A 56790-nucleotide genomic window follows, 5' to 3' on the forward strand; every position below is an offset into this window, starting at 1 on the left:
TCAGCGACCGAGCGCAGTCCGGTGCCTCGATCATCGGCCGCGACGGTGTGATGGGGCTGCTAGAAGCGGCCAAACGCCGGGATTTTGACGTCCTGATCGCTGAACACGGCGACCGGCTGTCCCGCATCACGGAGGAGCTGGATGGCATCCGGCGGCGCCTGCATTTCGCTGGGGTCGTGATCCACACGGTCAACGCCGGCATCATCGACGAAACACAGGCGGCGATCCAAGGCCTGATGGGAGCGCTCTTCCTGCGAGAGCTCGCCAACAAGGTCCGCCGAGGTCTGTCGGGCGTGGTGCGCGATGGACGGCACGCCGGTGGCCGCGCCTACGGATACCGGCCTGTGCCCGGAGAGCCCGGCCGGCTGGCGATCGTCGAGGACGAGGCCGCGGTCATCCGGCGCATCTTCGCGGAATTCGCTGAGGGGAAAGTCCCGCGGACCATCGCTGGCGATCTCAATCGTGATGGCATTGCGCCACCGCGCGGCCGCACTTGGAATGCCTCGACCATCACCGGCAATCTCGCTCGGGGACACGGCCTGATCGCTAATGAGATCTACGCCGGCCGGATCGTCTGGAACCGGGTCCGGATGATCAAAGACCCAGATACTGGCCGTCGGGTTTCCCGTGTGAATTCACGTTCCGAGTGGCAGTGCGCGCCGGCGCCCGAGCTTCGGATTGTCGAGGATGCCTTGTGGGCGGAGGTCGAAGCCGTGCGAGCCGCGCGCGGCAAGATGTCGGCCCAGAAGCGCCGCACGCCCGCTCACCTGCTGTCAGGCCTGCTGCGGTGTGGGTGCTGCGGCTCGGGCTACTCGGTCCACGACCGCGACAAGACCGGCAAGACGCGGATCCGATGCTCTGCGGTGCGCGAGAGCGGGGTATGCACCAATCGTCGGATCGTCTACCTCGTCGCGGTCGAGCGAACTGTCCTGGCCGGGCTAGCCGAGCACTTGGCCAATCCCTGGCTGATCGAAGAGTACGTCGACGCCTACAACACCGAGCGCCGGCGCTTGGCTCAGTCCGGTCCCCAGGAATTCGGACGCTTGCAGGCCCGGCGCGATGCGATCTTGGCAGAGGCCGACCGGGTGAAGAGAGCCTTCATCCGCGGGCTGATCGAGGAAGCTGAGGCCGAGGTCGAGTTGCCGCGGATCCGGGCCGAGCTTCACTCTGTCGAGGATCAGATCCGGATGGTGAGCGCCTCATCTGAGATCATCGCCCTCGAGCCGGCAACGGTCGCCCGCTACAGACGCAGCATCGAGGATCTCGCAGGGACGCTCAATGAGCACGCCAAGGGCCGGGCTAGCGGCTCAAAGGCCATCGCCGATCTGAGAACATTGATCGAGACCGTGACCATTCACCCGGACGCACCGAGGGCTGGTTTCGAGGTCGAGGTCCGGGGCCGTTTGGAACAACTGATCGGTGGCTCGGCCTGGGCCTGTACCACCGATAGTGGGTGTGAAGTGGTAGCGAGGGAGGGATTTGAACCCCCGACACAAGGATTATGATTCCTCTGCTCTAACCAGCTGAGCTACCCCGCCCCGAACCGGGACCGCCCGGGAGGCGGCCATCGGTGCGGGGGGTATAGAAACAGCGCCGCGTCCCTGTCAACGCCGATCTGACGGCCCGGCGGCGATCCCCGGAGCGCCTCAGAGGCGGGTGCCGAAGATCTCCGCGACCTGCGGGATGTCCTTGTCGCCGCGACCCGACATGTTGAGAACCATCAGGTGGTCGGCGGGGCGCTGGGGTGCGATCTCGCAGACCTTGGCGAGCGCGTGCGCGGGCTCCAGGGCCGGAATGATCCCCTCCAGCATCGAGCAGAGCTTGAACGCCTCCAGGGTCTCGGTGTCGGTCGCCGACAGGTAGGTGACGCGGCGCGCCTCGTGCAGCCACGCGTGCTCGGGGCCGATGCCCGGATAGTCGAGGCCGGCCGAGATCGAGTGCGCGTCGGAGATCTGGCCGTCCTCGTCCGTCAGGAGATAGGTGCGGTTGCCGTGCAGCACGCCGGGCTTCCCGCCGGTCAGCGAGGCCGCGTGCAGGCCGCTCGAGACGCCGTGGCCGGCCGCCTCGACACCGAAGATCTCGATCTCGCGGTCGTCGAGGAAGGAATGGAACAGACCCATCGCGTTCGATCCGCCGCCGATACAGGCGATCAGCGAATCGGGCAGTCGGCCTTCCTGCGCCAGCATCTGGGCGCGGGTCTCGATGCCGATCACGGACTGGAAGTCGCGCACCATCGCCGGGTAGGGATGGGGGCCCGCCACGGTGCCGATGCAGTAGAACGTATCCGCGACGTTGGTGACCCAGTCGCGCAGGGCCTCGTTCATCGCGTCCTTGAGGGTCTTCGTCCCCGACTCGACCGGCACCACCTCGGCGCCGAGCATCTTCATCCGGAAGACGTTCGGGGCCTGCCGCGCCACGTCGACGGCACCCATGTAGACGACGCATTTCAGGCCGAAGCGGGCGCAGAGCGTCGCCGTCGCGACGCCGTGCTGGCCCGCACCCGTCTCGGCGATGATCCGGGGCTTGCCCATGCGGCGGGCGAGCAGGATCTGGCCGAGCACGTTGTTCACCTTGTGCGAGCCGGTGTGGTTCAGCTCCTCGCGCTTGAAGTAGACCTTCGCGCCCTGGCCGGCGGGGGCCTGCGCGCGCAGGTGCTCGGTCAGGCGCTCGGCGTAGTAGAGTGGGCTCGGACGGCCGATGTAGTGCGTGCCGTAGCTCTCCATGTCGGCCCGGAACTGCGGGTCGGCCTTGGCCTCGGCGTAGGCCTTCTCCAGGTCGAGGATCAGCGGCATCAGCGTCTCGGCCACGAAGCGGCCGCCGAAGATGCCGAAGCGCCCGCGCTCGTCGGGACCGGTGCGGAAGGAGTTCGGGGTCGGGGCGATGGTCACGGCTGCGCGTCCTCGGAGGGCTGTCCGGCGGGCGCGCCGCGCCCGCGATGTCTGTCTCTCCTGCTTTAGACCCGTCGCGGGCGCGGCGCCAAGCCGGCGCCGGTGCGGCGGTTCAGACCGCCGCGGATCGGGCGGCGCGGGCCGCCGCCACGAAGGCCGCGATACGCGCCGGGTCCTTGAGGCCGGGCGCGCTCTCGACGCCCGACGAGACGTCGACCGCCCTGGCGCCGGTGAGCCGCACCGCCTCCGCCACCGTCTCGGGATCGAGGCCGCCCGACAGCATCCAGCCCGGCGGCAGCGCGGCGCCCGACAGGAGCGACCAGTCGAAGCGCAGGCCGTTGCCGCCGGGCAGGGCGGCATCGGCCGGCGGCTTGGCGTCGAGGAGCAGGCGGTCGGCGGCGGCGTGGGCGGCGAGTCCGGCGAGATCGGCCCGCGTGGCGATCCCCAGCGCCTTCATCACCGGCCGCCCGGTCGCCCGCCGGATCGCCGCGACGCGCTCGGGGCTCTCGCGCCCGTGCAGCTGGATCAGGTCCGGATCGACGGCCGCGAGGGCGTCGGCGAGGAGCGCGTCGTCCGGATCGACCAGCAGGAGCACGCGCTCGGCCCGGCCCCGCGCGATCCGCGAGAGGATCCCCGCCCGATCGAGGGGGACGTGCCGGGGGCTGCGCGGGAAATGGACGAGGCCGATCCAGTCGGCCCCCGCCTCCAGCGCCGCCGCGAGGGTGGCTTCGGTGCTGAGGCCGCAGATCTTGACGCGGATCGGGTCCGACGGGAGCATGTTCGGTGTCCGGGAAGGCCCCCCTGCGCCGTTCGGGCTCAGCGCGGCGCGGGCAAGGCGGTGCGGGTCGGCAGGCCGGTGCGGGGCGCGACCTCGCCGCGTGCCGGGAGGCCGCCGCGGGCGGCGCTGTCGGCCTCGGGGCCGTAGCTGCGCAGCCGGGCCGCCTCGCCCTCAAGGCGTCGCACCTCGCGGCCGCGATGGCGGGCGACGCGCCGGGTTGGAGCTTGGCCGAGCCACGCGAAGATGCCGCCGAACACGATGCCGAGGGCGACCGCGCTGAACAGGATCGCGTAGAGCGGCAGCGTCGCGCTGAAGACGGGGACATCGGAGAAGGGGTCGAAGGAGAGTCGTACCGGGTCGCGATTGGCGACGGCGAGCAGGACCACCACGACCGCGACCGGCAGCAGCACCAGACCTTTGAGGAAACGGATCATCGAGCACTCCGGACGTCAGCAATCGTATCCCGGGCGGCGGCCGCCTCGGCCCGCCTCCTACTCGGCGGCGTCGGACGTGGCTTCGCCGATGCCGGCCGCGTTGAGGCGCAGGCGCATCTCCTTGCCGGTCTTGAACACCGGGATGGCCTTCTCGGACACGGCAACGGCCGCACCCGTGCGCGGGTTGCGCCCGCGCCGCGCCTCCCGGCGCTTCACCGAGAAGGCGCCGAAGCCGCGCAGCTCCACCCGGTCACCGCGGGCGAGCGCGTCGGCGATCGTGTCGAGGATCGCGTTGACCAGGATCTCGACGTCCCGCTGGTACAGGTGCGGGTTGCGCTCGGCGATTCTGAGAACGAGCTCCGACTTGATCATGATGGGTCTTCTCGAAGGATCGGCACGTTGGGCGGGGGCGGGCGCGCGGCCTCAGGGCGTTCCCTCGGGGGTGGGGCGCCAGAGGACGAGCAGGCCGCCGCCTTCGGTCAGGGCCCGGGTCTCGGCGCCGATCTGGCGCAGCCGGGCCGCGAGGCCGTCGAGGCCCGCGAGGTCCGCCCCGAGCCCCAGGGTCGACCAGAGCCCGAGGCCGGAATCGGAGCGCGGCTTCCAGTCCGTGACCGGCAGGTTCGCGCCGACCTTGCGCTCGCGCTCCAGCCACGCCACGGCCTGCCGCTCGCCGCCGAGCTCGTCCACGAGCTTCAGCGGAATGCTCTGGCGGCCGCTGAACACCCGCCCGTCCGAGACCGCCGCGAGCTGGGCGTCCGACATCTGGCGCCGGTCGGCCACGAGGCCCTTGAACCAGGCGTAGGTGTCGCCGACGACGGCGGCGAGGGCCGCGCGGGCCTCGGGCGAGGTCGGGCTGAAGCCGGACGGCTCGGCCTTGAGCGGCGAGGACTTCACCGACTCGACCTTGACGCCGACCTTGTCGAGCAGGCCCGACACGTCCGGATATTGGAACAGCACGCCGATCGAGCCGACGAGGGCGGTCTCGCGCGCGACGATGTGGTCGGCGCCGAGCGCGGCGATGTAGGCACCCGAGGCCGCCGTGCCGTCGACGAAGGCCACGAGCGGCTTCTTCTCGGCGAGCTGGCGCAGGTTGCGGAACAGCTCCTCGGATCCGGTGGTGGTGCCGCCGGGCGAGTTGATCGAGACGACGACGCCCTGCACGGCGCTCGAATCGCCCACCCGCTTGAGGAGCTTCGCGGTGGCATCGCTGCCCGCGATGAAGCCCGAGATCGAGACCCGGGCAATCTGCGGGCGCACCGCACCGAAGCCGAGGCCCTCGGTGCCCGCCCGCACACGCAGGCCGACCGCGCCCACGGCGACGATGAGGCCGCCGATTCCCAGCACCCGCCAGAGCGAGAGCTTGCGGCGCAGGCGCCTCCGGTCGATCAGAAGTTCGGCGTCAGCGGCCATGCGATGGTGTTCTCCCTCGCGCTCCGGCGGCAATGCCGGTCCGTTCTTGCTTGGCCCATCGCCCGGATCCGGGCGAAGGCGGGCTCAGCCTCTCACAAGCGGCGCCGGTTTGCACCCAAACTTTGGTGCGGTCCAGAGGCCGGACCACAGCCAAGTGCTTGAGCGGCCTCGCGGCCCGCTGCTGCGGGGCGGAGTTCTAGAGCATTTTCGGCGGGGCTGGATACGGGCGGCGACGAGAAAATGCGAGGGGGGCCGGCGCGGCGGGGCCCGGAGCCCGGGGCGGCCCTGACGGCCCCGCCCGATCCGTCGCGCCGCGGGCTACCCGCAGGCGCGGGGGCGCGCTAGGTTCCGGCTCTGGACGCGCTCGACCGCGCCCGGACGACAGCCTCGAAGGCGGGCGGATGCGGGTGAGGACGACGCTCTCGGCGGTCTTGCGGGTGCCGGCCCGCCTCCCTGCCCATGGGGCCCGCCTCGGGCGCGCGCCGCGCGGGGTCCGGTCCACCGCTCGCGGGACGGTCGCGTGAGCCTGCGCTGGACGCGGCGGCCCGAACCCTCGACCTGGGGGGAGTTCGGCCCCGACGACGAGCGCGGCCGGCTCAACCTGCTCACGCCCGAGAAGGTGCGCCAGGGCGTCGCGGAGGTGCGCGAGGGCCTGACCTTCTGCCTCAGCCTGCCCCTCGACCTGCCGGGCGGCAACGTCCTGAACCAGCGCCGTCACCCGCCGCGCATCACCCCGACGCGGCGGGCGAACGGGAAGCCGGTGACGAATTTCCGGGTCTGCGAGGAGGTCGACGGCGCCACCGACGTGATCTGCGACGACCGCGCGCTGATCCACCTGCAATACTCGACGCAGTGGGATTCCCTGGCCCATGTCGGCTCGCTCTTCGATGCCGATGGGCGGGGCCCGGCGCCGACCTACTACAACGGCTTTCGCGGCGGCACCGACATCGTCGGCCCCGAGACGGCGGAGGCGGCGGAGACGCTCTCCCGCGCGCGGCATCTCGGGATCGAGCGGCTGGCCGAGGCCGGCATGCAGGGCCGCGCGGTGATGATCGACCTGCGCGCCCATCTCGGCGACGCCAAGGCCCGCGTCGGCTACGCGCAGCTCGCCGCGATCCTCGAGGCGGACCGGGTGGTGATCGAGCCGGGCGACATGGTCTGCCTGCATACGGGCTTCGCCGAGCGGCTGATCGCCATGGACGGCGCGCCCGATCCGCGGCTCGTGCACAATCTCTGCGCCGCGCTCGACGGGCGCGACCCCCTGATCCTGGACTGGATCACCCGCTCGGGCCTCTGCGCCCTGATCGCCGACAATTACGCGGTGGAGGCCTATCCGGCCGGCCCCGGGCCGGCCTGCTGCGCGATCCTGCCGCTGCACGAGCACTGCCTGTTCAAGCTCGGGGTCAATCTGGGCGAGCTGTGGCACCTGACGCCGCTGGCCGACTGGCTGCGCGCCAACGGGCGCAACCGCTTCCTGCTCACGGCGCCGCCCCTGCGGCTGCCGGGGGCGGTGGGCTCCCCCGTGACGCCGATCGCCACGGTGTGAGGCGGCGCCGGGCGGAACTGTGACGGCGCCGCGGGCCCGAAGGCCGGGCGGCGGACGCGGAGGGGAGGAGAGGCGACATGGCCGAGATCGCGGTGATCGGCGGCGGGCTGATGGGGCACGGCATCGCCCTGGTTCTGGCGCTGGGCGGGCACGCCGTGCGCCTCACCGACACCCTGGCCGAGACGCGCGCGGCGGCGCCCGGCCTGATGGCGTCGGCGCTCGCCACCCTGCAGGAGGCGGGGGCCGCGCCCGAAGGCTGGAGCGCGGGCCGCCTCGAGGCGGCCGTGCGGATCGTGCCCGAGCTGCCGGAGACGGTGGCGGGGGCCGAGCTGGTGATCGAGGCGATCACCGAGAATCCGGAGGCCAAGCGCGCCCTCTTCGCCGAGTTCGACCGGCTCTGCGCCCCCGGAACGGCGATCGCCAGCAACACCAGCTACCTCGACGTCTTCCCGCTGATCCCCGCCGCGCGCCAGCCGCGCGCCCTGGTGATGCACTGGTACACGCCGCCCTACATCATCGATCTCGTCGACGTGGTGCCGGGGCCCGAGACGGAGCCGGCTTTGCTCGCGGCGATGCGCGACCTCGTCCTCGGGCTCGGCCAGACGCCGATCGTGCTGAAGCGCTTCATTCCCGGCTACGTCGCCAACCGGATCCAATCGGCGATCAGCGCCGAGGTCAACCGACTGCTCGACGAGGGCGTGGCCTCGCCCCGGGAGATCGACGACGCGGTGATCCACGGCCTGTCCCTGCGCATCCCGATCCTCGGCCATCTCGCCAAGGCGGATTTCACCGGCCTGGACCTGACCCGGCGCGCCCTCGCCAACGGGAGCTACACCCCGCCGCCGCCGCGCACGCGCTCCGACACCCTCGACGCGCTCTGCAGCGAGGGCCGCACCGGCGTGATGGCGGGGCACGGCTATTTCGACTGGGGCGGGCGGGCGCCCGCGGAGCTGTTCCGCGAGCGCGACCGCAAGCTCCTCGCGCTGAAGCGGGCGATGGCCGGGATCGGCCGGATGCAAGGCTCATGAGCCGGGCCCATGCGCAAGCCACATGAGCAGGGCACATCAGGGAGGCACCATGACGGCGAAGGATCTCACGGGCCGGCGCGTCCTCGTGACGGGGGCGTCCTCCGGAATCGGGCTCGCGACGGTGACGCTGTTCGCGCGCGCCGGCGCTACCGTCGCCCTGAACCACCTCGCCGATGACGGGCGCGGCCCCGAGGCGACGGCGCGGCTCGCGGGCGAGGGCCTCTCGGTGATCGCGCTGGCCGGCGACGTGTCGCGGCCGGGCGAGGCCGAGGCGATGGTGGCGGAGGGGATCGACCGGCTCGGCGGCCTCGACGTTCTGGTGAACAACGCCGGCACCTCGGGGACCGCCGCCCCCATCGCCTTCGAGGATCTCGACGCGATGAGCGAGGCATTCTGGGGGACGATCCTCTCGACCAATCTCGTCGGGCCCTATCGCTGCGCCCGGGCGGCGGCCCCGACCCTGCGGGCCAGCCGGGGCGCCATCGTCAACACCGCCTCGGTGGCGGGCCTCGGGCGGCGCGGCTCCTCCATCGCCTACTCGGCGAGCAAGGCGGGGCTGATCAATCTCACCCGCAGCCTCGCGATGGCCCTGGCGCCGGACGTCCGCGTCAACGCGGTGGCGCCCGGCCTCGTGGCGACGCCCTGGACCGCGGCCTGGCCGGAGGAGCGCAAGGCCGCCACCGCCGCGCGCACCATGCTCGGCCGGCTCGCCACGCCCGAGGACATCGCAGAGGTGATCGTCTTCCTCGGTGCCGGCGCGGCCTACGTCAACGGCGAGACCATCACGGTCGACGGCGGGGCGATGTGACGCCGGAGCCCCGCACCCGGAGCCCGACACCTCAAGCCAGGAGCCGCCCATGTCCCGCAAGACCGTGATCACCTGCGCGCTGACCGGATCCTTCGACACGCCGCGCAAGAACCCGGCCGTGCCGGTGAGCCCCGAGGCGATCGCGGCCTCCGCGCTCGAGGCGGCGGCGGCCGGCGCGGCGGTGGTGCATATCCACGTGCGCGACCCCGAGACGGCGGCACCCAGCATGGAGCTCGCCCATTACCGCGCCGTGGTCGAGCGGGTGCGGGAGCGGAACGCCGACGTCATCCTCAACCTCACCACGGGCGCGGGCGGGCGCTACGTGCCGGGCGCCCCCGACCCGTCGGTGGCGGGCCCCGGCACCATGTTCATGGCTCCCGAGGTCCGCACCCGCCACGTCGAGATCCTGCGCCCGGAGATCTGCACCCTCGACATCGCCACGATGAATTTCGGCGAGCACCTGTTCCTCAACACGCCCGCGCATCTGCGCGCGATGGCGGCGCGGATCGGCCAAGCCGGGGTGCGTCCGGAGATCGAGGTGTTCGACCTCGGCCAGATCGAGCTGGCCCGCCACCTTATCGCCGAGGGGCATCTCGCCCGCCCGCCGCTGTTCCAGCTCTGTCTCGGCATCCCCTGGGGTGCTCCGGCCACCGCCGAGGCCCTGGTGGCGCTGCGGGCGCGGCTGCCCGAGGACGCGATCTGGTCGGCCTTCGGCATCGGGGCGCAGGAATTCCCCATCCTGGCGGTCACGGCCGGCATGGGCGGCAACGTCCGCGTCGGCCTGGAGGACAACCTCTATCTGGCCCGCGGGCGCCTCGCGCCGAGCAACGCCGCCCTCGTTGACAAGGCGGTGAGCCTGCTCGCCCATCTCGACCGCGAGCCCGCGACCCCCGCGGAGGCCCGCGCGATCCTCGGCCTCGCGCCGGCGACAAAAGACGGCGTCTCTTGACGCCCCGGGCCGCGGCTCGATTGCCACCCGATCGGGCCCGGCCCTAAGCTCCTCTACAAGACCCTGCGGGGGCGCCCTCCGGGACGCGCCCCCCGGAGGACACGACCGGTTCAGACGGCGATCAACGCCGCCGGACCCCATGTGGACAGGGAGTGAAACCATGACGATCGGCCGTCTCGCGGCGCGCGCGCTCGGTGTCCTGTGCCTCCTCGGCACCGCCCAGGCTGCGGATCTCGTTCCCGTCAAGATCGGGGTGCTGAACGATCGCTCCGGCGTCTACTTCGATTCGACCGGCGAGGGCTCGGCCGTGGCCGCCCGCATGGCGGTGGAGGATTTCAAGCCGGAGGCGCACGGGCTGAAGGTCGAGGTGGTCGCCGCCGACCACCAGAACAAGCCGGATGTCGGCGCCTCGATCACGCGGCAATGGTACGACCGCGACGGCGTCGACGCCGTCTTCGACGTGCCGACCTCCTCGATCGCCCTCGCGATCGCGGATATCACCCGGGACCGGAACAAGGCCTTCATCAACTCGGGCGGCGGCACCGCCGATCTCACCGGCTCCCACTGCACGCCCAACACCGTGCACTGGACCTACGACACGGCCGCGCTCGCCAACGGCACCGGCAAGGCGCTGCTGAAGCGCGGCGGCAAGACCTGGTACTTCCTCACCGCCGACTACGCCTTCGGGCTGGCGCTGGAGCGCGACACCCGGGCGGTGGTGGAGAAGAACGGCGGCACGGTCGTCGGCGGCGTGCGCACCCCGTTCCCCAACCCCGACTTCTCCTCCTTCCTGCTGCAGGCGCAGGCGTCGGGCGCGCAGGTGATCGGCCTCGCCGATGCCGGGCTCGATGCCGCCAACGCGATCAAGCAGGCCCACGAGTTCGGCATCCGTCAGGGCGGCCAGAAGCTCGCCGCGCTCCTCATCGCGATCACCGACATCCACTCCCTCGGGCTCGAGGTGGCGCAGGGCCTGCAATTCACCGCTTCGTTCTACTGGGACCTGAACGACGACACCCGCGCCTTCGCGTCCCGCTTCGAGAAGCGCATGTCGGGCAAGAAGCCCACCTCGTACCAAGCCGGCGTCTATGCCAGCACGCTGCACTACCTGAAGGCCGTCGCTGCGCTCGGCTCGGCCAAGGACGGCGCGGCGGTGGTCGCCAAGATGAAGGAGATTCCCACCGACGACCCGCTCTTCGGCAAGGGCCTGATCCGGGCCGACGGGCGCAAGATCCACCCGATGTACCTGTTCGAGGCCAAGGCCCCGTCCGAGTCCAAGGGCGAGTGGGATCTCTACAAGGTGCTGGAGACGATCCCGGGCGACCAGGCCTTCCGCCCGATGAACGAGGGCGGCTGCCCCCTCGTCGCCAAGCGCGGCTAGGCGGCGGCCCCCTGTCGCCCGGATCGCGGCGCTACCGGTTGGGATCGCGCCGGATCCGGTCGATAGTGGCGTTCGACAGATCCGCCGACAGGCTGCCGCGGCCCTCAGCGGCCGGCGCGAGGTAGACGAATCTCCGCTTGCCGGCCTCCGCCGGCCTCTGCGGCGCCCTGAGCGTCCTCAGGTAATCCGCGCCGTCGCGGTCCGTGAAGGGATGACGCTCGGGGCCGCATCCCTCGCAGACGGAGACGAGCCACGATTGCCACAGACCGCTCGTCTTCTCGTCCAGGGACGCGGCGCTCTCGCGATGGGCCGAGGCGAGCTTCGCCGTGTCGAGGTCGGTCTGCTGGGCCGGCTTGGGCAGCGTCGACAGCGTCGCGAGAGCCGCGGCTTGGCTCTCCGCCGGTTGCGCCTCCGCCGGATTCACGGCCAGGAGAAGAGCGACACAAGTCAGTCCAGAGCGCATGGCGACCGCTCCCATCGCAGGTATCGGGCGGGACATCACATGTCTCAACTTGCCAAGCGCGTGATACCGGCCCGCAGTTGCAATACTGACCAGAGAAGATCTTGTTCCCGAAAGCCCGGCGCGCGGTCGCCGGACGCCGGCTCGGCCTCATCCTGCGGGATCCTGGGGCGCCCCCACGCGGACCGACCGCTTGTCGGGATTGACCGTCACCGGTCTGGACGGGGTGCCGGTGACGCGCTTGCCGCATCCGCCTGACCGGCGCGGAGGCGCACGGCCCGACCCAGCGTCCGCCGGCAAGAATCCGTGGCACGCTGCCGGACCGAGGATATCGAGTCCACGCTTGACGTGTGCGGCATCGTGCTATGCTCGGCTGTACAGACTCGGACGCGAGAGACTTCGAGGCGCGAGACTGGGGAGCGCGAACATGCTGACGCGGCGGTGGTTCAATACCTGCGCTCTCTGCGCAGGCCTCGGCGGTTTCCTCGCCTCGGAGGCCGCGGCGCAGGGCAGCCCCCCGAGCCCCATCCGGCGCAAGCTCATCAAGACGACCGAGGTGGCCGGCAGCAACCTCGTGACGCTCCTGATGGAGGTCGAGGTGCCGGTCGGGGTCGAGGTGCCGCGGCACACCCATCCGGGCATCGAATCGACCTTCGTGCTGGAGGGGGAGGCGGAGCTCTACGTGCAGGGGCAGGAGGCCCAAGCCGTGACGCCGGGCTCCGGCTTCCAGATTCCGGCGGAGGTCCCACACGGCGTGCGTAGGGTGGAGAAGCCGCTGCGCCTCGCAATCACCTACGTTGTCGACAAGGATAAGCCCTTGATCGCGCTCATGCCGGGCTAGAGCCTGTCGACGCGCAACGAATCGCACGCCCCCCACTCCCACCGTTCCAACGGGGAAGGCGTGATTCTGCTGAACGCGCTTGGATGGGCTGACCAGTCATCGCTGGTGGGTCGGCACCTACATCCAGTCGCACTCTTCCGATATGTCGAGGACTGGATCGAGCGCAGTTGCCCCTTGGTTATATTGAAGGGGTACTACGCATCCGGCGCCATCACGCGCAACCTCGTCAGTCGCGTCGTCAGCGTGAGCGCCTCGACCAATAAGGTGCCAAGCGCTGGGCGCTCGTGAAAGGGGGTGCAGCATGACGCGCCTGCGTCCTGCCGCCGTTTCCAACCCAGCCTCGCTACGCTCCCGCTGATCGGCGGCGGGTTGACTGTGATAAGGCGCGTCAATTCATGCGGCCGAATCGCATTCAGAGATGCACCTGCACACCTATTTTGCGTGGCTACACTACGATTTCGGCGGAGGTCACGCCTATACGTTTCTGAGTCATTAAGAGCGAGCGGTCAAAATGTTCCGTTCACCAACCTAGGCGCCCGCTTCCATTTCCTGGACCACTTTGGCCTTGCGGGACGGTCGGATCGGGTCCCGCAGAGGGTGGCTGCACGGGCGCCTGTCGGGCTCAGCACAGTCGGCTGCTGGCGGCCGACGGGCCAATGAGCCCGCCCACCAGCAGCCGAGGACCGATACTCGGCGTCGTCCGCTCGCGGTCATACTTATCTGGACGACATGCTGGCAGCGAGGGCCGTCGAGCTAAAGCGCTCTGGGGAGGGTTCGCTATGCGCCTGATCCGTGCCCTGCATCAGCTCTGGCTGATCCGAGCCGCCCGGTTCGATCTGCGCCGCGCCAACCGCCTGATGCGGCGGGCAGCGGATCGGATCGAGGCGTCGGGGTTACACAACCTAACGACACCTTCAGGCGTCCCGGCATGCGCTCGAGCGCGGTGGTCGGACTGACTTACCTAGGTAACGCTGTTACCCGCGGCGTTACCCCAGCTTCATCCGCTGATGTAAAAATCTAATCTAAGTGTTTTGATTTAATGGTGGGCGCACTAGGGTTCGAACCTAGGACCCGCTGATTAAGAGTCAGCTGCTCTACCAACTGAGCTATGCGCCCATCGCCGATGGCGATCTCGCGGTGGCCACCAATCCGCCGCTGAGGTGGTGCCTGATAGCAAGCGATCTGAAGGCTGTCCACCCCAGATCGCCAGATTTTATCGTCCTCAAACGTCAGACAGACGCCGGGTGTTGTGCGTGCAAACGATGAGCCGAGGCAGCGAGCTTGTTGAGTGCCGAAAGGTAAGCCTTGGCTGAAGCGACGAGCGTGTCGGGATCAGCACCACGCGCGGTGACAACGCGCTCGCCATCCTTAAGACGAACAGAAACCTCGGCCTGCGCGTCGGTGCCTTCGGTTACGGCGTGGACTTGGTAGAGTTCCAGCACCGCTTCGTGCGGGACCAATGCGTGGATGGCGTTAAACACCGCATCAACGGGTCCGTTTCCGTCAGCCTCTTCGGTGACGTTGCGTCCGTCGAAGGCGAGTTTCAGCGTCGCGCGCTGCGGACCGTGCGTGCCCGCGATCACCGAGAGCGAGACGAGGCGGACGCGGTCGTGGGCGGTGGCGAGGTTCTCGTCGACGAGCGCCTCGATGTCCTCGTCGTAGACGTGCTTCTTGCGGTCGGCCAGCGCCTTGAAGCGCTCGAACACGTCCTGGAACTGGTTGTCGGTGAGCGCCAGCCCGAGCTCGGTCAGCTTGGAGCGGAAGGCGGCCCGGCCCGAGTGCTTGCCCATCACCAGCGAGGTCTTGGCGAGGCCCACCGAGGCCGGCGTCATGATCTCGTAGGTCTCGGCGTGCTTGAGCATGCCGTCCTGGTGGATGCCGCTCTCGTGCGCGAAGGCGTTGCGGCCGACGATCGCCTTGTTGAACTGCACGGGGAAGTTCGTGGCGTGGCTCACGAGCTTCGAGGCGCGGGTCAGCATGGTGCTCTCGATGCCGGTGGCGAAGGGCAGCACGTCGGCGCGGGTGCGCAAAGCCATCACGATCTCCTCGAGCGCGGCGTTGCCCGCCCGCTCGCCGATGCCGTTGACGGTGCATTCCACCTGCCGCGCCCCGCCCTCGACGCCCGCCAGCGAGTTGGCGATCGCGAGGCCGAGATCGTTGTGGCAATGCACCGAGAACACCGCCTTGTCGGCGTTGGGCACCCGCGCCCGCACGTTCTCGAACATCGCCCGGTACTCGGAAGGCGTGGCGTAGCCCACGGTGTCGGGCAGGTTGATGGTGGTGGCCCCGGCCCGGATCGCCGCCTCGACGCAGCGGCAGAGATAGTCGAGCGGCGTGCGCGTCGCGTCCATCGCCGACCATTCGACATCCGCCACGAGGTCGCGCGCCTGGGCCACGGTCTTCAGGATGATCTCGACGACCTCGTCCTCGCTCTTGCGCATCTGGTGGGCGAGGTGGATCGGCGAGGTCGACACGAAGGTGTGGATGCGCCCGCGCTCGGCGTGCCGCACCGCCTCGCCGGCCCGGGCGATGTCGGCGGGGATCGCGCGGGCGAGCCCCGCGATCACGGCGCGCTTCGAGCGCCGGGCGATCTCGGCCACCGCCTCGAAATCGCCGTTCGAGGCGATGGGGAAGCCCGCCTCGATGATGTCGACGCCCATCGCGTCGAGGAGCTCGGCCACCGCGAGCTTCTCGTCGAGCGTCATGGTGGCGCCCGGGCATTGCTCGCCGTCGCGCAGGGTGGTGTCGAAGATGAGGACGCGCTCGCGCGAGCCCGGAACGGCCGAATCGGAGGTGCTGGTCATGGGGTTACCCTGTCGCGGGCCGCCCGCCGCGCGCAAGGGCGGTCTCGGGGCGGCGTGGAGCCTGGATCTGACGGCGGCGCGATCCCCTGAAGGCCCAGGCGCATGCCCGGACGGCCCTCAGGGGCGGGTAAGCAGACGGCTGAGCAGGAGACCGCGACGGCGCGCGCGCAGACGGGCCGCCCCGGCGGCACCGACCCTCTCGCACGCTGAGCCGGCTCTGGCCAAGGCTCGTCACTCCTCGCGCGGGCCTCTCCGGCACCGCTCACAATCAGCCGGCGTCAGTATCGATGTGAGGAGAGAAATGCAAGCGCGTGCCCGGCCGTGGGGCCGGTCGAGACCGGCCGAACGCCGGGGCCGCGGCGAGACCCGATGCCCTGGCGAGGGAGACGCCTGCGGAGACGGCGACCGTGATCGTCATCATCGTGCGGGGCAGCATCCAGCGACCGTGACGCCCTGGCCGACGCGCTTCCGCTGCGTCTGGCGACCCGGGGTTGCCATCGGCCTCGAGGGTTGGCGGCGTCCTGTCGTCAGCGAGGGAAGTTCGAGGGCGCCGGTGGGCTCTCATCGAGCAGAGTGATCGCGACCCGTCGGTTCGGCGCGGTGTAGGGATTGTCGGGAAAATACGGCTCGGTATCGGCGCGGCCCGCCACGGAGGCGAATTTGTCGTTGGGGATCCCGGCGCCCGACAGGATCTCGCGCACGGCGAGCGCACGCCTGGCGGTGAGGTTCCAGGGCTCGGCGGCCGGCACGGAGCCCGGGCGCGCGACGGCCGTGTGGCCGGTGATCGTCAGGCGGTTCGGCAGTTGGCGCAGAGCGGGCGCGAGCGCCTCCAGCACGCGACGGGTCCGCTCGTAGGGGTCGACGGAGCCCTCTCGGAACATGGATCGGCCATCCTGATCCACGAGGGACACGTTCACACCGTCCTTCGTCGTCTCGATCACGATGTTGCGCGACAGCTCGGCAATGTCGGGCATCTTCTGGAGCGCCTGCTTGAGGCTGGCGATGGCGCTGTAATTGGCCTGCACGCTGGCGGCCGAGCGGCTGGTATCGAGATCGCTACCGCGGCCCGGACTGGTTGAGCGCGCTCGGCCTTCCCGCTCGGCGGAGCCCGTCTCCTGATCGCGGGGCGTGGACGCCTTCTTGCCGGAATTGTCCAGGGCTGTGCCGTACAGCGTTCCGCCGGCTCCACTGCTTGCAGAGCTCAGAGCCGACGGGGCGAAGTATTCCGCCAAACCGACCTTCTGCTCCGGCGTCGTCATGCTGATCAGCCACATCAACAGAAAGAACGCCATCATGGCGGTCACGAAGTCGGCATACGCGATCTTCCAGGCGCCGCCGTGGTGGGCATGAGCGGCCTTCTTGACCTTCTTGACGATGATCGTGGCCATGGTGTTCCTGCTGGAGAGAGGGTCAGGCCTGAGCAGGCAGAGCGGCGGTTGCTTCTTCCACTTCTTCGAAGCTCGGGCGGACGTCGCTCATCAGAGACTTGCGCGCAAATTCGATCGACATCACCGGCGGCTGGCCGCCGATATGGGCGAGCAGACCCGCTTTGAGCGACAGGTAGTATTTGGTTTCGGCCGCGAAGAGACTCTTGAGCGACTGCGCCATGGGCCCGAAGAAGCCATAGGCGACGAAGACGCCAAAGAAGGTGCCGACGAGCGCGCCGCCGATCAGATGTCCCAGCACCTCCGGCGGCTCCTTGATCGCCCCCATCGTCTTGATCACGCCGAGGACGGCGGCGACGATGCCGAGTGCCGGCGTTCCGTCGGCGAGCGACTGCATGGCCGAGACGAGACGCTCCTGCTCCTCGTGGTGCGTCTCCAGTTCCTGATCCATCAGCGCTTCGATCTCGAAGACGTTGTTGGCGCCCAGCGTCACCATCCGCATGTAGTCGCACACGAACTCGACCGCGTGATGGTTCGCCGCGAAGGTCGGGAAGGCATTGAACAGCGTCGACTCGCCCGGATTCTCAATGTGCGGCTCGAGCGCCAGCGCACCCTTCTGCTTCGCGAGTCTGAACAGTGAAAACTGCATGCCCAGCAGTTCGACATAGGATTGATGCGTGTATTTGGGGCCCTTCACCAGCGTCAGGAACATGGTGGGCACGGCCTTGAGCACCGGTCCGATGTTGCCGATGATGAAGGCGCCGATGGCTGCGCCCAGGATGATGACGAACTCGAACGGCTGCCACAGGACTTCCAGGTGGCCGCCCATCTGCGCGTAGCTGCCGAAGACGCAGGCGAAGACGACCAATGTGCCGATGATCAGCCGCATAATGTGCCATCCTTGCGTAGCGGCAGGTCCAGCCAGCGCGAAGCTGCTTATCAAGTGGCAAGTCGCCGATTAAGGTTAACACCGGGTTTAGAGCCCTGGTCGCAGTGTTGCGGCGACGTCCGCGGTCACGTCCTTTTATTGGGACGCGGACCGACGGAAATACACCCCACCCGGCCATTCCGAGGCACCGGCCAACACGACGGAAGCTGGCCGCAAGCGGAATGGCTGCTTCCGAGCAGGCCCGCCGGAAAGGCGGACGAGCTCCCACCGACCCGACCCAGTCGTTGGCGACGTGGCCCTGACGCTCTGGGAGCGGACATTCATGCGATGACGGACGCGCTCAGCGGTTTCTGCATTCGCATGGGCCCGGCTCGGGGCGGGCTCATCCCTCGGCGTAGGACGTCAGCTCGTCCGGCGTCCCGTTCGGAAAAGCCCGCTTCAGATGGTCGAGGAACGCCGAGACGCGCGCGTTGAGCAAGCGACGCGTCGGGTAGAGCACCCACAGCGTGATGTCCGGCGCGTCCACGTCACCCCAGTGGACCAGCGTGCCCTTGGCGAGATCGCGGCCGACGAGCGAGACGGGCAGGCGTCCGGCGCCGGCGCCCGCGCGCACCGCGTCGCGGACCATGATGAGCGACGCCAAGCCGAGGACCGGCTCGACCGCGATCGTGGCGGGGCCGGCATGCGTCCTCACCCGCCATGCCGAGCGGTCGCCGCCGCCTCGCACGACGGCCGGAACGGCCGCGCCTTCGGTCGGCCGGGCGAGGTCGGGGCCTGCCACCACCACCAGTCGGTCGCGCAGGAACGCGCGGCCGACGAGGCGCTCGTCCGGGTCCGGGTTCACCCGGATCACGAGGTCGAAGCCCTCCTCGATCATGTCGACGGCCCTGTCCTCCGTCGTGACCTCCAACCGGACCTCCGGGTATCTGAGGGCGAAGCTCGCCGCGAGCTTCCCCATCACGGTCTGGGAGAACAGCAGGGGCGCGCTGATCCGCAGGCGTCCACGGGGCCGCTCGCCGCCCGAGGCGATCGCCGCGGCGGTCTCCTCCAGTTCGGTGAGCAGCGAGCCCGCCCGCCCGAACAGCGCCCGCCCTTCCTGCGTCAGCTTCAGATCGCGCGCGCCCCGCTCGAACAGGCGCAAGCCCAGGCTGGCCTCCAACTCGGCCACGCGTCGTGACAACGTCGCCTTCGGGCGTCCGGCAGAACGGGCGGCCTTTCCGAACCCACCATGGCGGGCGACGAGGGTGAAATCGGCGAGGGCAAGCAGGTCCATCGTTCCACCAGCGAGACGGTGCGTCCAGATATAGCCGCTATTGGCGCAGGTGTGGATCGCTCATCTTGGGGTCAGCCAAACGGCCCAACCCGAAGGAACGACCCCATGACCATCCTCGTCACCGGTGCCACCGGCCGCGTCGGCCGCAACGTCGTCGAGCAGCTCGTCCAGCGCGGCGCGAGCGTCCGCGTGCTGACCCGCGATCCCGCCAAGGCCGATTTCGGGCACGGCGTCGAGGTCGTGAAGGGCGACTTGCTCGACATCGACGCGCTGCGGGCCGCCTTCTCCGGCATCCGCACGTTGTTCCTGCTGAATGCGGTGACGGGCGACGAGTTCACCCAGGCGATCACCACCCTGAACGTCGCCCGCGGGGCGGGTGTCGAGCGGGTCGTCTACCTGTCGGTGTTCGACGCCGACCGCGCCGTCAACGTCCCGCATTTCGCGGTGAAGTTCGGCGCCGAGCGGATGCTGGAGGCGATGGGCTTCAGCGCCACGATCCTGCGGCCGAGCTACTTCATCGACAACGAGGTCATGATCAAGGACGTGATCACGAGCTACAACGTCTACCCGATGCCGATCGGGTCCAAGGGCGTCGCCATGGTCGATGCGCGCGACATCGCCGAGGTCGCCGCGATCGAACTGATCCGCCGCGACCGGGCGCCGGGCAAGCTGCCGATCGAGACCATCAACCTCGTCGGTCCCGATACGCTCACCGGGGCGGACGCCGCCGCGATCTGGAGTGAGGTTCTCGGCCGCCCCGTCGCCTACGGTGGCGACGACCCGAGCGGGTTCGAGGCGAACATGGCGACGTTCATGCCGAAGTGGATGGCCTACGAGATGCGCGTGATGGCCGAGCGCTATGTCAGCGACGGCATGATCCCGGAGGCGGACGACCGCGAGCGGCTGACCAGCATCCTCGGCCGCCCGCTGCACACCTACCGCGCCTTCGCCGCCGCGCTCGTCGCCCAGGGGACGGCGACCGCCTGAGCGCTCGCCTCCCGCGCGGCGACCGTCGCGAAAGGGCGAGGCTCCGGCCTCGCCCCGAGCCCCCGCGCTTACCGCTTCGGCCCGCCGCCCCCGGGCGACGGCGGCTCACCCCGCGATGCGTTCCAGAACCGGTCGGACGGCTCACCACCCCTTGCAGAAATGGTCGCCGCGGTTCGCAGGGGACAGCGCGTCAACCGGTGAACCCACAGCGGGCAGCCGCGCAAACCCTCAATAATGCGGCGGCAGCGGCTCCGGCCCGCGCGGACCGCCGCGGTCGGCGGTCTCCACCTGCTCGCGGAGCGCCTCGACCTGGCGGGCCAGGCGGTCGATCAGGCGCCATTGCTCGGTGACGATGCGGTTGAGATCCTCGACCACCGCCTCCTGCTCGGTGAGGCGCATCTCCAGGCGGTCGAGCCGGGCCGGGTCGTTCATCGCTGCTCCGGAATTCTGTCGGCCCGCCTCCTACCCGGTTTCGGGGCCGCCCGCACGTCGGGGGTCGGGCGGGCCGGGTCGGGCGTGGGGGATGGGCGTGGGGGCCGGGCGGCGGGATCGCGGCACCCGCGCCGGCGGTCAGGCCGCGCGCGGCAGCGGCTCGGCGGCCACCGAGACCCGGTCCCGGCCGGCGCGCTTGGCGGCGTAGAGGGCGTCGTCCGCCCGGCGCATCAGGGTGTCGAAATCGCCGCCCCGGCAGCGCGCCAGCCCGGCGCTGACGGCGAGCCGGAGGCCCGGCAGCTCGGAGACGGCGATCGCCCCGAAGGCCCGGCGGACCCGCTCGGCCTGCGCCAGGACGCCGTCCGGCTCCGGCCCGGCCCCCTGCTCATGTCCAGCCCCTTGCCGAGCCCCTTGCCCAGCCCCTTGCCCAGACCGTTGCCGGGTCCCGGGCCCCTGCCCGGCCGCTTGCGCGGCCTCTTGCTTATGCCCGCTCGCCGCGCCCTCGGCGATCAGGCAGGCGAATTCCTCGCCGCCGAGGCGCCCGAGCGTCGCCTCCGGCATCAGGGCGCGGGCGAGGTCGCAGAAGGCGATCAGCACCGTGTCGCCGACCGCGTGGCCGTAGGTGTCGTTGATCGCCTTGAAGTGGTCGAGGTCGAACACCACCAGGGCGACGGGGCGCCCGGCCCGCAGCAGCGCCTCGGCCTCGGCCACCAGGGCGCGGCGGTTGGCGGCGCCGGTGAGCGCGTCGGTGGAGGCGGCCACGCGCTGGCGGTGCTCGGCCCGCTCCTTGGTCAGGGCCATGAACACGAAGGCCGAGGCCAGGGTGAACAGCATCGCGGCAAAGCACAGCAGCGTCACCCAGCCGAGGTTCAGCGGGTTGGCGGTGGCGGGCGGCGGCGCCAGCAGGGTGGCGGGGATGCGCACCGCGTAGCAGGCGGCGTAGAGCCCGAGCAGGATCGCCGCCGGCCGGCGCGAGGGCAGCGGCTCGATGCGGCCCGCCCCGATCTCGCGGGCGCCCGCGGCGCAGTAGAGGGCGGCGAAGGCCGAGGCGAAGATCACCCGCGCGGGGACCGATTCGTAGAAGGCGGGCGCGAGGCAGGCCACGCTCCACAACGCCGCCCCCGCGAAGGCGAGGCCGGGCCGGACCGGGCGCCCCGCGAAGGCGCGCATGCCGCTCCAGATCAGCCCGTAGGCCGCGATCATCAGGGCGTTGGCGGCCCCGATCGAGACCGCATCCGGGATGTGGCCGCGCAGCGCGAGGCCGATCGAGGCGAGGCCGCCCGCGAGGTGGGCGATGCCCCAGATCAGCAGCGCGGTGGCCTCGCGCGCCTGGCGCCACGCGAACAGGAACAGCAGGCCGACCAGGACGGTCAGCGCGAACGTCACGATCAGGAGGGTCGTGATGTCGAGATGCATGCCTTCTCCGCCCGGCACCCCGCGCGCCGGCCCCCGGGGCCGCGGCATCGACCGACGCTCCCGAAGATCACGAGATGCCGTGACTATCGATAAAGCATAAGGCCGTGACCTTTCAAAGTGACGAACCGGCCCGGTCCTGGCAAACAGCTGCCTTTGTTGTCCCTTGAGGCCGCACCGACACAGAGTTGCTCCCTCACGCCTCGGGCGGCGGCCCGGGCGGGCGCAGCGGCGTGATGCGCAGGGTGGTGATCCGGTTCTTGCTCTTGCGCAGCACCTGGAAGCGGAAGCCGTGGAAGTTGAAGGCGGTGCCCTGGTCGGGGATGGCTCGCGCCTCGTGGATCACGAGGCCCGCGATGGTGGTCGCCTCGTCGTCGGGCAGGTTCCAATCCATCGCCCGGTTGAGGTCGCGGATCGGCACGCCGCCATCGGCATTGACCGAGCCGTCGCTCTGCGGGCGCACCCCGGAGACCGTGACGTCGTGCTCGTCGGCGATGTCGCCCACGATCTCCTCCAGGATGTCCTCCAGGGTGACGAGGCCCATCACCTCGCCGTACTCGTCGACCACGAGGGCGAAGTGGGTCTTCTTCGAGAGGAAGGCCTTGAGCTGGTCGCGCAGCGAGGTGGTGTCGGGCACGAACCACGTCTCCAGCGCCAGCGCCTCGACGGTGAGCTGCGAGGCGTCGCCGCCCGCCGCGTCGAGCGCCCGCAGCAGGTCCTTGGCGTGGAGCACGCCGACGATGTTCTCGGGCGTGCCGCGCCAGAGCGGCAGCCGGGTGTAGGGCGAGGCCAGCACCGCCCGCACGATCTCCTCGGAGGGCAGGTCCGCGTCGATGGTGCGCATCTTGGTGCGGTGGACCATCACCTCGGAGACCGAGAGCTCCTGCAGGTCGAGCAGGCCGCCCAGCATGTCGCGCTCGGCCTTGGCGACGCCGCCCTCCTTGTGCAGCAGCGCCACCTGCCCGCGCAGCTCGTCGCTCGCCGAGAGGATCGACTGGTGGTCGCCGATGGTGATGCCGAAGGGGCGCAGCATCAGCCGCACCAGGCTCTCGATGGCGATCGCGGCCGGCCCCATCACCGCCACCGCGAAGGCGACGGGCCGCGCCGTGATCAGCGCCGCGCGGTCGGGCTTCGAGATCGCGAGGGTCTTGGGCAGCACCTCGGCGAAGACGATGACGAGGACCGACATCCCCACCGTGGCGTAGATCACCCCGCTCTTGCCGACGAGCGCGGTGAGCACGCTCGTGGTGAAGGCCGAGGCGCCGATCGCCACGATGTTGTAGCCGATCAGCATCGCGCCGATGAAGCGCTCGCGGGTCTGCAGGATGCGGTTGACGATCCGCGCGCGCGGGTCGCCCGCCTGCTCCAGCGCCAGCATCCGCGCGCGGGAGGCCGCCGTGAAGGCGGTCTCGGCGCCCGCGAAGAAGGCCGAGAGCAGGAGCGAGATCGCCACGATGCTCGCGGCGAACCAGAGGTCGGTATGGGATTCCATGGCGCCCGTTCTTCCGCCAGATCGGGGTGCCGCGACAAGCCCCGTCGCGCGCCGACGCTCAGCGCGGCGCCACCGCGCGCGCCGTCCAGGTCGCCCAGTAGACCGGCCGGCCGTAGAGGCTCGACCCGTCGGTCCCGTCGGCGCGCGGCGCGAGGCGGTCGAGCCAGGTGACGAAGCCGGACTTGCCCGAGAAGGCCGCCGGGGTGTCGAGGTTGCCGTAGCGGTCGGTCATCCAGAAATGGCCGGAGCGGTCGTAGCGTCCGCTGCCGTCGCCGCCCGAGCGCAGGCCGAGATAGGCGGGCGAGCGCCCGGCCGAGACCGGCTCGGCGTAGAGCTGCAGGGCCGCGATCGCCTCGGGGGTGAGGTCGGCCGTGTACTGCACGCAGATGTCGGCGACGGGGCCGCCGGGGGCGTTGGCCGGGCGGCGGCAGGCGTAGGAGAGGACCCAACGCTCCATCCCCTTGGCCTTGGCGGCGCGCACGAAGGTGCCCGCGGGCAGGCCCTGGATCAGGGCGCGGGCCGGGGACCAGACTCGGGGCGCGTTCAGGTCGCGGGCGGTGCGCAGGTAGAGGGCGAGGCGCCGCTCGGTGGGCGGCAGGCGGCAATCCTCCGGCATCGCGTCGGTGTAGAGGTAGTGGTAGACCTGCCCGACGACGCTGATCGAGCCGCTGAGCCCCTGCGTCTCGGATCCGGTCTCGACGCACTGGCTCACCACCGGCTTGCCGGCCTCGTCGAGCACCGCCGCGGGCCCGGCGGCCTTGCCGCCCTGCGGCTCGAAGGGCGTCCACAGCACGGCCTCGCCCTCGGCGGCCCGGCCGCGGATGTCGAAGCGGGCGAAATCGTAGGTGCGCGCCTGGATCTGCACGCGGCGCTGCTGGCCCTCGGCGCCGGCCGTGGCGATCAGGAAGACGTGGTAGTAATCCTCGCCCGCCCAGTCGCGGCCCGCCACCGCGATCGGGTTGCGCGGGCTGATCCCCGCCTCGGCCGGCGCGGGCTCGTCCCGGCGGCGGCGGCGCGGCTCGCGCGCGGCCTCCCACAGCCGGGGCTCGGCGGGGGGCAGGGTCAGGGCGAGCTGCTCCGGGCTGCGGCCGGAGCGCACGGCGCCGCCGTCGGCGGGATCGAGGGCGCGCCGGGCCTCGCAGGCCCCCGGGCCGCGCCGGCCGGCCGGCGGCGTCTCGCCCTGGAACACCACCTGGATCGGGCCCGGCGGATCGCCCGCGCCGAGGCGCAGGACCTGGACGTTGCGGGCGAAGGCGCAGGGCGGCGGCGCGTGGAACACGCCCTCCGCCTCGCTGCCGTCGCGACAGATCTCAAGGGTGCCGCCGCCCGTGCGGAAGCAGGTCGGCGACACGCCCTCCGACCCCTGCGCCCGCGCCGCGGAGGGGTTTTCGGGGATCGTCAGGGCGCCCGCGGCGAGGAGCGCCGCCAGGATGCGCCGGAGCCCGAGGCGCCGCGCGCCGGGTTGGTCGGGGGACGAAGCACCGGTTCCGCTCACACTCATCCCGCCGCCGCCACCTCCGCCCGGATCCGCACCACCGCCCGGATGGCCGGGCGGCCCTACAACGGTCCGGCGGCGCGTTGCGATCCAGGGCCCTTGTGGACCGCCGCCGCAGGCCCGGAAAGGCCGGCAGACCACGCACGGGAGAACCGCCCGGCGCCTCGCAAGTTGACGCTGGTTGGAAGACGCATTGGAAGACGAGCCCGGGCCTGGGCCCGCGCGATCGGAGTGGTTCATGGATATCGCCGTCGACAAGGTCACCGAGATGGTTCTGCGGCTGCGGGCGGTCGAGGTGAAGGAGGGAGCGACCGACCCGGATTCGGGCTCGAATCCCATCGACGACGGCGCCACGGACGTGCTCGTCGGCGGCACGGACGACGCCACCGAGCGCGAGATCCGCGGCGTGATCGCGAGCCTCAACGACGACGAGCGGGCCGACCTGCTGGCCCTGCTCTATGTCGGGCGCGGCGACATGGAGCCCGAGGAATGGGGCGACGCCGTCCGCTTCGCCCGCGAGCGCGAGGCGGCCGGCGAGGGCGCGGCCCGCGAGCTCCTGGGCACCCCGAATGCCAGCGACCTGCTGGAGGAGGGCCTCGACCGCCTGGGCATCACCCCCGACCTGCCGCAGGATTGATAGGCCGGGCCGCGGCGCGGGGCTCGGGCCCCGCCCGCCCCGGGAGACGTCCCGCTCCCGCTGCGGGTCCGCCCACGAGGCGGGATTTCCGCAGCCGGCCCGCGAGCCCGCTGCCTCAGCCCGGCAGCGGCAGCGGGGCGATCCGCGGCGGGGCGATGGCGGCCTTGCGCTCCAGGAGCCCCGGGGGCGGCACCGGCGCCGCGATGGTGCAGACGACGCCCTCCGGGTGGAACAGGAGCTGGACCTCGCCCGCGAGCTCCCGGGCGAGGCCGCGCTCGATCAGGCGCGAGCCGAAGCCGGTGCGCGTCGGCTTCGTCACCGGCGGCCCGCCGCTCTCGGTCCAGCGCAGCGTCAGGCGGGTCTCGGTGTCGCGCGAGACGGACCACGCGATCGCCACCAGCCCGCTCTCGTTCGACAGGGCGCCGTACTTCACCGCGTTGGTGCCGAGTTCGTGCAGCGCCATCGCGATCGAGAGGGCGACCCGGGGCGGCAGCCGCAGGGACGGCCCCTCGACGGTGAAGCGCGACTGCCCGCCCTCTCCCGCGTCGAGCGGGCGGATCGCGTCGGCCACGACGGCGCCGAGCTCGGCCCCCTCCCAGCTCTCGCGCGTGAGCACGTCGTGCACGCGGGCGAGCGCCAGGAGGCGCGCCTCGAAGGCGGCGCGCGCCGCGTCCGCCGCCTCGCCGTCGAGGCCGCGCAGCGACTGGCTGGCGATCGACTGCACCGTGGCCAGCGTGTTCTTCACCCGGTGGTTCAGCTCGTGGATCAGCAGCAGCAGGTGCTCCTCGGCGAATTTCGCGTCGGTGATGTCCACGTTGCAGCCGGTGTAGCCGAGGAAGCGCCCGGCATCGTCGAGGCGGGGCACGCCCTCGCAGCGGAACCAGCGCACGGCCTGGTTCCGGTCGATGACCCGGACTTCCGTGCGGAACGGGATGCGGGCCGCGAAGGCGTCGGCGAAGGCCCCCGAGAACGCCTCGAGGTCGTCCGGATGGACGATGCGGTGCCAGCCGGAGACCGCCAGCTCCTCGGCCGGGATGCCGAAGAGGTGGTCGAAATGCATGTTGACGAAGTTCACCTCGGCGGATTCGTCGGTCATCCAGATCAGGGCCGGCGCCGAATCCGCCATGTGGCGGAAGCGGGCCTCGCTCTCCCGCAGGGCCGAGAGGCCGCGCTTGGTCTCGTCGAGGGCGCGGTCGCGCTCCTCCTCGCGGGTGCGCAGGCGCAGGGAGGCGTCCGACAGCACCTCGCCGAGGCGGCTGATCTCGTGGACCGGCGAGGCCACCCGGGGGATCGCCTCGCCGCGCGACAGGGCCGGGCCGGTGGCGGCGAGCTGCCGCAGGGGCCGCGACACCCGCGACCACAGGTTCACGGCGAGCACCGAGGAGGTCGCGAGCACGAGCAGGCCGAAGCCGCCGAAGGCCCAGGTCCAGCGGCGCAGGCGCGCATCCACCAGGGTCTGCGGGATGCTGGCGCCCACCGTCCAGCCGGTGAGGCGGGAGCGGGCCTCGACCACCACGACGGGCCGGTGCTGGCGGTCCTTGCCCTCCCACACGCCCGGCGTGTCGGTCTGGATCTGCCGCAGGGTCGCGAGGCGCGGGCGGCCCACCACCGAGGCGGGCTCGGGCAGCCGGGCGAGCACGCGCTGGTCGCGGTCGGAGATGCCGGTGGTCCAGCCCTCCACCACCTCGCGGGCCAGGATGCCCTGGAGCCGGTTCAGCGGCGCGTTGAAGCTCAGAATGTAGGGCACGTCGCCCTCGACCAGGACCGGCACCGCGACGGCGTAGGTCGCCTGGTCGGGCATCGGGCCCGGAAGGAAGCCCGAGACCATGGCGCGCTGGGTGCCGCCGACGACCTCCGCGTCGAAGGGCAGCGCGGTGACCGGCAGCGGCGCGCCGCGCTTCACGCCGGTGTTGACGACCTGCTGCCCGTCCGGCCGGCGCAGGATGATGTCGAGGTCGATGGCGTCGCGCACGAGCCGCGCCTGCGCGTCGAAGGCGTCGAAATCGCCCGCCTTGAGCCGCGGCGAGGTGGCCAGCGTCTGCAGCACCGAGACGAGGCCCGCCGTGTCGCGGTCGACCGAGAGGGCGATGCCGCGCACGTTCTCGCGGGCGTCCTGCTCGAAGCGGGCGCGCTCGGCGGCGGCGTAGCGCATCAGCAGGATCGCGGTGAACATCAGGCCGGGGCCGATCAGCGCCACCACCAGGGCGACCAGATAGACCTGCGTCGAGAAGCCGTTGCGGCCGAAGCGGTTGAGGCGCCGCCCCAGCCCGGCTGGCCGGGCCGCGGGTCCGCCGCGGGTGTCCGAGGCCGGCTTCACGCGCGGCCCCGCGGCGCGCTGCGGGGGACGAGGCCGCGCCGGGCGGCCGGCGCCGCGCCGGATCCCGCGGCCAGCGCCGCGACCGGTCCGCCGGCCGGCCACTCGGTCCGTGCCGCGGACCCCGCCGCGACCCGTATCCTGGCCGGTCTCATGCCCCGTATCATGGCCGCTCCGAGCTTGGCCGCTCCGGGGCCGGTTCGCGTGGCCGCTCTCATGCGCGGTCGATATGACCGAGATCGCGGCCCGGGTCGAGGCGGTCGCGCACGCGCTGCTTCAGAGCCTTCACGTCGGGAAAGCCGCCGTCGCGGACCCGCTCCCAGACGGCCTCGCCGTCGACCGCGATGCTGAAGGCGCCCCCGGAGGCCGGCACCAGGGCCACCTCGCCGAGATCGTCCCGGAAGGTCGAGAGCAGCTCCTGCGCCATCCAGGCGGCGCGCAGCAGCCAGTTGCACTGGGTGCAGTAGGTGATGGCGACCCGCGGCTTCACCGCCGCTGCTTCGGGCATCTCGTCCATGCCCGCACAGCGCATTGTGCGGGAAGCCTTGTCAACCGGGCGGGTCCCGCGGCAGCCGGGATGAGGGCGCGGGAGGAAGGCGCGACGAGGGTGGGATGGGCTGCGGGCGCCGCGCTCCGACCCGGACCCTTGCGACCCGGAGCCTTGACGGGACGCCCTCCGGCGCCCTAGAAGGCCTCCGGCTCGGGTGCTCGGCGCCCCCGGGGCCGCGGGCGCGACGCTCGCGGGCACCCGCGCAGCTCGGACGGTTAGCACAGCGGTAGTGCGTTCCCTTCACACGGGAAAGGTCGCAGGTTCGATCCCTGCACCGTCCACCATCTCCCCCCTTCCGAACGCGTGCGACGACCCGGTCCGTCAGGCCCGGCGCGCCGGACATAATGCGGAAACCGCGACGCGGCAGGGTCTGGCTCGGTCTGTGCTCATCCGGGTTCCGGCCGCGGGCTCCGGCCGCGGAATCGGCCGACCCGCCCGGTGCGGCCCCGCGCCCGCTGGTGGCGGGGATCCGCCCGGTATACCGTACACCCATTGCGGCGCTGAGGGCGCAGGATCATGAAAGCCCACGGCGACGCGCACGAGATCCCGCGCCCTCCGCGCAAGACGCCCTTCGTCCTGGGCGCGCTCGTGTTCGCCGGTCTGATCGGCTGGGGCGGCTACGGCCACTGGCGCCAGCGGGCCGAGGCGGCGGAGACCCAGCGCAAGATGAAGGCCTTCGTGCCGCGCCTGCGCACCGCCGCCGTGGAGCGCACCGACAAGCCCGTGGACCTGACCCTGCCGGGCGAGACCCAGGCCTTCGCGCGCGCCGCGATCTCGGCCCGGGCCACGGGCTACATCGCGGAGCGGCGCGTCGACATCGGCACGCGGGTGAAGGCCGGCGACATCCTGCTGCGGATCGCCGCCCCCGACCTCGACCAGCAGCTGGCGCAGGCCGAGGCCCAGATCGGCCAGATGCAGGCGCAGCTGCTCCAGGCCAAGTCGCAGGTCGATCAGGCCCGGGCCAACGTCAACCTCGCCACCGTCACCAACAGCCGCACCTCGACCCTGGCGACGCAGGGCTGGGCCTCCCGCCAGAACGCCGACACCTCCCAGGCCGGGGTGCTGAGCCAGGCCGCCAACCTCGCCTCGGCCGAGGCCGGCGTGAAGGTGGCCGAGGCCAACCTCAAGGCGCAGGCCGCCACCGTCGACCGCCTCAAGGCGCTGACCGGGTTCAAGGACATCGTCGCCCCGTTCGACGGCGTGGTGACGACCCGCAGCGTCGATGTCGGCGACCTCGTGAAGGCCGATGGCGGCGGCACCGCGCTGATCAGCATGGACCGCGACGACATCCTGCGCATCAACGTCAACGTCCCGCAGAATGCGGCGGTCGGGGTCAAGCCCGGGGTCGAGGCGTCGATGCAGGTGCCGCAGATGCCCGAGCGCACCTTCCGGGGCGTGGTCGAGCGCTCCTCGGTGGCGCTGCTCACCGCCTCCCGCACCCTGACGACGCAGGTGGACGTGCCCAACCCGGACGGCGTCCTGCGCGCGGGCCTCTACGCCTACGTCACCCTGAAGATCCCCCGGAGCGAGCCGGCGGTGATGATCCCGGCCGAGGCGCTCGTCTTCAACCAGCGCGGCACCCAGGTGGTGGTGGCCGGCGAGGACAACCGGGTCGAGTGGCGCAGCATCCATGTCCGGCGGGATTTCGGGCAGGCGATCGAGCTCGACCGCGGCCTGACCGGCCGGGAGCGCGTGGTGCTGAGCCCGCCGCCGGACCTGCGCGACGGCCAGGAGATCGAGCGCGGCGACGACCCCGCCAAGGACCGCCCGATGCAGGCGGCCACGCGCTGAGGCCCCGCGCGCGTCAGTTCACCCGCACCAGCAGCTTCATCTTCGGGTGGATGCCGCACAGCACCTGGAAGGTGCCGCTCTTGGTGAAGGTCACGGGCGTGCGGCTCCCGGGGGCCTGATCGCCGGAATCGAAGCTGAAATTCTCCGCCTCGATATAGGCGTGGTGCAGCAGGTCGCTGTCGTCGTTGACGATGGTGACGGTGTCGCCGCGCCCGACCACGAGGCTGCCCGGCTGGAACGCCCGCCCCTTCTGCGAGACGAGATGGCCCGAGGCCTCGATCCGGCTCACCCAGAGCGCGGCCGTGGCGGCGAGCGCGCACAGCCCGATCCGGATCGCCGGGCGGGAACGGGCGGGCAGGAGGGCGGCGCGGCGCATGGCTGTCTCCGAAGGGGCCGTCCAGCTTAAGGTCGCGCGCCTTGAGAAAGTATTGCGTCGTCCGCCCATCCGGATCGACCTGCGGCGCGCGGCCCGGCGCCGGCCGAGATCTCGGACGCCGCGGCGGAGACTCATGCGATCTTAAGAAATCCCGCGCATCTTGAGCGAACCTGATCAGCGAGCAGGCATCGATCTTGAGACAGGAACGGACCAAACGGCCTGGACGGATCGGCTCGGCGGTGGTGCTGCGCGTCTCGGACGCCGCCGCGACGATCCGGGGCCGGATCCTCACGGCGTTCCTGACGATGAGCCTGCTCACCGGCGCCCTCGGGCTCTACGCCATCGACAGCATTCAGGAGATCGGCGGCCTGGTCCATCGGACCTACGACGAGTCGCTGATGTCCATCAACTACGCCCGGGCGACCGCGGCCGACTTCGCCAAGATGCGGGCGGCCTTCGCCCAGCGGGCGCTGGCGCAGGACCCGGCCGCGGCGCGGACCCTCGACGCGGAGATCGCGGATCTCTCCGCGACGCTCGGCGAGGATCTCGGCATCGCGGTCGAGCGGTCGCAATCGCAGCGGGTGGTGCGGACCGCCGCCACCGTCCGCGACCGGATCGCGGCCTGGGACGGGGTGCGCCACGCCATCGTCTCGGCGGGCGCCGCCCCCGGCGCGAGCTGGGCCGACCTCGACCGCGAGGCCGCCGCCGTCGACGCGCAGATCGACCTCCTGGTGAACTACACGGCCGGCGACGGCTTCACCTTCCGGCAGGCCGCCCGCACCCTCGTCGCGGACCAGATCCGCTTCAACGCCGCGGCGATGCTCGCGGCGCTGCTGCTGGCGGGCGTCGTCGCGTGGCTGCTGCACCGGCGCATCGTCGGGCCGCTCTCGGCGGCCTCCGCGGTGGCGCAGCGGATCGCCGCCGGCCACCTCGACGACGCGATCCCGGCGGACGGCCGGGGCGAGCTCGGGCGGCTGCTGGCCGCGATGGCGACCATGCGCGACAACATCCGGGCGATGATGGAGCGCGAGGTCAGCCAGCGCCGCTCCGCCGAGACGCTGCTCGCCGATGCGCTCCAGAGCTCGCGCGAGGGCATCGTGGTGGTCGACGGCGCCGGGCGGATCGTACTGGCGAACGCGCAGGCCCTCGCCTTCTTCGACGGCCTCGGCGCGGCGGTCGAGAGCGGGCTCGCGGTGATGCCCGCCGAGGGCGCGACGCCCACCACAGACTACGCCCGGGCCCTGGCGCGCGACGGCAAGGCGCGGCTCGCCGACGGGCGCTGGCTGCGGGTGAGCCGCAGCACGACGCGGGACGGAGGCTTCGTCGCCGTCTGCAGCGACGTCAGCCTGCTCCGGGAGCAGGAGGAACGCCTGACCGAGACCAACCTGCGCCTGGACGCGGCCCTCGACAACATGTCGCAGGGCCTCTGCCTGTACGACGCCGAAAGCCGCCTGATGGTGGTCAACCGGCGCTATTGCGAGATCTACGGGCTGGCGCCGCAGGCGGTGGTTCCCGGGATGAGCGCCCGGGCGGTGCTGGACCTCAACATCGCGACGGGCCTCCACGGCGGGCGCACGGTCGACGACCTGATCCGCGAGGAGCGCGAGGCCTTCGGCCCGGGCCTGCCCAACACCCTGTTCCAGGAGCTCGGGAACGGCCGCGTGGTGTCGATCGCGGGCCGGCCCACCGCGGATGGCGGCTTCGTGGCGACCTACGAGGACGTGACGGAGCGGCGCCGCGCCGAGGCCCGCATCGCCTTCCTCGCCCATCACGACGTGCTGACCGGGCTGCCCAACCGGGTGAAGTTCAACGAGCAGGTCGAGGCGGCGATCGCCCAGGCGGGCCGCGAGGCGGGCTTCGCCCTGTACTCCCTCGATCTCGACGGCTTCCGGGCGATCAACGACTCGCTCGGGCGCGTCGTCGGCGACGAGCTGCTGCAGGCGGTGGCCAACCGGCTCTCGGCCTGCGTGCGCGAGATCGATTGCGTGGCGCGCCTCGGCGCCGACGAGTTCGCGATCCTGCAGCGCGGCGTCGAGCGGGCCGAGGACGCGGCCGTGCTGGCACGGCGCATCATCGAGGTCCTGAGCGCGCCCTACACCCTGTCGAGTCAGGGGGTGAGCCTCGGCGTCACCACGGGCATCGCGCTGGCGCCCTCGGACGGATCGAGCTGCGAGCGCCTGATGAAGAACGCCGACGTGGCGCTCGACCGGGCCAAGGCCGAGGCGCGCGGCGCCTTCCGGTTCTTCGAGCCCGACATGGATGCGCGGATCCAGGCCCGGCGGCTGCTGGAGCGCGACCTGCGGGAGGCGCTCGCGGCCGAGGCCTTCACGGTCTACTACCAGCCGATCTACGACCTGCGTGCGGAGCGGATCTGCGGCTTCGAGGCCCTGCTGCGCTGGTTCCACCCGGTGCGCGGCCCGGTCTCGCCCGCCGAGTTCATTCCGCTGGCCGAGGAGCTCGGCCTGATCGTGCCCCTCGGCGAATGGGTGCTGCGCCGCGCCTGCGTCGAGGCGAGCCGCTGGCCGGACGGCCTGAAGATCGCCGTCAACGTCTCGGCGGTGCAGTTCACCTCGGCGAGCCTCGTGACCGCGGTGCGCGAGACCCTGCGCGCCACCGGCCTCGACGGGCGCCGCCTCGAGCTGGAGATCACCGAGTCGGTGCTCGTCGCCAATCCGGGGGCGACGACCGCGATCCTCCACAGCCTGCGCGCCCTCGGCGTGCGCGTCTCGATGGACGATTTCGGCACCGGCTATTCCAGCTTGAGCTACCTGCGCAGCTTCCCCTTCGACAAGATCAAGATCGACCAGTCCTTCGTGCGCGACCTCTGCACCACCGCCGGCACCGACTTCATCGTGCGCGCGGTGATCGGCCTCGGGACGAGCCTCGGCATGACCACCACCGCCGAGGGTGTCGAGACCGAGGACCAGCTCGCCAAGCTGCGGGCCGAGGGCTGCGACGAGGTCCAGGGCTACCTGTTCAGCCGGCCGGTGCCCGACACCGAGGTCGCGGGCGTGATCCGCAAGTGGAACGGGGCGGCGCAGGCGATCGCCTGACGGAGAGGCTCGCCGCCGCGACGGTCGCAGATCGGCCGGCCTCCTCCCGCGAGACCGGCCCCGCTCTCCCATCCCGATCCCTCATCCTGAGGTGCCGACGCGCAGCGTCGGCCTCGAAGGATGCGGTCGTGGGGCGGGACCTGTTCGGCCCCTCCGGATCCGATCGATCCCCGGACTGCGAGATCCGGGCGTCCCACGCCCGGCCCGGTCAGATCAGCGCCAGCCCGGAAGCCGCCAGCGCCTCCGCGATCTCCGCCTCGCCCAGGGGCCGGATCACCGGCCCGGAGGTCCAGACGAGATAGGGCCGCACCGCGTGGCCCGGATAGATCCGGGCGAGCAGGCTGGCGTAGAGGGCGATCTGGCCGGCCTCCGCCTGCGGCGGCGGCGACCCCGGCTCCGGCGGCCGGCCGGTCTTGAAGTCGCAGAGCCAGACGGTCCCGTCGCGCACGGCCAGGCGGTCGATCCGGCCGAAGACCGCGCGCTCCGTCCCCTCCGACAGCACCCGGCCCGACAGGCTGACCTCGGCACGCGCGTCGGGGGCGAAGAGCGGGGCCAGCGCCGGCGCATCGATCAGGCTCAGCGCCGCGCGCACGATCCGGCCGCGGGCGGGCTCGGGCAGGCCGGGCGCCCGGGCGCGCACGAAGGCGCGGGCGGCCTCGGCGCGCCGGGCCGCCTCGATGCGCGGCAGGTGCTCCAGAAGGGCGTGGATCAGGATGCCGCGGCGGCGCGCCTCCGCGTCGGCCTGGCGCGGCGGGATCAGGCGCTGGCCGTCGGCGGCCTGCAGCGTGCCCGACGGGCTCAGCGGCGGGGCGGCCGCGGGCTCCTCCGGGACGGGGCGGCGCAACCAGTCGGGCTCCGCCGCCCGCGCGGGCGGGGCGATCCGGGCCGGCGCGGCCGTCGGCGCCGCGCTGCCGTCGTGCCAGAGCGTGGCGGCGCCGTAGGGCATCTCCCGCGCCTCGCCCGCGCCGAGCGCCCGCTCCAGGCCGCTGCGGATCATCCGGCACCACGCCGCCTCGGTCTCGCGCTCGTGGCCACGATAGGGCGCGATCACCAGGCGGTCGGCGGCCCGGGTCATCGCCACGTAGAGCAGGCGGTTGTGCTCCTCCCGGCCCCGGGCCTGCAATTCGGCCCGCGCCTCGGAGAGGACGGCGCAATCCTGCCCGCGCGCGCTCGACCAGACGGGCGGCAGGCCCCCCTCCCCCATCGGCAGCAGCGGCGGATCGTTGCGGCCGAGCGGCTCGCAGCCGTCGATCACCACCACCAGGGGCGCCTCCAGCCCCTTGGCCCCGTGGACCGTCATCACCCGGACCTCGTCGCGGCCCGATTCCATGTCGCGCTTGACCGTGTGGCCCTCCGCCGAGCCGTGGTAGCGGGCGAGGAAGCCGCCGAGCGAGGGCGCGTCGTTGCCCTGCTCGGCCTGGGCGGCGGCGGCCAGGAACACGTCGATGGCGTCGCCCGCCTCGCCGCCGAGGCGCGCCACCAGCCGCGCCCGCCCGCCCCGGGGCCCGAGCAGGGCGGCGTAGAAGCCGAACGGCCCTTCGGCGCCGGCGAGCGCGATCCAGCCGCGCAGCGCGTCGCGCCCGCGGAGCGCGGCCGGATCGCCGGCCTCGGCGTGGCGGTGGAGGGCATCCTCCAGGGTCTCGGAGAGGTCGCGGCGGGCCGCGATCCGCACGAGGTCGTCGTCGTCGAGGCCGACGAGCGGGGTCTTGAGGGCGGTGGCGAGCGTGAGGTCGTCGGCGGGGAGCAGACCGGCCCGGCCGACCGCCACGAGGTCGTTGACCGCGATGTGGGCGGCGATGTCGAGGCGGTCCTGGCCGGCCACCGGCACGCCGAGGCCCTTGAGCGCCCGGATCACCTCCTCGAAGGCGGCCCCGCGCTTGCGCACCAGGACCAGGATCTCGCCCGGGCGCCAGACCCGGCCGCCCTCGTCGCCCTCGGTGGTCCAGCTCCGCACCGCGCGGGCGATGCGCCGGGCGGCCACCAGGGCCGGCGCGCTGGTCTCGGGCGCGTCGACGGGGGCGGCCCAGGCGTCGGGCTCGACCTCCTCGGCCGGCTCCTCGATCGGCCAGAGCTCGACGGCCCCGGGGGCGGCGGGCCGGGCGCTCGCGTGCACGGTGCCGGTCGCGGCGTCGTCGAAGGACAGGCCGCGGTAATGGTCGGGGATCGCGAAGGTGGCGTCGACCGCGCGCAGGACCGCGTAGGTCGAGCGGAAGGACAGGGTCAGCGGCACGTCCGCGAAGGCGAGGTCGGCGGCCCGGGCCTCGCCGACCCAGGCGAGGCGGGTCTCCGCGAAGACGCGGGGGTCGGCGCCCTGGAAGCTGTAGATCGACTGCTTCGGGTCGCCGACCGCGAAGCGGGTGCGGTGGAGGGCGCGCGCCCCCTCGCCGCTGGCGAACTCGGCGGTGATCCGGCGCAGGATCTCCCATTGCTGCGGGTTGGTGTCCTGCGCCTCGTCGATCAGCACGTGATCGACGCCGCGGTCGAGCTTGTACAGAACCCAGCCCGCGCCGACCCGCTGGAGCAGGTCGAGGGTCTTGTGGATCAGGTCGTCGAAGTCGAGCGCCCCGAGCCGGGCCTTCTGGGCCTCGACGCGGCGGTGGATCTCGGCGGCCAGCGTGAACAGGGCCTGGGTGCGGGCATGGGCGCGCGCGGCGCGCAGGCGGTCGAACAGGGGCACGAGGCGGTCGCGCTCGGCCAGCATCGCGGCGCGCGCGCCCTCCGGCACGGCCTTGGTGCCGAGGCTGCGGTCGGCCTTCGGCGCGTCCTTCTCGGTGAAGAACACCCCGCGGTAGAGATCGAGCGCCCCGTCCGTCTCGCGGGCGTCGCGGACCGCGAGCAGGGCGTCGGCCAGGGCCTTGTCGGTCTTGGCGCCGGTGCGCAGCTGACCGGCCAGGGCGTCGAAATCGGCCGGGCCGCCGTCGAGGATCTCGGCCTCCAGGCTGTCGGCGCTCTCCGCGGCGGCGAGCCCGAGCGCCCGGTGCAGCCGCACGAACTGGGCTTCGAGCCCGGCCCGGTCGCCGAGCACGGCGCGCGCGGCCATCGCCCCGCGGATCGCCTTGCGGAGCGCGTCGCCCGTGGCCTCCGGGGCGACGCGGGCCAGCGCCTCGCTCAGGGCGGCGTGGCCCGCCACCGCGTCGGCCAGGACGTTGCTCGTCTCGACCTCGAAGGCCTCGCGGGACTGGGCGTCGTCGAGCACCACGAAGCGGGCCGGCACGTTGGCCTCGAACGGGAACATGTGCAGCAGCCGCTCGCAGAGGGCGTGCAGGGTCTCGATCTTGAGGCCGCCCGGCGTCTCGACCGCGCGGGCGAAGAGGCGGCGGGCCGCGTCGAGGCGCTCGCGCGAGGGCCGCTCGCCGGTCAGCTCGAGGAGCTCGGCCCCGAGGGCCGCGTCGTCGAGGGTGACCCAGCGCCCGAGGCGCTGGAACACCCGGATCGCCATGTTGGCGGCCGCCGCCTTGGTGAAGGTGAGGCAGAGGATCCGCCCCGGCGCCGCGCCGTCGAGGAGGAGCCGCACCACCCGGTCGGTGAGCACCTTGGTCTTGCCCGCGCCCGCGTTCGCCGAGACCCAGGCCGAGGCGCGGGGATCGGCGGCGCGGCGCTGGTTGGCCTGTGTCAGGGCATCGACGACGAGCGCGGACATCAGCCCTCCCCCTCCCCCGCCAGTGACCATTCGAGCACGCGCGCGAGATGGTCGTAGGCGCCGTAGCTGCGCGCGTATTTCGGGTAGGGCCGGGAGACGTAGGCCGCCTCGCCGGTCATGAAGCGCGCGATCAGGCCGCGCAGGCGCTCCGTGTGCTCGGTCACGATCGCCTCGACGGTGCGGGGATCGCCCCGCGGCGGCTTCACCGGCAGGGGCGTGAACGCCTTCCGGCCGCCCGAGGCGTAGACGTAGAGCAGGTCGGGCGCGGTGTTGGCGCGCCGGAATCCCGGGAACGCGCCGGCCATCAGCATCGCGGCCTCGAGGGTGAGCTGCGGCGAGAAGCCGGCGAAGACCTCGCGGTTGCTCGGCGGCTGCCCGGTCTTGAAATCGACGATGCAGGCGCCCCCGTCCGCCCGCCGCTCGATCCGGTCGGCCCGGGCGCGGAGCGTGAAGGTCTCCGCGCCCATCGGGATCTCCCAGCGCCCGTAGATCTCCGGGTGGATGCGCAGGCCGGCCGCGCGGCGCTCGTACTCCCAGGGCAGATAGGCATCCGCCATGCGCTGGAAGCGCGGCCACCACTCCGCGTAGAGCTCCGGGTAGGTGTTCTCGATCTCCGCGAAGGCGTTGGCGCCCAGATCCGCCAAGCGCTCGGCCGCGAGATCGAAGCTCGGCAGATCCTCCGGATAGCGCTCGGCGAACGCCCCGAACACCGCGTGGACGAGGGAGCCGCGGTCGCTCGCGCCGGGCTGGGCCGCCACCGGATCGAGCGGGTCGAGCCCGAGCACGTGGCGGGCGAAGAGGCTGTAGGGGTCGCGCACCAGCGTCTCGATCTCGGTGACGCTGAGGGAGCGCGGGAACAGCGCCGGGTCCGGCCGCGGCTTCGGCTGGGTCAGGCGCGGCTGCGGCGGCAGGGTGTCGATCGCCGCCGCGTAGCCGAGGAAGCGGCGTCCCTCGGCGACCGCCTCGCCCCAGCGCGCCTCGCCCACGAAGGCGCGCATCCGCTGGATCAGACGCGAGGGCACGGTCGGCGCGCCCTCGCGCTTGGCCGCGCGGGTGATCACCGCGTCCCGGCAGGCCAGCGTCTGCACGAAGTCGTGCGCCATCTGGCCGATGCGGCGCTCGGGCGGATCGAGGCCGACGCGGCCCCGCATCGGCCGGTTGAGGAAGGCGTCGGTGACGGTGCGCAGCGGCCAGACGCCCTCGTCGAGCCCCCCGAGCACCACCCGGTCGGCGCTGAGGAGGCGCGCCTCGAGCAGGCCGAGGATGCGCAGGCGCGGATGCGGCGGCGGCCCGGCGCAGGGCACGCTCCGCTCGCGGGCGAGGGCGGTGAAGAAGGCGGCGTAATCGTCGAAGCGGCCGGGCAGGAGGTCGGGCGCGGTCAGTTCGAGATCGTCGAACAGCGCGTCGAGGCAGTGGAGCGAGCCGTCCTCCGGCCCGGGCGCGCCCTCGGGCACGGCGGTCAGCCAGTCGCAGACCGCCCGGTGCCGGCCGGCCAGGGCGACGAGGCCCACGGTGTCGGCATCCGCGCCGGGGAAGTCCGCGAAGGCGATCTCGAGGCGGTCGAGCAGCGCGGCGGCGAGGTCCCAGTCGATCTCCACGAGCCGGCGCTTGGCCCGCGGCTGGCGCTCGGGCGGGGCGGCGCGCTGGTCGGCCAGGGCCTCCCGGATCCCGGCGAAACCCGGCCGCGGTGCGAGGCCGCGCAGCACGCCGATCTCGAGGGCCGCCGCGCCCCGGACCACGTCGGCGCGCGGCATGCCGAGATGGACGAGCGGGTGGGAGAGGAGCGCGATCAGCCGGGCCGGGATCGCGTCGCCCTGCCGGCGGGTCAGGTCGGCGGCGAGCTCCGCCGCGAGCCGGGCGAGGCGGCCGGCCGAGGCGCGGGAGAGGGGCAGCCCGGCGCTGTCCTCGGCGACGATCCCCCAGCGGGCGAGCTCGGCGGCGACGCGCGCGGCGAGGCCGCGATCCGGGGTGACGAGGGCCGCGGTGGCGCCCGGCCGCTCCAGGGTCTCGCGTAGCGCCGTCGCCGCGGCCAAGGCCTCCTCGCGCTCGTCGGCGGCCTCGACCAACGCGAGGCCGGCGAGGCCGAGCGCCGCGATCCGGTCGCGCGCGGGCGCGTCGAGCCGGGCCCAGGCGTCGGTGGTCTCGGCCGGGCGCAGGGCCTGCGACAGCAGGATCGCGCGGGCCTCGGCCCCCGCGTCCGCCCGGCCGAGCTCGGTCACGGCGTCGCGGCCGAGACTCAGCCCGGCGGGGCCGAGCAGCCGGTGCAGCACCGCCTGCGGGTGGCCGTGGGCGATCTCGCGGTCGAAGCCCTCGCCGGTCTCGATGGCGTCCCAGCCCGCCGCGTCGAGGTCGCGGTCGAGGCCCGGCAGCACCACGGCGCCGCGGGGCAGCGCGGCGACGGCGGCGATCAGCTTCACGGTGGCCGGCACCGAGCCGGTGGAACCCGCCACCACCACGGGATCGCCGGGGCGCTCCCGGGCGAGGCGGCGCGCCTCGGCGAGGACGAGGCCGCGGGCGCGCGAGACCGGGTCGCTCAGGCCGCGCTCGGCCAGGATGCCGGGCCAGTTCTCGGCGGCGATGCGGACGAAATCGAGGGTGAGGCCGAAATAGCGCGAGTATTCCGCCTCGACCGCGCCCGCGATCTCCGACCAGGGCAGGCCCTCGACGGTGAGCGCATCCATCAGGCGCTCGAGATCGCCCGCGAGCCCGACCGCATCGGCGGGCGAGGACGGCACGAGGAAGGGCACCTCCGCCTCCATCGGCAGCAGCGTGCGGTCGATCGTGGAGGCCCAGCCCTGGACGAGGCGGGCGAGGATGAGCCGCCGCTCCAGCGGCGGCATCGGCGCGCTCAAGGGGTCCGGCCCGTTCTCGAGGAGCGGCTCCGCGGCGAGGTCGAGCTCGGCCTCGTCGGCCTCGCCGAGCGGGATCATCCGGGGCAGCAGCGCGGCGGGCCCGAGCCTCGCGGCGAGCAGGGCCGCGAGCGCCCGCGCCGCCCGGCGCGTCGGCAGGAACAGGGTGACGCCGGCGAGCGCCAGCGGATCGCCGCCGAGATCGCCGACGAGGCGCCCGTCGAGCAGCGCGTCGGCCAGCGTCGGCAGGAACGGGGCGCCGCGCCCGATGGTGAAGAGGTGGGACTCAGACATCTCTGGGGCTTCGGCGCTCGGTCCGGGATGCGGAACGGCACCGCCGTCCGTGTCTAGACGTTCCGGCTCTGTTCCTCAACAACCGCGGCCGCGATCCTCACGGCTGGCGCGCGCTCGCCCGCACCTGCTCCTCGGCGGCCTGGATCGCGTCCGGGGTGCCGACATGCAGCCATTGCCCGTCGAGGCGCAGGCCGTAGAGGCGGCCGGCCGCGATGGCGCGGTCGAACACGAGGTTGAGGGAGAAGGCGCCCTCGGGCGTGTCGGCGAACAGCGCGGGCGTCAGGATGGCGACGCCCGCGTAGATGAAGGGGGCGACCGCGCGCTCGCCACGGCGCTCCAGGCGCCCGTCGGGATCCATCACGAAATCGCCCGATCCCTCGTAGCCGAGGCTGGTGGCGGTGGGGGCGACGAGGAGCAGCACGTCCATCCGCTCCGCGTCCCAGCCCGCGATCAGGCGGCCGAGATTGGGCGTCGGGCCCTCGAGCCAGAAGGAATCCGAGTTCATCACCACGAAGGGCGCGTCCCCGATCAGGCCGAGCGCCTTGCGGATGCCGCCGCCCGTCTCCAGCAGGGCGCCGCGCTCGTCGGAGACCAGGGTGCTCGGCCCCCCGGTCCGCTGCGCGAGGTGGCCCTCGATCAGGTCGGCGAGGTAGTGGACGTTGACCACCGCGGTGCCGATGCCGGCCTCCGCCGCCCGGTCGAGGGCGTGGTCGAGCAGGGCCTTGCCGGCGACCTCGACGAGGGGCTTGGGCACCGTCGCCGTCACCGGGCGCATGCGCTTGCCCAGTCCCGCGGCGAGGACGAAGGCACGGCTGATGCTGGGCTCGCTCATCTGCGGGTCCTTGACGTCGGGGTCCGGGGTCTCAGGCGGAAGGGGCCACGAGGCCGGGCAGGTGCCGGGCATGCCAGTCGCGCAAGGGGGCGAGCGCGGGATGCTCGAGGTTGCGCGCGAGGTAGCCCTCGATGCGCGGCAGGTGGGCGAGGTAGCCCGGCTTGCCGTCGCGCCGGTCGAGGCGGGCGAAGATGCCGAGGATCTTGGTGGCGCGCTGGGCGGCGAGCAGGGCGTAGGCGGTGGCGAAGCCCTGCACGTCGAAGGCCGGCTCGCGGGCCCGGCGCTCGCGGGCGTAGAGGCCGAGCAGCCGCAGCTCGAACTCCGCGCTCGCATCGACGCGGGCGTCCTGCAGCAGCGAGGCGACGTCGTAGGCCGGGTGGCCGAGCACCGCGTCCTGGAAGTCGATCAGGCCGACCCGCTCCAGCCCCTCGCGGTCGGGGAGCCAGATCAGGTTGGGCGAGTGGTAGTCGCGCAGCGTCCAGGTCGGGCGCTCGGGGATCGCGGCGCGGAGCGCCTCGCCCCAGAGGGCGACGAACTCGGCCCGCGCCTCCGGGGTCAGGCCGACGCCGCGGATCGCGGGGGCGTACCACTCGGGCATCAGCTCGGTCTCGAACAGCAGCGCGTCGAGATCGTAGGTCGGCAGATGATGGTCGATGCCGTCCGCCACGGGCAGCACCGCGGGCAATTCGGTGGCGTGGAGCTTGGCCAGCAGCCGGGTCGCCTCGGCGTAGCGCTCGGGGCGGGGCGCGCCCGCCTCGATCACGGGCTCGCTCCCGAGATCCTCCAGGAGGAGCAGGCCCTCGGCGAGATCCTCGCCGTAGATCCGCGGCGCCGAGAAGCCGAGCGCCCGCAGCCCGCGGTCGAGGGCCACGAAGGCGTGCACGCTCTCCGCGAGCTTGACGATGGCGCTGTAGGGCTTGCCGTCGCGCACCGGCGGCCCGTCGGGCCGGGGCGGCGAGATCATCAGGACGGCGGTGACGCCGTCCGGGTTGGTCAGGCGCTGATAGGCGCGCGAGGAGGCGTCGCCCTGCATGTGGGCGCGCTCGGCCAGATCCCAGCCGGAGCGGACGAGGAGCCCGCGCACGGCCCGGGCCCGGTCGATGCGCGCGCGCATGCCGCCGCTCCCGTCGATCCGGGCGAAGCGCGTGCCCGCGCCGAATTCGGGGCGCAGCGACAGGTCGACGCTGAGGACCGGAGTCTCGCGCGGAGGCAGCCGCTCGGGCCACTCGACCAGGGTGATGGCCCCGTCGGTCATCTCGTCGAAGCCGATCTCGACGAGCTCGTCGGCCCCGCGCAGGCGATAGAGGTCGGCATGGACGATCGCGCGTCCGTCGCGGCCCGCATAGGGCTGGACCAGGGTGAAGGTCGGGCTCGGGACCTCGAGGTCCGGATCCCCGGCAAGTTCGCGGATGATGGCACGCGCGAGGGTGGTCTTGCCGCCGCCGAGGCCGCCCGAGAGCGCCACGAGGTCGCCCGGCAGCAGGAACTCGGCGAGGAACAGGCCGAGATCCTCCGTCGCTCCCTCCTCGGGCAGCATGATCTCCCAGGGCGCGCGCGCCGGCTCGCCGGGCGAGGCGTCGCCGGGCGGGTGGGGCTCCTGCGCTGCCGGTTCGTCCTGATCCAACTGCGATACCTCCGCGACCCGCCATGCGCGGGCTTGCCGGCCCCTGCCGGGCCAGGACGGCCGTCCGGGGCGGCCCCGCGAGGGCGACCGCACCACCGGTGGTGTCTAGACAAGGATGGTTAACCGATCCTCGCGGCGAGGCGAAGGGCTGCCCAAGCTTGACAGTCGGGGGAAATCGGCGGAGCCGTGACCGTCGCTTCCGGAGACGCCCCATGGATTCCCTGTTCGGCCGCCTGAACGGCTACGCGCCCCTGATGCTGGCGGCCCTGCGCATCATGGCCGGCCTGCTCTTCCTGGCGCACGGCTCCCAGAAGCTCCTGGGTTTCCCGCCCCGCACCGGCCCGGCGCCCGACCTCGCCTCGCTGTTCGGGATCGGCGGCACGCTCGAGCTCCTCGGCGGGGCCCTGATCGTGCTCGGCCTGTTCACCCGGCCGGTGGCCTTCCTGCTGGCCGGCGAGATGGCGGTCGCCTACTTCATGGTCCACGCGCCGAAGAGCTTCTTCCCGGCGCTGAACGGCGGCGACGCGGCGATCCTGTTCTGCTTCGTCTTCCTCTATCTCTGCGCCGCCGGCCCCGGGGCGCTCAGCCTCGATGCGCGGCGCGGGCGGCTCTGAGCGCGGCCTCCGAAGCCTCCGACGGCGACGGACGCCGGCCCCGGCGCCAAGCTCCGGCACGAAGCCTCGGCGCCAAGCCCCGGGACGCACGCTGCGGCGGCCCGGGACGCCTCAGACCCCGTCGACGGGATCGGCGTCGATGCGCATCCGCAGGATCGCGTAGGGCGGGACCTGCAGGTCGCGGCCGTCGTTGTATTCCGGCCGCCGGTTCACCTGGGCGGCCGAGATGTAGAGCCAGCGGTCCGGCGTGATCCAGAACGTGTCGGCCCAGACCAGGCGCGGATCTTGGGCCAGGACCTCGATGCGCCCGTCCGGGTCGCGCCGGCCCACGGCATTGTGCTCCTGCAGGCTGAGATAGACCCGGTCCTTGGCGTCGGTGGTGAGGCCGCCGGTCATGCCCTTCTCGCCGAGATCCGTGACGGTGGCCGCCACCGCGGCGTCGGTGACCGTCGGGTCGAGGAGCCCCGCGGTCTCGACGGCGTAGAGGTGGCGGGCCATCAGCGGCGCGTAGTAGAGGCGGGCGCCGTCGGGGCTGAGCGCGATGCCGTTGGCGCCGCCCTTGGGCGACTCGGGCGGCGCGCCGCCCTTGGTCTGCATCACCGGCCGGTCCTCCACGAACTTGACGAGGCCCTTCTGCGACTTGGTGCTGGCGTGCTCGGCGAGGCGCCGCAGCACCAGCCCGCTCGCCAGGTCGACGGCGAGGATCGCCCCGTTCTCGCCCTGGCCCTGGTCGGTGATGTAGGCCACCGCCCGCCCGTCCTTGCGGCCGACCCGCAGGTCGTTGAGCGAGGAGGTCGGCACGATGCCGGCCTCCAGGGGGACGACGCGGCGGACCCGGTTCTCGGCGAGGTCGATCTGCACCAGCTTGGCGCCGCCCGGCACGGGCGCGCCCTTGCCCTCGGGCAGGGCCGCGTCGAGCAGCCAGAGCGTGTCGTCGGCGTCGAACACGCCGTTGGGCACGTGGAACAGGCTGGCCTGGGGCCGGCCGGGATCGGGGCGGTTGCTCTCGGCATCCGGGTAGGGCCGCACCGACCCGTCCGGCATCACCTCGCCCAGCGTGAACGGCACCGCGGCGGTGAAGCGCGGCATCATCACGAAGACGCGGCCGGTGCGCGAGATCGCGAGCCCGGTCGGCGTCGAGGGCGCGTCGGCGAGACGGGCGAGTTCCAGGGTGCCGACCGGACGGCTCGGCGAGGCCTGCCGGGCGGCGCCCGGCTCGGCGCCCCCGCGCGGGGGCTCGCCCCGCTGGGCCAGCGCCGGCGCTGCCGCGAGGGCCAGGAGGCCGGAGCCGAGGAGGTGGCGGCGATCGAGGCTCATCCGTGTGTTCCGCATGGTCGGTGGAGAGGCGGGCGCCGCGGCCTCAGGCCCGCAGGTCGATCGCCAGGATCGCGTGCGCGGCGGCAATGTAGAGGCGGCCCCGCGCCCCGAGGGCGACGTTGGCCGCGGTGACCGGCGTCGCGATCCGCCCGAGCCGCGTCCCGTCGGGATGGTAGATGCGCACGCCGTCGATGCAGGCCGCGAAGAGGTGGCCGCCCGGGCCGACCGCGAGCCCGTCCGGCACGCCGGCCTCCATCTCGGCGAAGACCCGGCCCGGCCCGAGCCGGCCGTTCGCGAACGGGAAGGCGAGGATCGCCCGGCCGCCCTCCGGGTTGAGCGCCGCCCCCGTCTCGCTGACATAGAGGGTTCGCCCGTCCGGCGAGAAGGCGAGGCCGTTGGGCTGGTCGAGGGCGTCCGTCATGGCCTCGACGCGGCCGGGCTCGGCCACCCGGTAGACCCGCCGCGCCGCCTGGGCGGGCTTGGCCTGGACCCCCTCCTCCGGCTCGGTGATGCCGAAGACCGGGTCGCTGAACCAGATCGCGCCGTCGGGCCCGAGCGTCGCGTCGTTCGGGGAGTTGAGCGGCCGGCCCGCGAAGGACTCGGCCAGGATAGTGAGGCCGCCATCGGCCTCCCGGCGCACGACGCGGCGGCCGCGATGCTCGCAGGTGACGAGGCGGCCCGCCCCGTCGAGCGTGTTGCCGTTGGCATTGTTGGAGGGCGACCGGAAGATCCGGGCCGGGCCGTCCGGGCCGAGCACCAGCATCCGGTTCGCCTTCACGTCGCTGAAGACGAGGCCGCCGAGCGCGGGCGCCCAGCACGGGCCCTCGCACCAGCGCCCCTCGGCATACAGGGTCGCGAGCCGCGCGTCGGGGTCGATCAGCGCGGCGAGGCGGGGATCGTCGACCCGGACCACGCCGGCGCCGGCGCCGCCCAAGGCGTCCCCGGCCGCCTCGCCGAAGGCCGCGAGGGCGAGTCCGGCTCCCAGAACGGCGCGCCTGTGCGGGTTCGACATGCTCCTCCGACCTTCCGAGAACCGGGCCGGCGGGCGCCGTGACGCCCGCAGGATCGCCGGCTCAACGCTCCGGGATGCGAACCGATCCGGCCGGGCCCGGGGCGCGCGCAGACGCGTCGGCGCTCGGCGTCACCGACTGCGCTCCGGACGGCCGAGCCGCCGCGGAAGCCGGCGCGCTCTGGGTCCGGATCGACCGCCGCACGGGCCCAGGCGCCTGACCCGCGGGGCCCGATCGGGCTTCCGCTCGGTCGAGCGCGCAGCGTCAGGCAAGCCCGCGCAGCGTCAGGCAAGCCCGCGCAGCGTCAGGCAAGCCCGCGCAGCGTGAGTCCAGCCCGCGCAGGGCCTTACCGGGACTCTCAGCCCCGCCCGGCCTCGCCGAAGGCCGCGAGGATGCGGGCCCAGGAGCGGGTGCCCTTGTGGAAGCTGCGGAGGTCGTACTTCTCGTTCGGCGAGTGGATGCGGTCGTCGTCGAGGCCGAAGCCGATCAGCAGGGTGTTGCGGTCGAGCAGGCGCTTGAAGTCGCCGACGATCGGGATCGAGCCGCCCGCGCCCACCGTCACGGCCTCCGCGCCCCATTCCGCGGCGAGCGCCGCCTTGGCGAGGCCGAGTTCGGGCATGTCGAAGGGCAGGCTGATCGCCCGCGAGCCCTTGTAGGTGATCACCTCGACCTTGCAGTCGGCAGGGATGCGGGCGCGCACGAAGGCCTCGAAATTCGTCGCCAGGGCCTTCGGATCCTGATCGTCCACGAGGCGGAACGAGATCTTGGCGGAGGCCGTGCTGGCGATCACCGTCTTGGTGCCCTCGCCGGTGTAGCCGCCGATGATGCCGTTGACGTCGCAGGCGGGGCGCGACTGCACCAGCTCGATCGGCATCCGCCCGCGCTCGCCCGCGGGCTCCTTGAGGCCGATCGGCCCGAGGAACGTCTCCGGCGTCAGGCCGAGGCCGCGCCACTGCTCCAGCACCTCGGGCGGGCGCTCGTGCACGCCCTCGTAGAAGCCCGGCACCATGACGCGGCCGTCCGCGTCGTGCAGGTCCGCGATGATCTTCGCCAGCACGTGGATCGGGTTGCGCGCCGCGCCCCCGAAGAAGCCCGAATGCAGGTCGCGGTCGGCGCAGGTGACCTTGACCTCGAAATAGGCGAGGCCGCGCAGCGAGGTGGTGATGGCCGGGGTCCTGGCGTTCCACATGCTGGTGTCGCAGACCAGGACGACGTCGCAGCCGAGCTTGTCCCGGTTCGCGGCCACCCATTCGGGCAGGCCCTGCGAGCCGTTCTCCTCCGCCCCCTCCACCAGGATGGTGACGCCGCAGGGCAGCTCGCCGCTCATGGCGATGTGGGCGCGGCAGGCCTCCACGAAGGTCATCACCTGACCCTTGTCGTCCGAGGCGCCCCGCGCGACGATCCGCTTGGCGCCGTCGGGACCCTCGGCGATGCGCGGCGCGAAGGGCGGCGTCTCCCAGAGCTCCAGCGGATCGACCGGCTGCACGTCGTAATGGCCGTAGAACAGCACGTGCGGCGTGCCGGGCTTCGGCCGGTGGGCGAGCACCACCGGGTGCAGCGCGGTCTCGTTCACGGAGGTGTCGAAGCCGAGCGCGGTGAGGTCGGCGGCGAGCCAGGACGCGGCCTCGCGGCACTGGCCCGCATAGGCGGTGTCGGTGGAGATCGACGGGATCTCGAGGAAGCGGAACAGCCGCTCCAGGGCGCCGTCGAGGTCCCGGTCGATGTCGTTCAGGATCGCGTCGAGGGCCGCCATCGCTCTGCCTCCGGTTCGTAGGTCGGGAAATCGTCGCCCCGAGCGTTACCCGAAGGCGGCCCGGAACGGAACGCCGGACCGCCGCGCCGCAGGATCGCGATGGAACAGGCGCAGTCTGGAACGGTTGTGAAGTGAACGCGCCGGGCCGCCGTGCCCGTGCGTGGTCCGTCCTGCGCTGCCCCGCGCACCGGGCCGGGCCCCGCCCGTCACCGAATTCGAGGCCGCATCGCGGCCGGATACCTCGCTGGATACGCCCATGCTCATCGAAAGCGGCTCGCCCGTCGCGGCGGACAACCGGATCGGCATACGCCTCACCATCAACGGCCAGCTGCGCGAGCTGCAGGTCGCGCCCTGGACCACGCTGCTCGACCTCCTGCGCGAGCATCTCGACCTCACCGGCACCAAGAAGGGCTGCGACCACGGCCAGTGCGGCGCCTGCACGGTGCTGGTGAACGGCACGCGGGTGAATGCCTGCCTCGCGCTCGCGGTGATGAAGGACGGGGCCGAGATCACCACGGTGGAGGGCCTCGCGGGCCTCGCCAACGCGGGCGCCGGCTCGAACGGGCTGCACCCGATCCAGGAGGCCTTCATCGAGCACGATGCCTTCCAGTGCGGCTACTGCACGCCGGGCCAGCTCTGCTCCTCGGTCGGCCTGATGAACGAGGGCCACGCCCAGTCCCGCGACGAGATCCGCGAGGCGATGAGCGGCAACATCTGCCGCTGCGGCGCCTACACCAACATCGTCGACGCGATCGAGGACGTGCTGCAGGGGGGAGCCCGATGAACCGCTTCGATTACGTCCGCGCCGGCACCGTCGCGGAGGCGGTCCAGGCCTTCGCGGCGGCGCCCGGGGCCCGCTTCATCGCGGGCGGCACCAACCTGATCGACCTGATGAAGTACGACGTGGAGCGGCCCGGCCGCCTCGTCGACATCACCCGCCTGCCGCTGGGCGAGATCACCGAGCACGACGGCGGCCTGCGCCTCGGCGCGCTGGCGACGAACGCCACGGTCGCCTACGACGACCGCGTCCGCGCCCGCTACACGCTGCTGTCGAACGCGATCCTGGCCGGCGCCTCGGCGCAGCTGCGCAACGCCGCCTCGACCGGCGGCAACCTGCTCCAGCGCACCCGCTGCTACTATTTCTACGACACGTCCACGCCCTGCAACAAACGCCAGCCCGGCTCCGGCTGCCAAGCGATCGGCGGCGTCACCCGCATCCACGCGATCTTCGGCACCAGCCCGCACTGCATCGCGACGCACCCCTCCGACATGTGCGTGGCGCTCGCGGCCCTGGACGCCGTGGTCCAGGTGAGCGGGCCGGACGGCGACCGGGCGATCCCCTTCGCGGAGTTCCACCGCCTGCCGGGCGAGAACCCGGAGCAGGACACCACCCTGAAGCCCGGGGAGATCATCGTCGCGGTCGATCTGCCCGATCGCGATTTCGGGAGCCACGTCACCTACCTGAAGCTGCGCGACCGGCTCTCCTACGCCTTCGCGCTGGTCTCGGTCGCCGCCGCCCTCGAACTCGACGGCGACACGGTGAAGACCGCCCGCCTCGCGCTGGGTGGCGTCGCCCACAAGCCCTGGCGCAACCGCGAGGCCGAGACTCTGCTCCAGGGCAGGCCCGCCACGCGCGAGAGCTTCCAGGCGGCGGCCGACCTCATCGTGGCGGAGGCCAAGCCCCAGGACGGCAACGCCTTCAAGGTCGAGCTGGCGCGGCGCGCCATCGTGCGGGGCCTGGAACAGGCCGCCGCGGGCACGCCGCAATCGATCACCGACAAGCGCATCCAGTGAGAGATCGATGACCCAGACCTTCTCCTCCACCGGCCGCGACACCTTCGTCGGCAGCGCCCGCAGCCGCGTCGACGGTCCCGCCAAGGTGACGGGCCTCGCCAAATACGCGGGCGAGTTCGCCGCTCCCGACCTCCTGCACGGCTACGTGGTGTCGAGCGGCATCGCCAAGGGCCGGATCAAGGCCATCGACACGGCGCGCGCCGAGGCGGTGCCCGGCGTCGTCAAGGTGCTGACCCACGAGAACCGCACCCGCACCGCCTGGCTCGACTACAATTACCAGGATCAGGTCGCGCCCCCCGGCTCGCCCTTCCGCGCCCTCTACGACGACAGGATCCACTACAGCGGCCAGCCGATCGCCCTGGTGCTGGCCGAGGATTTCGACACGGCGCGCCACGCCGCGACGCTGGTCTCGGTCGATTACGAGGCCGAGGAGCCGCTGACCGATCTCGAGGCCGCCAACGCCTTCGCGTACGAGCCGCCGATGCGGCGCAACGGCATCAAGCCGCCCCCGAAGCCCTGGGGCGACGCGGATTCCGCCTTCGAGTCCGCGGCGATCCGGGTGCGGCAGGATTATCGCCTCGCCACCGAGCATCACAACCCGATGGAGCCCCACGCCTCGACGGTGATCTTCGAGGGCGACGGCAAGTACACGGTCTACGACAAGGTCCAGGGCGTCTCGAACAGCCACGCCTACCTCTCGAAGGTGTTCGGCATCGCCAAGGACGATCTGCGGGTGCTCAACCCCTATCTCGGCGGCGGCTTCGGCTCGGGCCTGCGCCCGCAATACCAGCTCTTCCTGGCGATGCTGGCCGCGCGCGACCTCGAGCGCTCGGTGCGCGTGGTGCTGACCCGCGACCAGATGTGGAGCATCACCTACCGGCCGGAGGCGCTCCAGACCATCAGCCTCGGGGCCGAGCGGGACGGCACCCTCCTGGCGCTGCGCCACGACGCGGTCGGCGCCACCTCGACCTTCGAGGATTACCAGGAGGTCGTGGTGAACTGGTCGGGCGTGATGTACCGCTGCGACAACGTCCTGCTGACCTACAAGATCGCCAAGCTCGACACCTACACCCCCGGCGACATGCGCGCGCCCGGCGCCGTCACCGGCGTCTTCGCCATCGAGACCGCGATGGACGAGCTCGCCTACGCGAGCGGCCTCGACCCGATCCAGCTCCGCCTGAAGAACTTCACGGATTCCGACGCCACCGCCGAGGGCAAGCCCTTCGGCTCGAAGGCGCTGAAGAGCTGCTTCTCGGAGGGCGCCGCCCGCTTCGGCTGGGACAGGCGCAACCCGGAGCCCCGCTCCATGCGCGAGGGCCGCGAGCTCGTCGGCTGGGGCATGGCCTCGGGTGTCTGGGAATCGATGATGATGCAGACGAGCGCCCGCGCCGTCCTCACGCCGGACGGCAAGCTCGAGGTCGGCAATTCCACCGGCGACATCGGCACCGGCACCTACACGATCCTCACCCAGATCGCCGCCGACACCCTCGGCCTGACGATGGAGGACGTGACGACGAAGCTCGGCGACACCGCGCTCCCCGAGGCGCCGGTGGCGGGCGGCTCCTGGACCGCGGCCTCGTCCGGCACCGCCGTGATGAAGGCCTGCCGCGACGTCGGCGAGCAGGTGTTCAAGCTCGCCCGGCAGATGGAGGATTCGCCGCTGGCCAACGTCGATTTCGAGCGCGTCGCCTTCACGAACGGGCGCATCGAGGTGGCGGGCGATGCGGCGCGCAGCGTCTCGCTGGTGGACGTGCTGCGGGCCTCCGGCGTCGACAAGGTCGAGGCCACGGCCAATGCGGCGCCCGACAAGGACTTCAACGCCAAGTACGAGGCCTACACCCACTCGGCGATCTTCGTGGAGGTGAAGGTCGACGAGGAGCTGGGCCAGGTGCGCGTCACCCGCGTGGTCTCGGCCATCGCGGCCGGCAAGGTGCTCAACCCCAAGACCGCGCGCAGCCAGATCCTCGGCGGCGTGGTGATGGGCATCGGCTCGGCGCTGGAGGAGGAGTCGATGATGGACGACCGCATCGGCCGCTTCATGAACCACAATCTCGGCGAGTACCACGTGCCGGTGAACGCCGACATCCACGACATCGACGTGATCTTCGTGGACGAAGAGGACAAGGCGAACCCGCTCGGGGTGAAGGGGCTCGGCGAGATCGGCATCGTGGGCACCGCGGCGGCGGTGGCCAACGCCGTGTTCCACGCCACCGGCAAGCGCATCCGCAACCTGCCGATCACGGTCGACAAGATCCTGGCGCCCTAGCCGCGCCGGGCGCCTGCGGCCGCTCGGGCCGCGGGCGCCTCTCTCCGGCCGTGGGCCGTTCCTTCAAGCCGCGGGCACTTCTCTCGAGCCGCAGGCGCTTTTCTTATGCCGCGGGCGCTTCCCTCAAGCCGCAGGCGCTTCTCTCAAGCCGCAGGCGCTTCGGCCCGGAGCTTGGCGAGGCCGCGGCCGACCTCGATCAGGGCGGCGAGCTCGTCGGCGGCGGCGCGCACGCGCTCGGCCACCGCCGCCTCGACGATGCGGCCGTCCTCGATCTCGGCGCTGCAGGCATAGACCGCGGTCGGCGCGATATGGGCGGCGAAGAAGCCGAAGAGCGGGCGCAGGGCGTGCTCGACCACGAGGGCGTGGCGCAGGCCGCCGCCCGTGGCGGTGAGCGCCACCGGCTTGCCGAGCATCGCCTCGGGCCGGACGAAATCGAAGACGTGCTTGAACAATCCCGCGTAGGAGCCCTGGTAGACCGGTGTTCCGACGATCAGCGCGTCCGCGTCCTCGATCGCGGCCACGAGGCGCTGCCCCTGGGGCGGAAGGTCGTCCCGCGTGGCCGCCCCGAGGCCAGGACCGATATCGGCGAGGTCCCAGACCGCGAGGTCGATCCGGCGCGACAGGGCGAGATCGGCCGCGACCGCCTCCACCAGGGCGCGGGTGCGCGAGGGGCGGCTGCCGCTCGCCGAGAAGGCGACGACGCGGGCGGGCAGGGTCAGGGACGCGGGCGTAGGGGCCACCTTCGACGAACTCCGGTCTGGTCCGGGGCTGTCCCGGTGCGGGCGCCGCGCGGCGCCCCTCTGATCTGGCGTGTCGGGGCCTCTGTGGGAACCCCGACCGTTTGGCGCAAGGCGCGACGGGGCGCGAGCCCGCTCAATTCGGCGCCCCGCGGAAGCGCCAGACGTGGCTCTGCTTGATCTCGGCATCCTCCAGGTCGCGCGTCACCGGCACCGCGTAGCTCGCGAGGCGGTCGAGCCGGTCCCGCGGCAGGTAGCTGCGGCCGGGATCGCCGAGGAGCACCGTGGTGCCCCGCGCCTGGAGCCCCGCCAGCCAGTCCCCGACCCGGAGGGCGAGGTCGCGCTCGTAGAAGATGTCGGCGGCCAGCACGAGGTCGGCCTCCGGGTCGCTGCCGATCAGGTCGGTCGCCACCGGCTCGATCCGGTCCGCGACGGCGTTCGCCGCGGCGTTGAGGCGGATCGCCGGGATCGCGAAGGGGTCGAGGTCGCTCGCCGTGATCCGCGCCGCGCCGGCCTTGGCGGCGGCGATCGCCACGAGGCCGGAGCCCGAGGCGAAATCGAGCACGCGCCGGCCGCGGCAGAGATCCGGGTTGTCGAGGAGGTAACGGGCGAGCGCCTGCCCGCCGGCCCAGGCGAAGGCCCAGAACGGCGGCGGCAGGCCGATCTCCGCCAGCTCGTCCTCGGTCCGCTGCCACAGGGCGGTGGCCTCGTCGGCCACGTGCAGCGCGATCTCGGGCGCGTGCGGCACCGGGCGCAGGCGGGTATTGGCCAGGATGAAGGCCTCGGCCCTGTCCGGGGTGAGGCGGGGCGCGGCGCTCATGCGGGCAGCAGGTCCCGGTAGATCGCGAGCACCGCCCGCGCCACCGCGGCCTCGGTGAAGCCGCCCTCCAGGATGCGGGCGCGGGCGGCCTGCCCGAGATCCCGCACGAGATCGGATTCCGCCGCGAGCCGCAGGAGGGCGGCGGCCAGCGCCTCCGCGTCGTCGGGGGGCACGACGAGCCCCTCGATCCCGTCGCGCACCAGGGCGCGGCAGCCCGGCACGTCGGTGGTGAGGAGCGCGCGCCCGCAGGCGGCGGCCTCCAGCAGCGCGCGCGGCAGGCCCTCCCCGCCGCGCGAGGGCAGGCAGCCGACGTGATGGCCGGCATGGATCGCGGCCACGTCGCGGGTCGGGCCGTGCCACGCCACGCCGTCGCGGCTCCATTCCCGCAGCGTCGCCTCGGGAATGGCGCGGCGGTTCGAGGGGTCGGGCGCGCCGTAGAGGTCGAGTTCGACGGCGCCGCCCCGCGCGCGGGCGAGGCGCGTCGCGGCCACCGCCACGTCCACGCCCTTCGACCAGAGCATGCGGGCGACGAGGGCGACGCGCAGGGGCGGCTGGCCGGGGAGCGGCGCCGGCGCGAAGGCGTCCGGATCGACCCCCGCGCCTCCGACGACCGTCACGGCGGTGTCGGCCGGGTCGAGGCCGAGCGCCCGGGCGTCGTCCGGGTTCTCGAACAGGTAGCGGGTGCGCCGGGAGGCGAGCGGGCCGCGGATCAGCTGGCGCAGGGCGAGGCGGCTCAGGCGGCCGGCCCGGTCCTGGCGGGCGCCGATCAGCCCGAGCCCGGTCAGCGCGTAGACCCGGGCCGGGATGCCGGCCATCGCCGCGGCGGTGCCGCCGACGAGGATGCCGCGCAGCGCGATGCAATGGACGATGTCGGCCTTGAGCGCCTTCAGGATCGCGGCGAGCTGGCCCGCGGCGTAGCCCGCCGCCATCGGGTTGAGGCTGGAACGCTCGGCCTCGAGCGCCACCACGCGCGCGCCCGTCGCCTCGATCGCCCCCCGGTGGTCGCGCACCCGCGTCACCACCGAGACCGACAGGCCCGCCGCCACGGCGGCACGGGCGAGGCCGAGGAAGTGGGAGGCGAAGAACCAGTCCTCGGTGACGACGAAGACGAGGTTGCGCATCGGCACCGGGGCCGGGTGGCGAGGGGCTGGGGCGTCCATGACGCGCCTGTAGCACGTGTGCGGCGGATCGGTGCGGCCCGGAACGCGGATCCCCGCCGCCCGGTTGTCGGCTCAAGAGCGTGAGGGAGGTGCGTCATGGGTGGCTGCGTCGTGGCCGAGCCGGAAGCGGGCTGCAGCGTCGTCGATCCGCGCGACGCCGCCGCGGAGGCCGGCCTCGCCTACGTGGACGACGCCCGCCCGGGCCTGACCCGGCGCAAGAGCGGCACGGGCTTCCGCTACCTCGACGCCAAGGGCCGGCCGGTGCGCGACCCCGCGACCCTGGAGCGGATCCGCAAGCTCGCGATCCCGCCGGCCTATACCGACGTCTGGATCTGCCCGCGCAGGAACGGCCACATCCAGGCGACCGGCCGCGACGCCAAGGGGCGCAAGCAGTACCGCTACCATCCGGATTTCCGCGAGGCGCGGGAATCGACCAAGTTCAGCCGGATCATGGCCTTCGCCGAGGCGCTGCCCGGCCTCCGCACCCGCATCGACGCCGACATGCGGCGCCAGGGGCTGCCGCGCGAGAAGGTGCTCGCCACCGTGGTGCACCTCCTGGAGACCACCCTGATCCGCGTCGGCAACGACGATTACGCCCGCACCAACAAGAGCTACGGCCTCACCACGCTGCGCGACCCGCACGTCAAGGTCGCGGGCGCCGCGATGACGTTCCGCTTCAAGGGCAAGAGCGGCAAGACCTGGAACCTCTCAGTGAAGGACCGGCGCGTCGCCCGCATCGTCAAGGCCTGCCAGGACCTGCCGGGCCAGGAGCTGTTCCAGTACCTCGATGCCGAGGGCCAGCAGCGCGACGTCACCTCCTCCGACGTCAACGCGTACCTGCGCGAGATCACCGGCCAGGATTTCACCGCCAAGGATTTCCGGACCTGGGCCGGCACGGTGCTCGCCGCCCTGGCCCTCCGGGAATTCGAGGCCTTCGACAGCGCGGCCAAGGCCAAGACCAACGTGCGCGCCGCGATCGAGAGCGTGGCGGCCCGGCTCGGCAACACGCCGACCATCTGCCGCAAGTGCTACGTCCACCCGCAGGTGCTCGACTGCTACCTCGAGGGCGGCCTGCTGCTGCAGGTCAAGGAGGCGGTCGAGACCGAGCTCACCGAGGATCTCGCCGCGCTCCGGCCCGAGGAGGCGGCGGTGCTGACGCTGCTGCGCGAACGGCTCTCGGCGAGCCCGCCCGTCGCGCCGGCCAAGCGGACGCGCGGGCCGAAGGCGCACAAGGCGAAGGCCGGCGCAGCCAAGACCGGTGCGGCGAAGCGCGCCCGCCGCCCGGCCGCGGCGTCCGCCCGCGAGGCCGCGCACTCCTGACGCCCCGATCCCGGCGCCCGCCGCGGGCGCTCGGCGGAACCCGCGCCTTGCAACGGGCACCGGAACCGGGATCTACTCGCGGCCGGTCCCGGCCGCGGGACACGCCCCAGGAGGATGGCCCGGATGGAACTCGACGCGCTGCTGCTCTCGCGCATCCAGTTCGGCTTCACCATGGCCTTCCACATCATCTTCCCGGCCTTCACCATCGGCCTGGCCTCGTTCCTGGCCCGGCTCGAGGCGCAGTGGCTGTGGTCGGGCAACCCGATCTACCGCAACCTCTACCGGTTCTGGGTGAAGGTCTTCGCGGTCTCGTTCGGGCTCGGCGTGGTCTCGGGGATCGTGATGAGCTACCAGCTCGGCACGAACTGGTCGCGCTACGCCGACTTCACCGGCAACGTGCTCGGGCCGCTGATCCAGTACGAAGTCATCACCGCCTTCTTCCTGGAGGCGGGCTTCCTCGGCATCATGCTGTTCGGCTGGGAGCGGGTCGGCGACCGGCTGCACTTCCTCTCCACCTGCATGGTGGCGTTCGGCACCCTGGTCTCCGCCTTCTGGATCCTCTCGGCCAATTCCTGGATGCAGACCCCGGACGGGTTCGTGGTCGAGAACGGCCGGGCCATCGCCACCGACTGGCTGAAGGTGGTGTTCAACCCGTCCTTCCCGATCCGCTACGCCCACATGGTGCTGGGCTGCTTCCTCACCACCGCCTTCGCGGTCGCGGGCATGTCGGCCTGGATGATCCTGCGCGGGCGCAAGGAGCCAGAGGGCAAGGTCGCGGGCGCGCGCCTCTCGCTCTCGATGGCGATGTGGTTCGCGGTGATCTGCACGCCGATCCAGATCTTCCTCGGCGACGCGCACGGACTCGCGGTCCTGAAGCTGCAGCCGACCAAGCTCGCGGCGATCGAGGCGAACTGGGAGACCCAGGCCGACATGCCGCTGCTGCTGTTCGCGATCCCCAACATGGCGGCGGAGCGCAACGACTTCGAGATCGGCATCCCGAAGCTCGGGAGCCTGATCCTCACGCACGACTTCTCGGGGGTGGTGCCGGGGCTGCGGGACGTGAAGCCGGATCAGCGCCCCCCGGTCTGGCCGGTCTTCTACGCGTTCCGCATCATGGTGGCGCTCGGCCTCGCGATGCTGGGGCTCAGCCTGTGGAGCCTGTGGCTCCGGCGCAGGAAGACGCTCTTCACCGACCGGGCCTTCCTCACCTGCGCGATGCTGATGACGCCCTCGGGCTTCGGCGCCGTGCTGTTCGGCTGGTTCACCGCCGAGATCGGGCGCCAGCCCTACATCGTGTACGGACAGCTGCGCACCGCGGACGCCGTGTCGCCGCTGACGACGCAGGCCGT

Annotated in this window: 44 protein-coding genes, 3 tRNA genes and 1 pseudogene (2 of these 48 cut by a window edge); 18 read left to right on the top strand and 30 right to left on the bottom strand. The window is 72.4% G+C overall.

Annotation, left to right across the window (positions count from 1 at the left end; genetic code table 11):
* A pseudogene (locus ACS5RC_RS05650) lies at positions 1-926 on the top strand (recombinase family protein); its annotated part reaches 121 nt to the left of the window's first position; the annotation flags it as partial.
* Positions 927-938: 12 nt separating this feature from the next.
* On the opposite strand, the gene ACS5RC_RS05655 reads toward ACS5RC_RS05650, so the two are convergent.
* The 7 genes from ACS5RC_RS05655 to sppA all read right to left on the bottom strand — a co-directional run bounded on the left by ACS5RC_RS05655 (position 939) and on the right by sppA (position 5510).
* Complete coding sequence (locus ACS5RC_RS05655) at positions 939-1166, bottom strand: hypothetical protein (RefSeq protein WP_478342851.1); 228 nt, start codon at positions 1164-1166, stop codon at positions 939-941.
* A gap of 295 nt (positions 1167-1461) precedes the next feature.
* A tRNA-Met gene (locus tag ACS5RC_RS05660) sits at positions 1462-1538 on the bottom strand.
* A gap of 108 nt (positions 1539-1646) precedes the next feature.
* Positions 1647-2888: a tryptophan synthase subunit beta gene (trpB, locus tag ACS5RC_RS05665; RefSeq protein WP_478342852.1), complete on the bottom strand. Its 1242-nt coding sequence runs from the start codon at positions 2886-2888 to the stop codon at positions 1647-1649.
* 112 nt (positions 2889-3000) lie between these two features.
* Positions 3001-3666 carry a phosphoribosylanthranilate isomerase gene (locus ACS5RC_RS05670; RefSeq protein WP_478342853.1) on the bottom strand — a complete coding sequence of 222 codons (666 nt, stop codon included), beginning with the start codon at positions 3664-3666 and terminating at the stop codon, positions 3001-3003.
* Between the two features lie 38 nt (positions 3667-3704).
* A complete protein-coding gene (locus ACS5RC_RS05675) occupies positions 3705-4100 on the bottom strand; it encodes a LapA family protein (RefSeq protein ID WP_478342854.1) in 396 nt (131 codons plus the stop codon).
* A 57-nt stretch (positions 4101-4157) separates the two neighbouring features.
* The gene (locus ACS5RC_RS05680; protein ID WP_478342855.1) at positions 4158-4472 is read right to left on the bottom strand and encodes an integration host factor subunit beta; all 315 of its coding nucleotides are present in this window, start codon (positions 4470-4472) and stop codon (positions 4158-4160) included.
* 51 nt (positions 4473-4523) lie between these two features.
* Positions 4524-5510 (bottom strand): signal peptide peptidase SppA, encoded by a 987-nt coding sequence (gene sppA, locus ACS5RC_RS05685; protein WP_478342856.1) that lies wholly within the window; start codon positions 5508-5510, stop codon positions 4524-4526.
* 520 nt (positions 5511-6030) lie between these two features.
* On the opposite strand from sppA, the gene ACS5RC_RS05690 reads away from it, so the two are divergent.
* From ACS5RC_RS05690 to ACS5RC_RS05710, 5 genes are all read left to right on the top strand, one after another.
* Positions 6031-7056: a cyclase family protein gene (locus ACS5RC_RS05690; RefSeq protein ID WP_478342857.1), complete on the top strand. Its 1026-nt coding sequence runs from the start codon at positions 6031-6033 to the stop codon at positions 7054-7056.
* Between the two features lie 77 nt (positions 7057-7133).
* Positions 7134-8084 carry a 3-hydroxyacyl-CoA dehydrogenase family protein gene (locus ACS5RC_RS05695; RefSeq protein WP_478342858.1) on the top strand — a complete coding sequence of 317 codons (951 nt, stop codon included), beginning with the start codon at positions 7134-7136 and terminating at the stop codon, positions 8082-8084.
* 49 nt (positions 8085-8133) lie between these two features.
* Positions 8134-8892: an SDR family NAD(P)-dependent oxidoreductase gene (locus ACS5RC_RS05700; protein WP_478342859.1), complete on the top strand. Its 759-nt coding sequence runs from the start codon at positions 8134-8136 to the stop codon at positions 8890-8892.
* A gap of 49 nt (positions 8893-8941) precedes the next feature.
* On the top strand, positions 8942-9841 hold the full coding sequence (locus ACS5RC_RS05705) for a beta-keto acid cleavage family enzyme (protein WP_478342860.1): 900 nt from the start codon (positions 8942-8944) through the stop codon (positions 9839-9841).
* A 160-nt stretch (positions 9842-10001) separates the two neighbouring features.
* Entirely contained in the window at positions 10002-11219 is a 1218-nt protein-coding gene (locus tag ACS5RC_RS05710; protein ID WP_478342861.1) for an ABC transporter substrate-binding protein, read from the top strand.
* A 31-nt stretch (positions 11220-11250) separates the two neighbouring features.
* Here the strand turns inward: ACS5RC_RS05710 and ACS5RC_RS05715 are convergent, their stop codons facing one another.
* Positions 11251-11682, bottom strand: a complete 432-nt coding sequence (locus tag ACS5RC_RS05715; RefSeq protein WP_478342862.1) for a hypothetical protein — start codon at positions 11680-11682, stop codon at positions 11251-11253.
* 424 nt (positions 11683-12106) lie between these two features.
* On the opposite strand from ACS5RC_RS05715, the gene ACS5RC_RS05720 reads away from it, so the two are divergent.
* Positions 12107-12520 (top strand): cupin domain-containing protein, encoded by a 414-nt coding sequence (locus ACS5RC_RS05720; protein ID WP_478342863.1) that lies wholly within the window; start codon positions 12107-12109, stop codon positions 12518-12520.
* A 1040-nt stretch (positions 12521-13560) separates the two neighbouring features.
* Here the strand turns inward: ACS5RC_RS05720 and ACS5RC_RS05725 are convergent.
* The 5 genes from ACS5RC_RS05725 to ACS5RC_RS05745 all read right to left on the bottom strand — a co-directional run bounded on the left by ACS5RC_RS05725 (position 13561) and on the right by ACS5RC_RS05745 (position 18871).
* Positions 13561-13636, bottom strand: a tRNA-Lys gene (locus tag ACS5RC_RS05725).
* A 113-nt stretch (positions 13637-13749) separates the two neighbouring features.
* Positions 13750-15324 (bottom strand): 2-isopropylmalate synthase, encoded by a 1575-nt coding sequence (locus ACS5RC_RS05730; RefSeq protein WP_478342864.1) that lies wholly within the window; start codon positions 15322-15324, stop codon positions 13750-13752.
* Positions 15325-15851: 527 nt separating this feature from the next.
* Positions 15852-16712, bottom strand: a complete 861-nt coding sequence (locus tag ACS5RC_RS05735; protein WP_478342865.1) for a flagellar motor protein MotB — start codon at positions 16710-16712, stop codon at positions 15852-15854.
* Positions 16713-16734: 22 nt separating this feature from the next.
* Positions 16735-17598 carry a flagellar motor stator protein MotA gene (gene motA, locus ACS5RC_RS05740; protein ID WP_478342866.1) on the bottom strand — a complete coding sequence of 288 codons (864 nt, stop codon included), beginning with the start codon at positions 17596-17598 and terminating at the stop codon, positions 16735-16737.
* A gap of 382 nt (positions 17599-17980) precedes the next feature.
* A complete protein-coding gene (locus ACS5RC_RS05745) occupies positions 17981-18871 on the bottom strand; it encodes a LysR family transcriptional regulator (RefSeq protein ID WP_478342867.1) in 891 nt (296 codons plus the stop codon).
* Positions 18872-18976: 105 nt separating this feature from the next.
* Between ACS5RC_RS05745 and ACS5RC_RS05750 the strand changes: the two genes are divergently transcribed.
* Positions 18977-19858: an SDR family oxidoreductase gene (locus ACS5RC_RS05750; RefSeq protein WP_478342868.1), complete on the top strand. Its 882-nt coding sequence runs from the start codon at positions 18977-18979 to the stop codon at positions 19856-19858.
* A gap of 228 nt (positions 19859-20086) precedes the next feature.
* On the opposite strand, the gene ACS5RC_RS05755 is transcribed toward ACS5RC_RS05750, so the two are convergent.
* The 4 genes from ACS5RC_RS05755 to ACS5RC_RS05770 all read right to left on the bottom strand — a co-directional run bounded on the left by ACS5RC_RS05755 (position 20087) and on the right by ACS5RC_RS05770 (position 24690).
* On the bottom strand, positions 20087-20290 hold the full coding sequence (locus ACS5RC_RS05755; protein ID WP_478342869.1) for a SlyX family protein: 204 nt from the start codon (positions 20288-20290) through the stop codon (positions 20087-20089).
* Positions 20291-20428: 138 nt separating this feature from the next.
* Entirely contained in the window at positions 20429-21706 is a 1278-nt protein-coding gene (locus ACS5RC_RS05760) for a GGDEF domain-containing protein (protein ID WP_478342870.1), read from the bottom strand.
* A gap of 193 nt (positions 21707-21899) precedes the next feature.
* Positions 21900-23195, bottom strand: coding sequence for an HlyC/CorC family transporter (locus tag ACS5RC_RS05765; protein WP_478342871.1), 1296 nt, complete (start codon positions 23193-23195; stop codon positions 21900-21902).
* A gap of 58 nt (positions 23196-23253) precedes the next feature.
* Entirely contained in the window at positions 23254-24690 is a 1437-nt protein-coding gene (locus tag ACS5RC_RS05770) for a hypothetical protein (RefSeq protein ID WP_478342872.1), read from the bottom strand.
* Positions 24691-24928: 238 nt separating this feature from the next.
* On the opposite strand from ACS5RC_RS05770, the gene ACS5RC_RS05775 reads away from it, so the two are divergent.
* Positions 24929-25327 (top strand): DUF3775 domain-containing protein, encoded by a 399-nt coding sequence (locus ACS5RC_RS05775; protein ID WP_478342873.1) that lies wholly within the window; start codon positions 24929-24931, stop codon positions 25325-25327.
* Between the two features lie 115 nt (positions 25328-25442).
* Here the strand turns inward: ACS5RC_RS05775 and ACS5RC_RS05780 are convergent, their stop codons facing one another.
* Together ACS5RC_RS05780 and ACS5RC_RS05785 are read right to left on the bottom strand one after the other, a co-directional pair.
* Positions 25443-27593: a sensor histidine kinase gene (locus ACS5RC_RS05780; RefSeq protein ID WP_478343420.1), complete on the bottom strand. Its 2151-nt coding sequence runs from the start codon at positions 27591-27593 to the stop codon at positions 25443-25445.
* A 262-nt stretch (positions 27594-27855) separates the two neighbouring features.
* Positions 27856-28158: an Rdx family protein gene (locus tag ACS5RC_RS05785; protein WP_478342874.1), complete on the bottom strand. Its 303-nt coding sequence runs from the start codon at positions 28156-28158 to the stop codon at positions 27856-27858.
* A 242-nt stretch (positions 28159-28400) separates the two neighbouring features.
* Here ACS5RC_RS05785 and ACS5RC_RS05790 point away from each other — a divergent pair.
* Together ACS5RC_RS05790 and ACS5RC_RS05795 are read left to right on the top strand one after the other, a co-directional pair.
* Positions 28401-28475: transfer RNA gene (locus ACS5RC_RS05790), tRNA-Val, on the top strand.
* 232 nt (positions 28476-28707) lie between these two features.
* Positions 28708-29982, top strand: coding sequence for an efflux RND transporter periplasmic adaptor subunit (locus ACS5RC_RS05795; protein ID WP_478342875.1), 1275 nt, complete (start codon positions 28708-28710; stop codon positions 29980-29982).
* A gap of 13 nt (positions 29983-29995) precedes the next feature.
* Here the strand turns inward: ACS5RC_RS05795 and ACS5RC_RS05800 are convergent, their stop codons facing one another.
* Positions 29996-30358 carry a cupredoxin domain-containing protein gene (locus ACS5RC_RS05800; protein WP_478342876.1) on the bottom strand — a complete coding sequence of 121 codons (363 nt, stop codon included), beginning with the start codon at positions 30356-30358 and terminating at the stop codon, positions 29996-29998.
* Positions 30359-30552: 194 nt separating this feature from the next.
* Between ACS5RC_RS05800 and ACS5RC_RS05805 the strand changes: the two genes are divergently transcribed.
* Complete coding sequence (locus ACS5RC_RS05805; protein WP_478342877.1) at positions 30553-33411, top strand: EAL domain-containing protein; 2859 nt, start codon at positions 30553-30555, stop codon at positions 33409-33411.
* Positions 33412-33619: 208 nt separating this feature from the next.
* On the opposite strand, the gene addA is transcribed toward ACS5RC_RS05805, so the two are convergent.
* The 4 genes from addA to tsaE all read right to left on the bottom strand — a co-directional run bounded on the left by addA (position 33620) and on the right by tsaE (position 42563).
* Complete coding sequence (gene addA, locus ACS5RC_RS05810) at positions 33620-37051, bottom strand: double-strand break repair helicase AddA (RefSeq protein WP_478342878.1); 3432 nt, start codon at positions 37049-37051, stop codon at positions 33620-33622.
* Positions 37051-40194 (bottom strand): double-strand break repair protein AddB, encoded by a 3144-nt coding sequence (gene addB, locus ACS5RC_RS05815; protein ID WP_478342879.1) that lies wholly within the window; start codon positions 40192-40194, stop codon positions 37051-37053. The genes addA and addB overlap by 1 nt, the downstream gene beginning before the upstream one ends.
* 97 nt (positions 40195-40291) lie before the next feature.
* Positions 40292-41026 carry a nucleotidyltransferase family protein gene (locus ACS5RC_RS05820; protein ID WP_478342880.1) on the bottom strand — a complete coding sequence of 245 codons (735 nt, stop codon included), beginning with the start codon at positions 41024-41026 and terminating at the stop codon, positions 40292-40294.
* 31 nt (positions 41027-41057) lie between these two features.
* A complete protein-coding gene (tsaE, locus tag ACS5RC_RS05825) occupies positions 41058-42563 on the bottom strand; it encodes a tRNA (adenosine(37)-N6)-threonylcarbamoyltransferase complex ATPase subunit type 1 TsaE (protein WP_478343421.1) in 1506 nt (501 codons plus the stop codon).
* A gap of 299 nt (positions 42564-42862) precedes the next feature.
* Between tsaE and ACS5RC_RS05830 the strand changes: the two genes are divergently transcribed.
* The gene (locus tag ACS5RC_RS05830) at positions 42863-43264 is read left to right on the top strand and encodes a DoxX family protein (RefSeq protein ID WP_478342881.1); all 402 of its coding nucleotides are present in this window, start codon (positions 42863-42865) and stop codon (positions 43262-43264) included.
* 111 nt (positions 43265-43375) lie between these two features.
* Here the strand turns inward: ACS5RC_RS05830 and ACS5RC_RS05835 are convergent, their stop codons facing one another.
* The 3 genes from ACS5RC_RS05835 to ACS5RC_RS05845 all read right to left on the bottom strand — a co-directional run bounded on the left by ACS5RC_RS05835 (position 43376) and on the right by ACS5RC_RS05845 (position 47344).
* Positions 43376-44581, bottom strand: a complete 1206-nt coding sequence (locus tag ACS5RC_RS05835; protein ID WP_478342882.1) for an SMP-30/gluconolactonase/LRE family protein — start codon at positions 44579-44581, stop codon at positions 43376-43378.
* Positions 44582-44624: 43 nt separating this feature from the next.
* Entirely contained in the window at positions 44625-45593 is a 969-nt protein-coding gene (locus tag ACS5RC_RS05840) for an SMP-30/gluconolactonase/LRE family protein (RefSeq protein WP_478342883.1), read from the bottom strand.
* A 356-nt stretch (positions 45594-45949) separates the two neighbouring features.
* The gene (locus ACS5RC_RS05845; protein WP_478342884.1) at positions 45950-47344 is read right to left on the bottom strand and encodes a M20/M25/M40 family metallo-hydrolase; all 1395 of its coding nucleotides are present in this window, start codon (positions 47342-47344) and stop codon (positions 45950-45952) included.
* Between the two features lie 256 nt (positions 47345-47600).
* Here ACS5RC_RS05845 and ACS5RC_RS05850 point away from each other — a divergent pair, with 256 nt between their 5' ends.
* From ACS5RC_RS05850 to ACS5RC_RS05860, 3 genes are read left to right on the top strand one after another with little or no spacing between them, the layout of a single operon-like run.
* Positions 47601-48128 carry a (2Fe-2S)-binding protein gene (locus tag ACS5RC_RS05850; protein ID WP_478342885.1) on the top strand — a complete coding sequence of 176 codons (528 nt, stop codon included), beginning with the start codon at positions 47601-47603 and terminating at the stop codon, positions 48126-48128.
* Complete coding sequence (locus tag ACS5RC_RS05855) at positions 48125-49138, top strand: FAD binding domain-containing protein (RefSeq protein WP_478342886.1); 1014 nt, start codon at positions 48125-48127, stop codon at positions 49136-49138. The genes ACS5RC_RS05850 and ACS5RC_RS05855 overlap by 4 nt, the downstream gene beginning before the upstream one ends.
* A gap of 7 nt (positions 49139-49145) precedes the next feature.
* Entirely contained in the window at positions 49146-51404 is a 2259-nt protein-coding gene (locus tag ACS5RC_RS05860) for a xanthine dehydrogenase family protein molybdopterin-binding subunit (RefSeq protein ID WP_478342887.1), read from the top strand.
* Between the two features lie 143 nt (positions 51405-51547).
* Here ACS5RC_RS05860 and msuE read toward each other — a convergent pair whose 3' ends face one another.
* The 3 genes from msuE to ACS5RC_RS05875 all read right to left on the bottom strand — a co-directional run bounded on the left by msuE (position 51548) and on the right by ACS5RC_RS05875 (position 54121).
* Complete coding sequence (gene msuE / locus ACS5RC_RS05865; protein WP_478343422.1) at positions 51548-52117, bottom strand: FMN reductase; 570 nt, start codon at positions 52115-52117, stop codon at positions 51548-51550.
* Between the two features lie 160 nt (positions 52118-52277).
* Positions 52278-52961 carry a class I SAM-dependent methyltransferase gene (locus ACS5RC_RS05870; protein WP_478342888.1) on the bottom strand — a complete coding sequence of 228 codons (684 nt, stop codon included), beginning with the start codon at positions 52959-52961 and terminating at the stop codon, positions 52278-52280.
* Positions 52958-54121, bottom strand: coding sequence for a glycosyltransferase family 4 protein (locus ACS5RC_RS05875; RefSeq protein ID WP_478342889.1), 1164 nt, complete (start codon positions 54119-54121; stop codon positions 52958-52960). Before ACS5RC_RS05875 ends, ACS5RC_RS05870 begins: the two co-directional genes overlap by 4 nt.
* A gap of 96 nt (positions 54122-54217) precedes the next feature.
* Here ACS5RC_RS05875 and ACS5RC_RS05880 point away from each other — a divergent pair, with 96 nt between their 5' ends.
* Together ACS5RC_RS05880 and ACS5RC_RS05885 are read left to right on the top strand one after the other, a co-directional pair.
* Entirely contained in the window at positions 54218-55441 is a 1224-nt protein-coding gene (locus ACS5RC_RS05880; RefSeq protein WP_478342890.1) for a DNA topoisomerase IB, read from the top strand.
* A 123-nt stretch (positions 55442-55564) separates the two neighbouring features.
* Positions 55565-56790: the 5' portion of a cytochrome ubiquinol oxidase subunit I gene (locus ACS5RC_RS05885; RefSeq protein ID WP_478342891.1), read on the top strand. 190 nt of this gene lie beyond the right edge of the window; 1226 of the gene's 1416 nt are visible here — the first part of the coding sequence; its start codon is at positions 55565-55567; the stop codon falls past the right edge of the window.

The sequence above is a fragment of the Methylobacterium sp. HJ2 genome (assembly GCF_056431005.1).

Excerpts from the sequence above, each read along its gene's own strand:
- ACS5RC_RS05670 (WP_478342853.1), bottom strand. The coding sequence starts at position 3,666 with ATGCTCCCGTCGGACCCGATCCGCGTCAAGATCTGCGGCCTCAGCACC.
- ACS5RC_RS05675 (WP_478342854.1), bottom strand. The coding sequence starts at position 4,100 with ATGATCCGTTTCCTCAAAGGTCTGGTGCTGCTGCCGGTCGCGGTCGTG.
- ACS5RC_RS05680 (WP_478342855.1), bottom strand. The coding sequence starts at position 4,472 with ATGATCAAGTCGGAGCTCGTTCTCAGAATCGCCGAGCGCAACCCGCAC.
- sppA (WP_478342856.1), bottom strand. The coding sequence starts at position 5,510 with ATGGCCGCTGACGCCGAACTTCTGATCGACCGGAGGCGCCTGCGCCGC.
- ACS5RC_RS05695 (WP_478342858.1), top strand. The coding sequence starts at position 7,134 with ATGGCCGAGATCGCGGTGATCGGCGGCGGGCTGATGGGGCACGGCATC.
- ACS5RC_RS05700 (WP_478342859.1), top strand. The coding sequence starts at position 8,134 with ATGACGGCGAAGGATCTCACGGGCCGGCGCGTCCTCGTGACGGGGGCG.
- ACS5RC_RS05705 (WP_478342860.1), top strand. The coding sequence starts at position 8,942 with ATGTCCCGCAAGACCGTGATCACCTGCGCGCTGACCGGATCCTTCGAC.
- ACS5RC_RS05710 (WP_478342861.1), top strand. The coding sequence starts at position 10,002 with ATGACGATCGGCCGTCTCGCGGCGCGCGCGCTCGGTGTCCTGTGCCTC.
- ACS5RC_RS05715 (WP_478342862.1), bottom strand. The coding sequence starts at position 11,682 with ATGCGCTCTGGACTGACTTGTGTCGCTCTTCTCCTGGCCGTGAATCCG.
- ACS5RC_RS05720 (WP_478342863.1), top strand. The coding sequence starts at position 12,107 with ATGCTGACGCGGCGGTGGTTCAATACCTGCGCTCTCTGCGCAGGCCTC.
- ACS5RC_RS05730 (WP_478342864.1), bottom strand. The coding sequence starts at position 15,324 with ATGACCAGCACCTCCGATTCGGCCGTTCCGGGCTCGCGCGAGCGCGTC.
- ACS5RC_RS05735 (WP_478342865.1), bottom strand. The coding sequence starts at position 16,712 with ATGGCCACGATCATCGTCAAGAAGGTCAAGAAGGCCGCTCATGCCCAC.
- motA (WP_478342866.1), bottom strand. The coding sequence starts at position 17,598 with ATGCGGCTGATCATCGGCACATTGGTCGTCTTCGCCTGCGTCTTCGGC.
- ACS5RC_RS05745 (WP_478342867.1), bottom strand. The coding sequence starts at position 18,871 with ATGGACCTGCTTGCCCTCGCCGATTTCACCCTCGTCGCCCGCCATGGT.
- ACS5RC_RS05750 (WP_478342868.1), top strand. The coding sequence starts at position 18,977 with ATGACCATCCTCGTCACCGGTGCCACCGGCCGCGTCGGCCGCAACGTC.
- ACS5RC_RS05755 (WP_478342869.1), bottom strand. The coding sequence starts at position 20,290 with ATGAACGACCCGGCCCGGCTCGACCGCCTGGAGATGCGCCTCACCGAG.
- ACS5RC_RS05760 (WP_478342870.1), bottom strand. The coding sequence starts at position 21,706 with ATGCATCTCGACATCACGACCCTCCTGATCGTGACGTTCGCGCTGACC.
- ACS5RC_RS05765 (WP_478342871.1), bottom strand. The coding sequence starts at position 23,195 with ATGGAATCCCATACCGACCTCTGGTTCGCCGCGAGCATCGTGGCGATC.
- ACS5RC_RS05775 (WP_478342873.1), top strand. The coding sequence starts at position 24,929 with ATGGATATCGCCGTCGACAAGGTCACCGAGATGGTTCTGCGGCTGCGG.
- ACS5RC_RS05785 (WP_478342874.1), bottom strand. The coding sequence starts at position 28,158 with ATGGACGAGATGCCCGAAGCAGCGGCGGTGAAGCCGCGGGTCGCCATC.
- ACS5RC_RS05795 (WP_478342875.1), top strand. The coding sequence starts at position 28,708 with ATGAAAGCCCACGGCGACGCGCACGAGATCCCGCGCCCTCCGCGCAAG.
- ACS5RC_RS05800 (WP_478342876.1), bottom strand. The coding sequence starts at position 30,358 with ATGCGCCGCGCCGCCCTCCTGCCCGCCCGTTCCCGCCCGGCGATCCGG.
- addA (WP_478342878.1), bottom strand. The coding sequence starts at position 37,051 with ATGTCCGCGCTCGTCGTCGATGCCCTGACACAGGCCAACCAGCGCCGC.
- addB (WP_478342879.1), bottom strand. The coding sequence starts at position 40,194 with ATGTCTGAGTCCCACCTCTTCACCATCGGGCGCGGCGCCCCGTTCCTG.
- ACS5RC_RS05820 (WP_478342880.1), bottom strand. The coding sequence starts at position 41,026 with ATGAGCGAGCCCAGCATCAGCCGTGCCTTCGTCCTCGCCGCGGGACTG.
- tsaE (WP_478343421.1), bottom strand. The coding sequence starts at position 42,563 with ATGCTGCCCGAGGAGGGAGCGACGGAGGATCTCGGCCTGTTCCTCGCC.
- ACS5RC_RS05830 (WP_478342881.1), top strand. The coding sequence starts at position 42,863 with ATGGATTCCCTGTTCGGCCGCCTGAACGGCTACGCGCCCCTGATGCTG.
- ACS5RC_RS05835 (WP_478342882.1), bottom strand. The coding sequence starts at position 44,581 with ATGAGCCTCGATCGCCGCCACCTCCTCGGCTCCGGCCTCCTGGCCCTC.
- ACS5RC_RS05840 (WP_478342883.1), bottom strand. The coding sequence starts at position 45,593 with ATGTCGAACCCGCACAGGCGCGCCGTTCTGGGAGCCGGACTCGCCCTC.
- ACS5RC_RS05845 (WP_478342884.1), bottom strand. The coding sequence starts at position 47,344 with ATGGCGGCCCTCGACGCGATCCTGAACGACATCGACCGGGACCTCGAC.
- ACS5RC_RS05850 (WP_478342885.1), top strand. The coding sequence starts at position 47,601 with ATGCTCATCGAAAGCGGCTCGCCCGTCGCGGCGGACAACCGGATCGGC.
- ACS5RC_RS05855 (WP_478342886.1), top strand. The coding sequence starts at position 48,125 with ATGAACCGCTTCGATTACGTCCGCGCCGGCACCGTCGCGGAGGCGGTC.
- ACS5RC_RS05860 (WP_478342887.1), top strand. The coding sequence starts at position 49,146 with ATGACCCAGACCTTCTCCTCCACCGGCCGCGACACCTTCGTCGGCAGC.
- ACS5RC_RS05870 (WP_478342888.1), bottom strand. The coding sequence starts at position 52,961 with ATGAGCGCCGCGCCCCGCCTCACCCCGGACAGGGCCGAGGCCTTCATC.
- ACS5RC_RS05875 (WP_478342889.1), bottom strand. The coding sequence starts at position 54,121 with ATGGACGCCCCAGCCCCTCGCCACCCGGCCCCGGTGCCGATGCGCAAC.
- ACS5RC_RS05880 (WP_478342890.1), top strand. The coding sequence starts at position 54,218 with ATGGGTGGCTGCGTCGTGGCCGAGCCGGAAGCGGGCTGCAGCGTCGTC.